The following is a 54,327-nucleotide window of genomic DNA, read 5'->3' on the forward strand; positions in this document are numbered from 1 at the left end:
CTCCACCGTCGCCACCACCACCCCGGGCGTCACCCTGATCTCCGGCCCCTCCAACACCCGCCGCGACACCGAGTTCGCCGTCGTCCGCGCCGGCGTGAACTACAAGTTCGGCTCGTACTAAGACCCAACCCGCCGCGGCCCACGCCGCGGCCCCTCGCACCACGGAAAGCCCGGCCGAAAGGCCGGGCTTTTCCCGTTCCGGGCCCCCGGCCGCGCAGGACAATTTTGCAAGGCGCCCCTGACAAAGCGTTGCGGCGATCCCATGTCCTGCCCGAGCCGCGCGGTGCCGCCGCAGGCGGTGCGTCCGATCCGAGGAGGTTCCTATGAACAACGAGGAACGCGATATCATCTCCGGCATCTTCCAGCGTCTGGAGCAGGCCCAGAGCCAGCCCCGTGACGCGGATGCCGAGCGCTTCATCGCCGACAAGCTTCGCACGCAGCCTTACGCGCCGTATGCGATGGCCCAGCTGATCTACGTGCAGGAGGAGGCGATCAAGAGCCTCAACCAGCAGCTCGAGGAGGCCAGGCGCCAGCAGGCCCCGTCCCAGTCGGCGGGCGGTGGCGGCTTCCTGTCGAGCATCTTCGGCGGCGGCTCCCGCCCGCAGGAGCCGCAGCAGGGTTACCCGCAGCAGCAGCAGCGGCCGGGTGGCAGCCCCTGGGGCGGCCAGCAGCCCGGCTACGCACCGCAGCAGGGCTATCCCCCCCAGCAGGGCTATCCCCCGCAGGGCGGCGGGTATCCGCAGCAGGGTGCCCCGCAACAGGGTGGCCCCTGGGGCGGCCAGCAGGCCCCCGCCCGGGGCGGCGGGTTCCTCGCCTCCGCGCTCCCGATGGCGGCCGGCGCGGCCGGCGGCATGCTGCTCGGCAGCGCCCTCTCGAACGCCTTCGCCGGGGGGCATTCCTCCCTCGGCAGCGCCTCCGCGGCGGGGCTCGGCGGGGGTGAGACGGTGGTCAACAACTATTACGGCGACGGCGCCGGCGCCGGCGGGGGAGACCAGGATCTCGGCTCCGCGCTCGGCGGCGGCGATGGCGGCGGCCTCCAGGACGCGAGCTGGAGCGACCAGGGCGGCGATTTCGGCGGCGACCTGGGCGGCGGCGACGACAGCGACTGGACCTGATCCAAGTCCCCTCGCCACCTCTTGACGAAGAAGGGCCCGGCTGCGGAGGCAGCCGGGCCCTTCTTCATTCGATCCCGCGTTCGAGCCTTCAGAGCACCTCGACCCGTGTCCCCACGGGGACGCGCTCGTACAGGTCCATGACATCCTCGTTCATCATGCGGATGCAGCCGGAGGACACGTTCCGCCCGATGGTGCCGGGCTCGTTGGTGCCGTGGATGCGGTAGAGGGATGAGCCGAGATACAGCGCGCGGGCGCCGAGGGGATTCGCCGGACCGCCGGCCATGTGGCGGGGCAGGTCGGGCCGCCGGGCGAGCATCTCGGCCGGGGGAATCCAGTCCGGCCATTCCGCCTTGCGGCTCACCGTCTTCAGGCCGCTCCACGAAAAGCCCGGACGGCCGACGCCGATCCCGTAGCGGATCGCCTTGTGGCCGGGCTGGACGAGGAACAGGTGCTTCGAGGCCGTGTCCACCACGATGGTCCCCGGCCGCTGCCCGCCCTCGAAGGCGACCTCCTGCCGGAGGAACTGAGGGTCCATCTCCTGGCCGACGCGGTACTCGCCCTGGTTCGCGTAGGCCTGCCGCCCATAGGCCTCGGGCGGATAGGCCTGCGGGGCATAACCCTGTGGGGCGTAGGCCTGGGGGGCGTAGGCTTGGGGCGCGTAGGTCTGAACCGGCGCGGACGGGGCGGCGTAGGGCATCGCCGAGGGCTCGCCGTAGGGCGGCACCCGGTCGGGCGCCACGGACGCCATCGGCCGGGGGGCCGGCATGGCCGGCATGGCCGGGCGCTGCACGCCGCGGCGCTGGCCCTCGGACTGGCCGGTCACGAGGTATTCGATGAGGCCCCCGCCATAGCCCGCGGCCGGAGACGCCTCGGCGTAGCGGACCTGCTGGGCCGAGGCCGGCCCGCCCAGCAGAGCCGCCAGCACGATACCGGCAACCGACACCACCCTCTGACACGTCATCGCAGCCACTCCGCAGCGGACCTCTCGTCCCGTGGGGCAGACGATCCGCCTCGAACCGGCGAATTGCGTGAATCATCATGGTGAATCGGCAGGCAAACGAGCCCATTCCACGGTTGGCAACGGGTAGCGTGAATCAACCGTCAATTGCGTATTGTGCGGCGCGCCATCGCCGTCCTTCAAGATGGCCGCCGGCGATGAGGGGAACTGATCAATCTTCGTTGACGGCCCAAGCGGTTAAACGGCGCCCGGTGACACTCCGCTAATGGTTTTGGGTCAAAACTCACGGGATCGAGCAAGCGCAGGCCGTCAGCCGAACGATGAAGACCAAACGCTACCGTATCGAGCAGAGCCTCGGCCTAGAGACTCCCGCCCCGATCGAGCTTCGGCCGGCCGGCCGCGACGACGAGATCCTGTCCGCCATCGGCGACCTGCGCAGGATCATGCAATCCAGCGCCAGCGAGACGGTGGAGGCCTGCCGCAAGGAGTTGAACGACGCCCTCGCCATGCGCGGTGAGCTCGATATGATGAAGGACGCCATCGTCCGCACCAAGGCCGACCTGGCCGCGCTCCACCGGTCGGACGTGACCGGCAAGGGCATGCGCCGCGCCGCGGACGAGCTCGACGCGGTGGTGGAATCCACCGAGCGCGCCACCACGACCCTGCTCAGCGTCGTCGAGGACGTGGAGAGCCGCGCCTCCATGCTGCGCTCCATGCACCTCACGCCCGACGCCCGGCCCCATGTGGACGCCATCCTCGATCAGGTGATCCGGGCCTACGAGGCCTGCAACTTCCAGGACCTGACCGGCCAGCGGATCAGCAAGATCGTCCAGGTGATGAAGTTCATCGAGGAGCACCTCGACCGGGTGATCACCGCCTGGTCCGCCCTCGACAGCTTCCGCGACCTCGTGGCGGCGGGGCCTCAGCCCGATGCCGACGACGAAGGCGCGCTGCTCAACGGGCCGAAGCTCCCCGACGATCCGGGCCACGTCGATCAATCGGATATCGACGCCCTGTTCGATTGAGGCGATCGTCCGCGGTGCGCCCCGGCGCGAAAGCGCCTACATCTGCAGCATGAGCCGCAGAGCCCTGAACGACCTGCCCCCCGATACCTTCGACGACGGCCGCGCGGCCGAGGTCGAGGATGCCGAGGAGGCGGACGTCTCGCTCACCGCCGAGCCCTCCGCCGAGATCGACTTCGATTTCGAGCCGGGGGCGGTGGAGGCGGGCACCGAGGTCATCCGCCGCTTCTGGTCGACGCTGCCGCTCTCGCCGGGCGTGTACCGCATGTTCGATGCCCGCGGCGACGTCCTCTACGTCGGCAAGGCCAAGAACCTGAAGGCCCGCGTGGCCTCCTACGCCCGGGGGCAGGCCCACTCGAACCGCATCGCGCGGATGATCTCCCAGACGGCGGCGATGGAGTTCGTCACCACCGCCACCGAGACCGAGGCGCTGCTCCTCGAAGCCAACCTGATCAAGCAGCTGAAGCCCCGCTTCAACGTGCTGATGCGGGACGACAAGTCCTTCCCCTACATCCTCGTCACCGACGACGGCCCGGCGCCGCAGATCGTGAAGCACCGCGGGGCGCGGCGGCGGAAGGGCAATTATTACGGCCCCTTCGCCAGCGTCTGGGCGGTCAACCGCACGGTGAACGCCCTGCAGCGGGCATTCCTGCTGCGCACCTGCACCGACAGCTATTACGAGAACCGCAGCCGGCCCTGCCTGCTCTTCCAGATCAAGCGCTGTTCCGGCCCCTGCACCGGCGAGATCGCCCAGGAGGATTACGCCACCATGGCCGATTCCGCCCGGGCCTTCCTGGCGGGCAAGTCGAACGCCGTGAAGGACCGGATGCGGTCGGAGATGCAGCTCGCCTCCGAGGCGATGGAGTTCGAGCGGGCAGCCCGGTTCCGCGACCGCATCGCCGCCCTCTCGGCGATCCAGGGCGTGCAGGGCGTCAACACGCAAGGCGTGGAGGAAGCCGACGTCTTCGCCCTGGACGAGCAGGCCGGCCAGTTCTGCATCGAGGTGTTCTTCTTCCGCAACTTCCAGAACTGGGGCAACCGCGCCTACTTCCCGAAGGCCGACCGCTCGATGACCGCGGACGAGGTGCTGGGGTCCTTCATCAGCCAGTTCTACGACGACAAGCCCGCCCCCCGGGTCGTGCTGACGAGCCATACGATCGAGGATGGGGAGCTGGTCGGCGCCGCCCTGTCGAGCCGGGTCGAGTATCGCGTCGAGCTCCACCGGCCCCTGCGCGGCGAGCGCAAGAACCTCGTGGACTATGCGCAGCGCAACGCCAAGGAGGCGCTAGCCCGCCGCCTCGCCGACACGGCCTCCCAGGGCAAGCTCCTCGCGGCCCTGGCGCAGGCGCTGGGCCTGGAGAAGACGCCCCGGCGGATCGAGGTCTACGACAACTCGCACATCATGGGCACGAACGCGGTCGGCGGGATGATCGTCGCCGGGCCGACGGGGTTCATGAAGCAGTACTACCGCACCTTCAACATCAAGTCGGAGGAGCTGACCCCCGGCGACGATTTCGGGATGATGCGCGAGGTGCTCCAGCGCCGCTTCAAGCGTCTGGTCAAGGAAGCCCCCCGCAATGCCCCCGAGGCGGCCGCCGCCGCGGCCGAGGGGGGCGCGCCCGAGCCGGTGCCGGAGCAGGACCCGGAGGCCGAATCCTTCCCCGCCTGGCCCGACCTCGTGCTGATCGACGGCGGCAAGGGCCAGCTCGAGGCGGCCCGCACCGCCATCGCCGCCATCGGCGTGGAGGACGTGCCGCTGATCGGCATCGCCAAGGGGCGGGACCGGGATGCGGGGCGGGAGACCTTCTTCGTGCCGGGCAAGCCGCCGTTCAAGCTGCCGCCCCGGGACCCGACCCTGTACTTCGTGCAGCGCCTGCGCGACGAGGCGCACCGCTTCGCCATCGGCACGCACCGGGCCAAACGGAAGCGCGAGTTCACGAAGAACCCGCTTGACGAGATCGCCGGCGTCGGCCCCTCTCGAAAGCGGGCGTTGCTCCACCATTTCGGGACGGTGAAGGCGATCGAACGCGCGGCCTACGAGGATCTGGCCCGGACACCGGGCGTCAACGCAGCGACGGCACGCGCCGTCTATGATTTCTTCCATGCCGGCGCCTGAGCCCGGGCGCGAGAGCGGAGCCGAACCGTTGACGGGATTGCCACGCTCTGATTTCACGCCCCCGATGAACGCCGTCCTCCCCCGCCGACGTTCACCGGCCTGGACGTTGGCGAACTGCCTGACCTATGGGCGGCTCGTCGCGGTGCCGGTGATGGTCGCACTGCTGTTCTGGCCCGATTCGACGACCGCGCGGTCCGTGGCCTTCGTGGTCTTCGTGATCGCCGCCGTGACCGACTACCTCGACGGCTACGTGGCGCGGACCTACCAGCAGAGCTCGGCCCTCGGGCGGATGCTCGACCCCATCGCCGACAAGCTCCTGGTGGCCGCCTGCCTGCTGATGCTGGCCGCCGACCACACCATCTCCGGCGCGTCGATCTGGGCGGCCATCGTCATCCTCTGCCGGGAGGTGCTGGTCTCCGGCCTGCGGGAATACCTCGCCGAGCTGAAGGTCGGCGTGCCGGTGAGCCGGATCGCCAAGTGGAAGACCACGGTGCAGCTCATCGCGCTGGGCTTCCTCGTCGCCGGGCCGGCGGGCGAGATCGTCCTGCCGGGCACCGAGGCGATCGGCATCGCGCTCCTCTGGCTCGCCGCCGCCCTCACGATCTGGACCGGCTGGGACTACATGCGGGCCGGCATCCACCACGTCATCAACGACCCGCGCTAGGCTCAGCATGAAGCTCGTCTATTTCGCCTGGGTCCGCGAACGGATCGGCCGGGCCGAGGAAACCCTCACCCCCCCGCCGGAGGTGGCCACGGTCGGCGACCTCGTCGCCTGGCTCGCCGGGCGGGGCGAGGCATACGCCTACGCCTTCGAGAATCCGGGGATCGTCCGCGCCGCCATCGACCGGGTCCACGCCAAGGCCGACACACCCATCGCTGGAGCCGGCGAGATCGCCTTCTTCCCGCCGATGACCGGCGGGTGACGGCGGGCCGATCTCCCACGCATCGTCCTTCAGGAAGGGGCTGCCGATGTCGAACGACGCGACGATCATCGAGACGCTCTCCGGCGTCACCACCGCCACCATCACCACGATCCTCCTGAAGAAGGGCCTGCGCAACGTGTGGATGCGCGGCCCCCGGCCCCTCCGGGCGGACCAGCCGCGGCTTGTGGGGCGTGCCTTCACCCTCCGCTTCGTGCCGGCACGGGAAGATCTCGCCACGCCGGAATCGTGGTCGTCGCCGACCTCGACCCGGGCCGCCATCGAGGCGATGCCGGAGGGCTGCATCGCCGTGGTCGACGCGATGGGCGTGACCGATGCCGGGATCTTCGGCGACATCCTCTGCGCCCGCATGGCGAAGAGGGGCGTCGCCGCCCTCGTGACGGACGGCGTGGTGCGGGATCTCTCGGGGGTGCTCGGCACGGGGCTGCCGGTCTGGTGCCAGGGCGCCGCGGCGCCGCCCTCGGTGGCCGGCTTGACCTTCGTGGGATGGCAGCAGCCGATCGCCTGCGGCGGGGTCGCCGTGTTCTCCGACGACATCGTCGTGGCGGATGCAGACGGCGCCGTGCTGATCCCGGCCGCCCTGGTCGAGACCGTGCTGGAGCTCGCCCCCGAACAGGAGCGGTTCGAGGGCTGGATCATGGACGAGGTCAACCGCGGCGCCGCCCTGCCGGGCCTCTACCCGCCGAATGCCGAGAACAAGGCCCGCTACGAGGCGAGCAAGGGCTAGGCGCGCCCGCGGCTGGGTCGGAAGGCGGGGTGCGCGCCCCTATCTCAGCTCCGCCAGCAGGGCCCCGAGCTGGGCCCGCTCCCGCTCCGGCGCGAAGAACGGCCTGCGCGCCGCACAGGCCGCGTCGAGTTCGCGGAGGTAGTCCGGGTCCGTCTCGGCCCTGTGCAGGAGGCCGGCGAGGGCCGCCGTGTCGCTCTTCGGGAAATAGCCGGGATAGGCCGGGCCGAGCAGGCCCACCGAACCGTCGATCCGCGAGGCGAGGACCGGCAAGCCGGAGACCACCGCCTCCGAGATCACGTTCGCGCCGCCCTCCATGTGCGACGACAGCACCATCAGCCGCGCCCGGGCCATGAGCCGCCGCACCCGCGCCGGGGGCAGGTCCCCGAGCCAGAGATAGCGGGCATTCCCGGCCATCTCGGCCTGGGCGGCCTCCGCCCAGACGGGATCGTGGGCCGCGCCGAGGTGGAGCACGCGGATCGCCGAATCGGACGGAAGCCGGCGGGCCGCCAGCGCGGTGCGGAACGGGTCCTTCTCGGTGCGCAGGTGCCCGACGACCAGGACCTCGAAGGCGTCGGCGGCGGGGGCGATCCGCGCGGCCCGGCCGCGGGCCGACTGGTGGATGATCCGCAGCTTGTGCCGGAAACGGTCCGGCAGGGCGTCGGCGACCCGGTCGTGCAGGCCGACGAGGCGATCCGCGAGGTCCAGGGTGCGCGATGTCGTCTCCGGCTCAGTCGCGAGGTAGTGATAGAGGTCGGTGCCGGTCAGCACCACCACCAGGGGCTTGCTCGGATGCGCCGCGCGGAACTCCGCCGCGGCCTGCGCGCTGCGCCATGCGTGGAGGGCGACCATCGCGTCCGCCCCGGCCTCCGGCGGCGGATTGATCGCGGCCTCGTGTCCGAGATCGGTGAGGAAACCGGCCCACCGGGAGGCGGTGGCGCGATTTCCGGTGCGCCGGGTGGCGGCGGTGGGTGTCGTGATCGCGATGCGCATGTCAGGCCGCCCGCCTTGCCTGTACCGCGCCGGGGGGCGCACTACGTCGTCCACGAACTGGGGAGCAGGAATGGTCACGCCGGCCGCACCGCACAAGGCTTCGTCCGCAGAGCTTCTGACGGCTCTCCGGGATGCCAGGGCACGGACGCTCGAACTGGTGGAAGGGCTCGACGGCGAGGCCCTGATGGGCCCGCGCCTGTCCATGGTGAACCCGTTGCTGTGGGAGATCGGGCATCTCGCGTGGTTCCATGAGCAATTCGTCCTGCGCGACCTGGACGGGCACCCTCCCCTGCTGGAAGGGGCGGACGCCCTCTATGATTCCGCCGCCGTCGCCCATGCAACGCGCTGGGACCTGCCCTTGCCCGGCCTGCCCGACACGTTGGCCTACATGGACCGGGTACAATCCGCCCTGGCGGCGCGGCTCGACGGGCGCGAACCCGCGCCGCACGAGGCCTACCTCTACCGGTTGATCGGTTTCCACGAGGACATGCACGGGGAGGCCTTCACCTATACGCGCCAGACGCTGGCCCAGCCCCGGCCGTCCTTCGCCGCGCCGTGCGTCGGCGAGGCCGATGCCGGCCCCTGGCCGGGGGATGTGGAGGTCGGCGGCGGGACCCTGTGGCTCGGCGCGGATCCCGAGGCCCGGCGGTTCGTGTTCGACAACGAGAAATGGGCGCATCCGGTGGAGATTGCCCCGTTCCGCATCGCCCGCGCGCCCGTGACGAATGCCGAGTTCGCCCGGTTCGTGGACGAGGGCGGCTACGGCGACACCGCGCATTGGGACGAGGACGGGCGGGCATGGCTCGCCGCCAGCGGCGCCACCCATCCGGTCTACTGGCGGCGGGGCGCGGACGGCTGGGAGATCCGCGTCTTCGACCGCTACGAGGCTCTGGCGCCGCATCGGCCGGTGATCCACGTGAACTGGCACGAGGCGCGGGCCTGGTGCCGGTGGGCGGGGCGCCGCCTGCCCACCGAGGCGGAATGGGAAGCCGCCGCCGTCGCCGGCCGCGGGGCGGATGGCGGCCTCGCCCGCATCAAGCGCACCTACCCCTGGGGCGAGGCCGCCCCGGACCCGATCCTGGCCAACCTCGACGGAGGCCGGCTCGGCTGCGTCGATGTCGGCGCCCATGCCGAGGGTGACAGCCCCTGGGGCTGCCGCCAGATGATGGGCAACGTCTGGGAATGGACGGAAAGCGCCTTCCTCCCCTTCCCCGGCTTCGCCGCGGACGCCTACCGGGACTATTCCGAGCCGTCCTTCGGCACGCGGAAGGTCCTGCGCGGGGGGGCCTGGGCCACCCGCGGCCGGATGGTGACGGCGATGTACCGGAACTTCTTCGGCCCCGACCGGCGGGACGTCTTCGCCGGCTTCCGCACCGTCGCCCTCTAGGCCGCCCGGCGGGGGCCGGCCGGCTTCTTGGCTTACCGCAGGAGCTGGAGGATGCCCTGCTGTGCCGTGTTGGCGAGGGACAGGGCCGAGATGCCGAGCGACTGGCGGGTCGAGAGGGCCTGGGAGTTCGCCGCCTCCTCGTTGAGGTCGGCGTTGGTCAGGTTCGACGAGCCGGTATCGAGGACGTTGATCAGGTTCTTGGTGAAGTCCTGACGGTTCTGCACGACCGAGAGGTTCGAGCCGAAGGTCGAGGAGTCGGAGCGGAGCTGGTTCGACGCGGCGGTCAGGCCGTTCAACGTCGCGTTGATGTCGCTGTTGAGCAGGAAGTTGCCCTGCCCGTAGAGGCCGTTGGTGCCGGCGGAGGTGCCGGTGATCGCCTTTAGGCCAAGGCCGTTCGAGGTCTCGTCCATGGACTGGACGATCAGGCTCGAATTGCCCTTCGGATTGAAGTTGATCGTCAGGTTGTTGTTGGTGCCCTTGCCGGCGATGAGGTTGACGCCGTTGTAGCTCGCATCCCCCGCCAGCTGGTCGATCTGCGTGAGCAGGCTGTTGAACTGGGTCGCCAGGGTGGCGCGGGCGCTGACGCCGTTCACCACGAGGTCGGAACTCTGAGAGGCCGCGGTCGTCGTGCCGTAGGTGGACGCCGTGCCGGTCCCCGTGGAGAAACCGAGCTTGGTCTGGTCGCCCGTGGTGGCGAATTCGACATCCGAGCTGGCGTTCAAGACGAGCTTGGTGCCGGTCGTGTCCTTCGAGAAGCTGCCCGCGCCGACGACGCTGTTCAGCGCCGTGATCGTCTGGTCGATCGTGGCGTTGCTCGGCAGCGTGGCCGCGGTGGACGCCCCGTTGATGAACAGGTTGATCGTCGTGGTCGCGGACGTGTTCGGGGTGGCGTAGGCGGTGCCGGCCGTGCCCGTGGTGGTGATCTGCGTCGAGAGCGCCTGGTTGGCGACCGACTTGGCCTGGTCCACCAGCTTCTGGATCGAGGTGATGCCCTGGTTGGCCGCCTGGATCGTCTGGATGCCGTTGGAGATGCCGTCGAGGAGGCTCGACAGGTCGCCCGAGCGCTGGTCGAGGGACTTCGAGGTGAAGTACGTCACCGGGTTGTCGAGGGCCGAGGAGACCTTCTTGCCGGTCGACAGCCTGTTCTGGGTGGTCGCCTGCAGGGCGGCGGTGTCTTGGAGGGACAGCAGGTTCTGACGGGTCGCTGCGGTCAGGGTGATGTCGGACGACATGGATGTGATCCTGGTCAGTGGAAGCGCAAACGATCCACTCGTTATCCAGATCAAATCATGGTCATGCTTTCGAGAACGTTAAGGTCGACGAACACAGATCAATCCTAACCGTTCCTTTCCTTCCCCCCGGGCTCCGGGCCGGCGCCCGCACGCCATGAAAAAACGGCCGGCGCGAGGCGCCTGCCGTCGTGGTGTCGTCTCAGCCCTCAGGCGTCGGGATCAACGCAGGAGCTGGAGGATGCCCTGCTGCGCCGTGTTGGCGAGGGACAGGGCCGAGATGCCGAGCGACTGGCGGGTCGAGAGGGCCTGGGAGTTGGCCGCCTCTTCGTTGAGGTCGGCGTTCGTCAGGTTCGCGGAACCCGTGTCGAGGACGTTGATCAGGTTCTTGGTGAAGTCCTGACGGTTCTGCACGACCGAGAGGGCCGAGCCGAAGGTCGACGAGTCGGAGCGAAGCTGGTTCGACGCTGCCGTCAGGTTGTTCATCGTGGAGTTGATGTCGTTGTTCAGGAGGAAGTTGCCCTGCCCGGCGAGGCCGCCCGTGCCGGCGGAGGTGCCGGTGATCGCCTTCAGGCCGAGGCCGTTCGAGGTCTCGTCGGTCGCCGTGACCGTGAGGTTCGAGTTGCCCTTGGCGTTGAAGTTGATCGTCAGGTTGTTGTTGGTGCCCTTGCCGGCGATGAGGTTGGTGCCGTTGTAGCTCGAGTCACCGGCGAGCTGGTCGATCTGCGTCAGCAGGCTGTTGTACTGGGTCGCCAGGGTGGCACGGGCCGAGACGCCGGAGACCGTGAGGTCGGCGCTCTGCGCCGCCGCCGTGGTCGAGCCGTAGGTGGTGGTGTTGCCCGAGCCGGCGGTGAAGCCGAGCTTGGTCTGGTCACCGCTGGTGGCGAACTCGACGTCGGAGCTGGCGTTCACGACGAGCTTGGTGCCGGTCGTGTCCTTCGAGAAGCTGCCCGCGCCGACCGCCGTGTTGAGGGCCGAGATGGCCTGGTCGATCGTGGCGTTGGCCGGGATGGACGCCGACGTGGAGGAACCGTTCACGAACAAGCTGATGGTCGTGGCGGCGCTGGTGTTCGGGGTGGCGTAGGCGGTGCCGGCGGTGCCCGTGGTGGTGATCTGCGTCGAGAGTGCCTGGTTGGCGACCGACTTGGCCTGATCCACCAGCTTCTGGATGGAGGTGATGCCCTGGTTGGCTGCCTGGATGGCCTGCACGCCGTTGGAGATGCCGTCGAGCAGGTTGGACAGGTCGCCCGAACGCTGGTCCAGGGACTTCGAGGTGAAGAAGGTGACCGGGTTGTCTAGGGCCGAGGACACCTTCTTGCCGGTGGCGAGCCGGTTCTGGGTGGTGGCGGTCAGCGACGCGGTGTCCTGCAGGGAGAGCAGGTTCTGGCGGGTCGCGGAGGTGAGGGTGACGCCGGAAGACATGACGGTGGATCCATTCTGGTCGGTGCGCCTCCGTTTTGGAGACGAGCGGACATTCCGTCGCCGCGACTTTCAATGGTCTTAAAATAAAACGCGGGTTTGTCGCCGATCAGGTGTCGCGTAGAACGCAGTTAATCAATCGAAAACAGCAACCATTGCGCGCGGAGCGAACATTCAGGCTATGATGGGGGCCGCTCTCCGGCGATTGCGGGGGCGCAGGCGCCCGTAGGGTTAGCGCATCGTTAACGTCGCCGGGCCTACCAAGGGACGCCTGCGGGGGAGATTGCACCATGCCGCTGAAAATCGAGCTGAAGCCGGACGAGCGGCTGATCATCGGCAACGCCGCGATCCGCAACGGCTCGCGGCGCGCGAGCTTCGTGATCGAGACCAACACGAAGTTCCTGCGCGAGAGCGACATCATCACGGAGTCGGAGGCCGACACGCCGTGCAAGCGGCTCTATTTCGCGCTGACGCTGATGTATCTCGCCGACGACCCGACGCTCGCGGAAAACAGCTTCGTGGAGCAATCCAACGCGCTGATGGAAGCCGCCCCGAGCACGCGGCCCTACATCGCCGCGATCTACGAGCAGGTGCAGGGCGGCGACCTCTACCGGGCGCTCAAGCGCGGCAAGGAGCTGCTCGCCTACGAGGGGCAGCTGCGCAGCCTACTCGACAAAGCCCCGGAGCCGGCGGCGACGCCGTGACATCCCGCGGCGCGGACGGGACCACCCGTCGCGCGCCGCCGAACCGGCCCGCCTTCGCCTCAGCGTCCGGAGAGGCCGGCGGCGAGGTTCAGGTTGATCGTGATGATCGCGGTCAGCTTCTCCGGCGCCGGCTCGGCGATGGTCTCGATCATCCGGCGGAACACGAAGGTCGCGAGGTTCATGACGCCCTGCTTGACCTCGGCCGGGAGCGGGTTGTCCGGCTCGGTCGCAGCCGTCACCAGGATCGTCCAGACCTTCTGGTTGAAGTTGAGCGCGGCGACGAGCTCTCCCGACTGGCTCCCCCAATTGTCCCGGACCATCTGGAGCCGCTGGGCCGCCTTGGCCAGCACCGCCGACTCCGCCTCTCTGGGCGTCAGGACGCTCCGAGAGGTCTTGGCGTAGGCATTGGCGGCGTAGCTCATCGCGGTCCCCGGCTTCCGTCACAGGTCATTCGAGCGGACAGACCGCTTTCTCGCCGCAGATCAGTTAAGACTGCGTGAGTTTGACACACGATGACTGAGAAGGGTTAGCAGACCGTCGGCGGGTTCTCAAAAGCGCGGCCCTATCGGCGCGGGAGGATTGGCCGCGGCGCCGTCTGTCATTGCAAGTCGCACATCTCGCCGCGCACTCGCCAGAGCGTTGAATTTGCGCGCTTATTCGGCGTGACTTACCTGCCATGCGGCCGGATGACTTCACGGAGTGGCAAGTTTCACGCTCCAATCTGCCGACGGTCTGAATCGGCGGCTTGATCCCCGCCTGCCATCTTGCAGCCGACATATCGGGTGAGAAGGCAGGCAGGTCGCAGAACGAGACCCAGCGGGTCGTGGCGCGTATGTTGAACTTCACCCTCGGGGCCGTGGCCGGCGCGCTGATCGCCGGAACGTTGACCATCGCGGCGGCCCGCCAGCCGGAGCTGCAGACGAAGCTCGGCCTGATCACCGTGCCGCTGCCGATGACCCCGGCGGCGGCCCGACCGGTCGAGCCGCAATGCCGCCAGGACGGGCCGGCGCGGCCGGCGGTGGGGAAGGTGCAGGAGATCCTGTTCAACCGGCAACGGTTCTGGTCCGTCGCCCCCTGACATGCCGCGGAAGGCGTCGCCGCGGCGGCCGCGCTCAGAGCGCGGCGAGGAGCAGCACGAGGGCCGAGGCGGCGACCATCGAGCTCACGAAGCCGCAGAGGGCGGCCACGAAGGACGGGCCGGTGGCGGTGGCGGCGTCGGCACGGATCGAGGCATCGGACATGGTAAAACAGGCTCCCCGGCGGTTCTGGGCCGCGTGTGACGTCTGAATGTGCGAAAAGGTGACGGTTCGCCGTGCGCAGGCACACGGCCTCGGCCGCTGCGGCCCATCTTCAATCGCAGCGGTTAATCTTCTTTGCGATGCGCAGCTGCCTCAGCTCGCTGCGGAGGTCGATGGCGACGACGCCTTCCCCGCAATCCTCGAACGCATCCCGGGCGTCGTTGTAGCGGTCGCCTATCTCGTCGAGGGTGTCGCAGACCCGGCCACGGTCGCCGAGGCGCATGTCCTGCCGGACCTGGAAACGGAGGGCGGCAGCTTCATCGACCTTCTTGCGTGCCTCGATGCAGGCGGGGACCGCCAGAGCCGACGTGGTGGCGACCGAACCGGCGATGACGCCAAACACGCAGGAGGCAAGACCGACTCTGAGGTTTCGCATGGTATCGACTGTTGCTGTTTGTAAACGAAGAGTCATGAGTTCGAATGCTTAGGGAGATCTACGCCGCATTCGTCATCTGCCCGCTTCAACTGCGAAGCTGCCGGAACGGTTCCTCGCCCATCCGCTCATCCGCGCGGCGCCCTGCGGCGGCGTGAGGCGAGGATCGTCGGCAGATCGACCGGCGCGAATCCCATCGGATCGACGCCGACATCGTACTGCTTCGGCATCGGCCCGAGCTTGCCATGGGAGTGGCCGTGCAGGTTCAGGGCGCCGCGCCCGATGCCGTTCCACGTCCTGAACGCGTAGTGGCAGAGCACCAGGGGCCGCTCCTCGACCACGATCTCCGCGTAGGCCGCCACCGAGGCCCAGCCCGGGACGGCGAGGGTCGCGGGGCCGTCGTTGTTGCCGACGATGAGGTGCTTGACCCCCGCGAGCCGCGCCAGGATCGCGGCGATCCGCTCCGGCGGAGGCCCGAGGGCGAAGTCGCCGAGATGCCAGACCGTGTCCCCCGGCCCGACCGCCGCGTTCCAGGCGGCGATCAGCCCCTCGTCGTGCGCGTCGAGATCCGGAAAGGGCCGGTGGTCGAACCGCAGGGCGCGGGGATCGCCGAAATGGGTGTCGGCGGTGAAGAAGACCGTCAATCCTGCCTCCGGGGACGATCCGCGGCGGAACCACGCCGGGACGGTATTCCCCCCAACGCGGATGCACTACCTTCGGCTCACACGCACCGCCGCGCCTCACACCGTCACGAAAGACCTCCGATGACCGACACTCCGCGCCTCACCAGCCTCGCCCATGGGGGCGGCTGCGGCTGCAAGCTCGATCCGGAGGTCCTGCGCACGCTCCTGGCCGACCAGCCGGTGGGGGCGCGGTTCGAGCGCCTGCTCGTGGGCAACGAGACCGCCGACGACGCCGCCGTCTGGGAGCAGGAGGACGGCACCTGCATCATCGCCACCACGGACTTCTTCACGCCCATGGTGGACGACCCCGCCGATTTCGGGCGGATCGCCGCCACGAACGCCATCTCGGACGTCTACGCCATGGGCGGACGCCCGCTGCTGGCCCTCGCCATCCTCGGCATGCCCGTGGGCAAGATCGCCCCGGAGGTGGTGGCCAAGATCCTGCGCGGCGGGGCCGAGACCTGCGGCGAGGCCGGCATCCCCGTGGCCGGCGGCCATTCCATCGACACGCCCGAGCCGATCTACGGCCTCGCCGTGATCGGCACCTGCCGGCGCGAGGCGGTGCGGCGCAACGCCGACGCGAAGGCCGGCGACGTCCTGATCCTCACGAAGCCCGTGGGCGTCGGCGTCTACTCGGCCGCCATCAAGCGCGAGGTGCTGGACGCGGCCGGCTATCGCGATTTCGTCGCGACGACGACGCTGCTGAACCGGGTGGGCACCGAACTGGCGGCCGATCCGGCCGTCCACGCCATGACCGATGTGACCGGGTTCGGCATCCTCGGCCACGGGCTCGAACTCGCCCGCGGCGCGGGTCTCACCCTCGTCCTCGATGCGAACGCCCTGCCCCTGCTGCCCCTGGCGGAGCGGCTGGCGCAGGAGGGCTGCGTGACCGGCGCCTCGCACCGGAACTGGGGCGCCTTCGGCGGCAGCGTCGATCTCCCCGACGACCTGCCCGATTGGCGCAGGCACCTCCTCACCGATCCGCAGACCTCGGGGGGCCTGCTCGTCTCCTGCGCCGCGGACCGGGCCGATGCCATCCTGGCCCGCATCCAGGCCGCCGGCCATCCCATGGCCGCCATCATCGGCCGGATGGAGGCGGGAGCCCCGCGGGTCCGGGTCGAGGGATGAGCGTGCCTCGCGGCGGCACGTCCGGCCTCGGCACCACCTCGCACAGAATATCTTCACGAGTGGCGTTTATATAGATCTCGAAATCCGTGCTTTACTATGATCGTTCGGGGCTATGGCCGCTACGATCGGGCACGGCGAGGATCGGCATCGTCGTTGCACTGGCTCACGCGAGGGTAACGACGGCGCAAGCGAGCGGCACACCGACTTGTCGGGACCCATCACCCCTCCGCACCCGGCATGTGGCGTCGCGGGCTGGCCCTCCGGCGCCGGCCCGGTGGCACCCGTCCGGCCGGCGCGCCTGCCGGACGGGCGGCCCTGGCCGCGCATCCGCGTGCTCACGCCGGCCGGCACCGTGACGCCGGAGGCCGCGGCCTCCCTCGCCCACCAGGATTATCCCGAACGGGACCACGAGCCCTACACCGCCGCGACCCTGCCGGGCCTGATCGCGGCGGCCGGGGCGGACGCGTTCCTCCTCCTCGACGGCGGCGACATGCTCGCCCCCGGCGCCCTGGCGTCCCTCGCCCTGGAGGCGGCCCTCACGGGCGCCGACGCGGTGGCGGGCCTGCGGGTGCTCTATGCCGACCGGGTGCTCGGCCTCGACGTCCCGTCCCTGGCGGGGGCGGCGGAGGGGATCGGCGGAGAGGTGCTGTTCTCGCCGCGCGCCCTCGCCGCCCTCCGGTGCGAGGGGGACCGTCCCAATCTCTCCGCCGTCTGGGCCGGGTTGCCGCAGAGCGCGCGCCGCAGGATCGGCCGGCCGGTCCTGCTCCGGCGCGGGGACGCCCCCCTTTGCGGCCAGGGCCTGTCGATCGTCTCCGTGACCGGGACGGGGACCGTCGGCGGTGCGGGGGTCGCCCACCGGCGCCTGTCCGAGGCCCTGGCGCTCGCGCACCACACGGTGGCCGAAGCCGTGCTGAGCGACCGGCCGGCCGGGGCCGAGTGGACCGACACGTTCCCGGCGGCGGAGGCCCGCATCGCGTCCCTGGCGCCGGATTTCGTGCTGGTCGGCAACGTCCACGGCGCCACCCGGAGCCTCGACGTGGTCGGGCGGCTCGCCGCCGCGCATCCGGCGGCCCTGGTCCTGCACGATCTCTTCGCCCTCACCGGCCGCTGCGCCCACCCGCGCGACTGCACCCGTGCCGAGACCGGGTGCGATGCGGCCTGCCCCACCCCGGACGAGTACCCGCAGCTCGCCCCCCGGCGCATCGCGGGGATGCACCGGCGCAAGCGCGCCGTCCTGGCCGGCGGATCGGGCCCGCTCCTTTTGGCGAATTCCGACTGGACGCGGCGGCGCGCCGAAGCCCTCGCCCCGGCCGGCGCCGTCACGCGGCCCGTGAGCCTCGCCTTCCCCACCGGGATCTTCCGGCCCGGCGACCGGGCCACCCTGCGCCGCCGCCTCGGCCTGCCGGCAGGCGACGTCCTCATCCTGATCTCCTCGGTGATCGTGGACGGGCCGGACAAGGGCTTCGCCGACCTCCGGGATGCCCTGCAGACGGTGGCGGGGCCCGGAATCGGCGTGGTCGCCATCGGCAGGCTGGACGATCCGGGCAAACTTGGGATCGACAACCTGTTCGCGCCGGGCCTGATCGGCAGCGAGGAAGACCTCGCCGCGTGGTACGGCGCCTGCGACCTCCACGTCACCGCCAGCCGCCACGAGACCCTCGGCCAGACCCCCATCGAGGCGGGCCTGTGCGGCGTGCCCACCCTCGCCTACCGGACCTCGGGATTGACCTCCGCGGTGATCGACGGCGTCTCCGGCCGCCTCGTCGCGATGCGGCCGGGCGCCCTGGCGGAGGCGCTGGCCGCCCTCGTGGGCGATCCCGCCGCCCGCGCCGCCCTGGGTGCCTTCGCCCGCATCGCCCTCGAAAGCCGCTTCAGCCCCGCCGCCTCGGCCCTCTCCCTCGATGCGGTGCTGCGGGAACGCGGCCTGATCGCGGACGAGGCGGGGCGGACGAGTTTCGCCGCCGCGCTGCTCGGCCACTTCCCCTTCGCCGCGCAGCGCGTGCGCGGCGCTGACGGGACGGTGCAGGCGCCGTCCTCCCCCCTCGTCCGCCGCCTGCGCCGGACGAAACAAGCCGTGCTCGGCCGGCGGATGCCGCTCCTCGTCCGCCGCTGCCTCTACCTCGCCAGCGCCCTCCGCCGGAGGGCCCAGTGATGCACGGTTCCGCCACGCGCAGGCAGACGATCTACGTCGATGGGACGCATCTCCGCGGCCGCGTCACGGGAATCGAGCGCGTCACCCTCGACCTGTTCTCCGCCGAAAGCCTCGCGCCGCACGATGTCCGCCCGGTCGTCAGCCGGTCGCTGCCGGGGATGATCGCCCGCCAGCAGGTCGGCATCCCGCTCAAGACGTGGCGCGATCCACAGGCCCTGTTCGTGTTCCCGGGCTTTCCGCCGGGTCCCCTCTGCGCGCCGGCCGCCGCCCGCTGCCTGCTCTACATCCACGACACGTTCCTCCTGAGCCGCCCGGAGGATCTGAGCCTGCGCAGCCGGGTCTATCTCAGCCCCGCCTTCGCCCTCGCCATGCGCTGGGGCCGCAACCTGTTCGTGAACAGCCGCACGACGGGCGAGGACCTCCGGCGGTACTGCGCCCCGGAGGCGGGGGTGTTCCTCCTGCGCCCCCCTGTGCGCGACGTGTTCACCCTGTCCCGGCGGGTGGGGCCGGGCATCTGGAAGCCCGGCGGCCCCCTGAAGCTCCTGGCGATCGGCACCGTCGAGCCGCGCAAGAACTACCCGGCCTCCCTCGCTATCGTCGAGGCGCTGAACAGCATCGGCATCCCCGCCGAGCTGCACCTCGTCGGCCGGTCCGGCTGGGGGCGGCACGCCTTCCTCGATTCCCCGCCGCCCTACCTGCACATGCACGGCTATCTCGCCGATTCGCAGCTGCAGGCCCTGGCCGAGACCTGCCATGCCTTGCTCTCAACCTCGAAGGCGGAGGGGCTCGGCCTGCCCCTCCTCGAAGTGCAGCACGGGGGCCTGCCGGTCATCGCGCCCGACGCGCCGGTCTTCCGCGAAGTGCTCGGCCGGTCGGGCCTCCTGATCCACCCGGACGCCACCGACGCCAGCGCCCGCAGGATCGGGGCGTGGGTCGCGTCCGAGGAGTTCGGCGCCGCGCTGCACGCGGCCCGGGACAATGTCGGCCGGTGGAACGGCCTCGCCGCCACCGACGCCGGCCGCCTCCTCGCCCTCCTCGACGGCGACCCGCTGGCCTATGCGGGCGCCGACGCGATGATCCCGGGAAGGCCGTGATCCGATGATGCGCCCCGGCGGACGATCCTTCCATCCGTCTGCCGACGGCCCCCGTTCGACCGTTTTCCGCGGCACGCTTCCGGCGGCGAAACACCGCTTTGCCGGGCGCGTGCGCAGAAGGTGATATTGTTCGATGCCGTCTAAGGCAGGTATGCCGATTGCGACATCGATCTTGAGTTAGTCGTCAAACCGGTTCAACTGTCCAGGAACGAAACGAACTGTTCCTGATCAAGACAAGCGAGCGGCGAAACGAGAGTCCAGGAGCGAGGCGTATGTTCGACTTCTCGACACGCATCAGTGGCGAGCCGGTGCGTATGGTGTTGCCGGAGATGGGGCCGCGCACGGATGCGCGGGCCATCGCCCGGCGACTATGGCGCGGCTCGGCCTTCATTGTGCTCGGCGGCCTGCTGATGGTCGCCCTGGCGGTGGTGGTGCTCGGCCTGCTTCCGCCGAGCTACACGTCGAACATCCAGGTGCTCGTCGATCCGACCGACCTCCGCGTCGTGGAGAACGACGTGAACGCCCGCGCTCCCCAGGCGGATAGCGGCGTCTCCATGGCCGAGAGCCAGGTGCGCGTGATCCAGTCGGACAACGTCCTGCGCCGCGTCGTGGAGAAGCTGCACCTCGACCAGGACGACGAGTTCGTCCGGCCCGAGGCCACCAACCCGGTCATGTACTGGCTGCGCAGCGTCATGGGCACGCTGCCGCCCGCCGTCAGCCGGGACCGGGTCAACATCGCCCTCGACACGCTGCAGCGGAACATGATCGTCCGGCGTCCCGAGCGGACCTTCGTGATCGACGTGGCGGTCCAGTCCCGCGATCCGGCCAAGGCCGCGCTGATCGCCAACGCCATCGGCGACGCCTACTTCGCCGAGGAATCCTTCGCCCGCATGGAATCCGCCAAGCGCGCCTCCGATGCCCTGGCGGGCCGCCTCGCCAACCTGAAGCGCGACGTCGAGGACGCCGAGCAGCAGGTGGTGCGCTACCGCGAGGAGCACCGTCTCGTCGCCTCCAGCGGCCGGCTCCTCACGGACCAGCAGCTCGGTGACCTGAACCAGCAGGTCGTCGGCTCCTCGATCAAGACGGCCGAGTCGAAGTCGCGCCTGGATCAGGCCCGGAAGATGCGCACGTCCGATCCGAGCACCGCCCTCCCGGAGATGCTGCAATCCCTGGAAATGCAGGCCCTGCGGCAGCAATACGCCACCCTCTCGCGCAACACCGCCGAGCTGGCCACCCGCCTCGGCGAGCGCCACCCGGCCATGGCGGAGCAATACGCCCAGCAGCGCGACCTGCAGCGGCTGATCCAGCGGGAGAAGGAGCGCATCATCGACACGCTCCAAAAGGATTACGACCGCGCCGCCGCCAGCGAGGCCGCCATCCGCTCCAACCTCGACCGGGTGAAGACCGAGACCACCGCCAGCGACCGCGCCTATGTCGGCCTGCGCGAATTGGAGCGGACCCTGGAGGCCCGCAAGGGCGTCTACGAGGCCTATCTCCGCCGCGCCCGTGAGGCGAGCGAGCAGGAGCGCCTGAACAGCACCAACGTGCGGATCATCTCGGTGGCGACGCCCGCCCTCCAGCGGACCTTCCCGCCCTCGCCGAAGGTGGTGCTGCCGGTGGCCCTGCTGCTCGGCCTCGGCCTGGGCGCCGGCGTGGCCCTGCTGCTCGGGGCCGACGCGGACCGCCGCCGCTCCCTGCGCCAGCAGGCGAGCCAGTCGGCCCCCCGCAGCTTCCGGGCCGCGGACGCCTGAAGGCCTCCCCCGGAGGCGGGGTCCTCAGGACATACGGGGACAGGGGCTCGCCCCCCGTCCCCGCCCTGCGGGAAACGGAGCCCCCGCGCCTCTGATGGCCGGGTCCCCCACACGGAAAACGACGTTCCGGTGGGACGCCCGCGCCGTCTCAGGCAGCGAACAGGTCCGGCCGCCGGATCTGCAGGGCGAAGAGCAGCACCAGCGTCTTCATGTCGGCCAGGGCGCCGCGGGTGACCATCGCCGCCAGCTCCGCCAGCGGGATCTCGTGGACCGTCACCGCCTCGCCCTCGTTGGCGAGGCCGCCGCCGGCCCCGAGCCGGTCGGCCGCCGCATAGGTCGCGAGGAACAGGTCCATCCGCTCGGTCGACAGGCCCGGCATCGACCACGCGCTGGCGACGAGGTCGAGGGGGCCGAGCCGCAGCCCGGTCTCCTCGGTCACCTCGCGCCGGGCACCCTCCTCGGGCGCCTCGTCCTCCAGAAGGCCCGCGGGTATCTCGATGATGCTGTCGGGTCCGCCGGCATAGAGGAGCGGCGCCCTCAGTTGCGAGACGAGCGTCGCCACCCGCCGTTCGGGGTCGTAGGGCAGGACGGCGACAGCCCTGCCATGGTCCTCCACCTCCCGGCTGATCCGCGTCCCGTCGGGCTGGATCACCTCGGCGACGAGGAACCGTGCCCACCCGTCATGAACGACACGCACTCCACCGATCTGTGCTGGCATTCTGGCTGACCGTCCCGCAGCATTCGTTGCATTGCGGATCGTTCAAGAATGCGGCGGCATCGCGAAGGCGGTGATCGTAAAGCGCAGATCGCCGCCGTTCCGCTCGACGGCCTCGAGCCGGGCGCCCTCCTCCCGGACGAGGTTCGGGATGTCGATGGCCGCCATCGGATCGGTGCACAGGACCACGAGGGTCGCGCCGGGGGGAAGCCCGCGCAGGGCCTTGCGCGTGCGCAGGGCGGGCAGCGGGCATTTCAGCCCGGCGAGGTCGAGGACGGTGTGATCGGTCCCGTTCAATGCAGAACTCCCCGCCCCCGGGATCGGCCGGGAACGGGGAGCGTCTTAAGGTCGAGGGCCTTGAAGGACCAGGGCTGCTTACCAGCCGTAGCCCTCGTAACCGCCGCCGTAGGCGCCATAGCCACCGTAGCCATAGGCCGGGTAGCCGTAGGTCGCGACGGGGGCGTAGCCGTAGCCGTAGGACGGGGCGTAGCCGTAATCGTAGCCATAGCCGTAGCGCGGGGCGGCGCTCGCGGCGATCGCACCGCCGATCAGACCCAGGGCGGCACCGGCCGCGAGGGCACCGGCCGCCCGGCCGCCGTAGCCGCGGCGGTAGCCACGGCCATACCCGTAGCCATAGCCACGGTAGCGAACGTGATCGATGACGGTGTTCTCACCGGCGACCTTGGCGCCGGTCTGCGCCGGCAGGGGCGCCGCTTCGGCCCCGGTGAGGGTGCCGGCGACCAGCGCCAGCGAGGTGACGATGCCGACGGCGAAGGAAGCGATGCGGGACATGCCGATTGCCTTCAGTTGAACGGTCTCTGCAGCCAAAACAGCTTCGGCCGGGAAGACGTTCCACCTGAAACCGGGCGCCCCGCGGCGCACGCGCTCCTGAAACCTAGAAAACGCATTCCTCGAACGAGGGATCGACTGACATGTCCCACCGGGACTCATAAGCGTCCAAGAGGTCCTGGGCCTTGGTGCGCCCGGCCGCGACGATCATCTCGAGGGGCTGGAGGAAGCCCGTCTCGTCGTGCCCGGCCGCGTCCCGCCGGGCGCGGGCCTTGAGGCCGGAGCGGGCGATGGCGAGGGCCTCGGCGGCGACCTCGCCCAGCGTCTGCTTGCCCACGGGAGTGGCGAGGCCGAGCCGCGGTGCCGTGGCCCGGGCGGCCTCCCGCTGCGAGGCGGTCCAGCTCTTCACGAGGTCCAGGGCCGCATCGAGGGCGCCCTCGTCGTAGAGGAGCCCGGTCCAGAAGGCGGCCTGGGCCGCGATCATGCCGGCATCGCCGACATCGGCGCCGCGCATCTCGAGGAAGCGCTTCAGGCGCACCTCGGGGAAGGCGGTGGAGGCGTGGTTGGCCCAGTCGGCGACGGTGGCGCGCTCGCCGGGCATCTGCGGCAGGCGGCCCTCCATCAGGTCGCGGAACGAGGCACCCGAGACGTCGTGGTAGATATCGCCGCGCTTGACGAAATACATCGGCATGTCGAGCAGCCAGTCGGCATAGGCCTCGTAGCCGAACCCCGCCTCGAAGGCGAAGGGCAGCATGCCGGTGCGGTGGCCATCGGTGTCGCGCCAGATCTCCGACCGGCGGGAGAGGAAGCCGTTCGGCCGCCCATCGGTGAAGGGGGAGTTGGCGAACAGGGCGGTCGCCACGGGCTGGAGGGCGAGGGAGGCGCGCATCTTGCGCGCCATGTCGTCCTCCGAGCGGAAATCGAGGTTCACCTGCACCGTCGCGGTGCGCAGCATCATGTCGAGGCCGAGGCTGCCGACCTTCGGCATGTAGCCCGCCATGATGCGGTAGCGGCTCTTGGGCATGACGGGCGTCTCTTCGCGCCGCCATTTCGGACTCATGCCGAGGGTGAGGAAGCCGATGCCGAGGGGATCGGCCACCCGCTTCACGGCGTCCAGATGCGCCGTGAGCTCGGCCATGGTGGCATGGACGTCGGGCAGCGCCGCGCCGGACAGCTCGAATTGCCCGCCGGGCTCGATGGAGATGGCCCCGCCCTCGCTCGCGGCCAGACCGATGACGGCGCCGCGGTCGGTGATGGGCTCCCAACCCGTCTCGCGGCCGAGCCCTTCGAGGAGCGCGCCGATCCCGGCCTCGCCGGCATAGGGCACCGGCCGGTGGTCCGCCTTGTAGAAGGGGACCTTCTCGTGCTCGGTGCCGATGGCGAACCGGTCGCGCGGTTTCTCGCCGGCGGCGAACCACTCGATCAGTTCGGCGCGCGTCGTCAGCGGCGTGGTGTCGTCGGAGTCGCGCGCCATGCGCTGCCTACCCAGGAATCGTGATTCGTTCGGATGGCGGCGCGCCGGTCGCCCGGTCGTCCCGCCCGGTGAGACCCCGTCCCTCGAACGGGACTTCGGACGGGCTGCCGTCCTGCCACAGGGATCCTGCGGCGCAAACGGCGTCCGACCACGCACATAGTTGAGAGCGCCCTGCCGGACAACGCGGCGAAACCGGCGCGCCAACCCTCACTGTGGAGCTTGGCGGCATCGCGGCCCCGCCCACGGCGAGGGATGTGCGCGGGCACACCCGCATCGAAGGGTCACCGGCAATCCCCCAGGACGGCCTGGACGAGGGCCAGGACGGCCACCGCCGCGGTGTCCGCCCGGAGGATGCGCGGCCCGAGGGACAGGGCGAGCGTGTTCGGCCGGGCCCGGATCGCCGCCCGCTCGTCCTCCGAGAACCCGCCCTCCGGCCCGACCAGCACGGCGAGCGGCGTGGGGGTCGATGGATCGGCCGCGCCCGCCAGGGCCCGGACGGGGTCGGCGATGGGGGCATCCTCGTCGCAGAACACCAGAAGCCGTTCCGCCTCCAGCCCCGCCAGGGCCTCCCCGAGCCGCAGCGGCGGGGCGAGGTCGGGGATGGCCAGGATCCCGCACTGCTCGGCTGCCTCGATCGCGTTGGCCCGCAGCCGCTCCATGTTGACCCGGTCGCCCTGGGTGAACCGCGTCAGGACCGGGCGAATCACCCCCGCCCCCATCTCCACCGCTTTCTGGGCGAGGTAGTCGAGCCGCGCGCTCTTGATCGGCGCGAACAGGTAATGAAGGTCGGCGGCCGGGTGCTGCGGCCGGACCTGCGCCACGAGGTGGAGCGCCCCGTCCTTCCGGCCGGTGGCGACCAGCTTCGCATGCCATTCGCCGTCCCGCCCGTTGAAGACGAGGACAGGGTCGTCCTCGCCCCGGCGCAGGACGTTCAGCAGATAGTTCGCCTGCGCCCGCTCGAGGGGGAGCACCCCCCCGGCCGCGAGGGCACTCTCCACGTACAGGCGGGGCGCTTTGAAGTCGTAGGCCGGCATCGGCGGGTCGTCGCGCGGGCACGGACGGGAGTCAACGCACCCCGCCGCGCCCGGTGTGGCGCCCCGGTGACAGGGGGCGAATATCGCACTCCTCCCCCCCGCCTCACAGGAGTTGCACGTCCATGCTCGATTGACGCCACATTCCTATGGCGAAGCCCGTGGTAACGATCTCGAAACGCTCCTGCGGATCGAGGCGGTGAGGCGAGGGGAATCTCGGAATGACCTACAGGAGCTTCGTGCTGGGAGCGGCGTCGCTGGCGGCCGGCCTCCTGGTGTCCGGCCAGGTGAACGCGCAGTCGATGACCCAGCCGATGACGGCGGCACCCATGTCGACAGCGCCGATGGCGACGCCGGTGGCGCCCGCCCCGAAGGCGGCCAACGATTGCAACGGCATCCAGAAGACGCTGGCCGAGCGCAAGGCGCTCGTGGCGAAGGCCAACGCGGCCTCGACCTCGAAGAAAAAGATGACGCCGGCCGAGGCCTGCTCCCTCTTCAACCGGCTCGTGTCGAACGGCGGCGAGGGCATGAAGTGGATCGCCGCCAACAGGGAATGGTGCTCGATCCCCGATTCGTTCGCGGAGGGCTTCAAGGCCGACAACGCCAAGGTCACGGGCATCCGCACGCAGATCTGCGGCGTCGCCGCCCAGGCCGCGAAGATGGAATCGCAGGCCCGCGCCCAGGCGCAGAACGGCGGGGGCGGCGGCCTCCTCGGCGGCCCGGGCCTGAGCGGCTCGTTCAAGCTGCCGCAGGGTGCGCTCTGAGCACCCTGCCACCCGCTGACGGCGCCGCCTTCCGGGACGGGCGTCCCGCGGACGCGGTCGCCGGGCACTGGGTCGATCGCCATGCTCCGGCGGCATGGCGTCCCTATCTGCGCCTCGCGCGGATCGACCGGCCCATCGGCTGGTGGCTCCTGCTCCTGCCGTGCTGGTGGTCCGCGGCGCTCGCGGCCATCGCCGCCGACAGGACCTTCCCCGACCCGGTGGATTGCCTGCTGTTCCTGGTGGGCGCCGTCGCCATGCGCGGGGCGGGCTCGACCTACAACGACATCGCCGACCGCGACCTCGACGCGAAGGTGGAGCGCACGCGCCTGCGCCCCCTTCCCTCGGGCCAGCTCCGGGTGCGGCACGCGGCGTTGTTCCTCCTCGCCCAGGCCCTCGTGGGGCTGGCGGTGCTGCTCCAGTTCAACGGGACGGCGATCCTCGTCGGCTTGTTCTCCCTCGTGCCGGTGGCGATCTACCCGTTCATGAAGCGGGTGATGTCGCTGCCGCAGCTCGTGCTCGGGCTGGCCTTCGCCTGGGGGGCGCTGATGGGCTGGGCCGCCGTGTTCGCGCAGCTCGATGCGGCCCCCCTGCTGCTCTACGCCGGGGCGGTGGCCTGGATCGTCGGCTACGACACGATCTACGCCGTGCAGGATATCGAGGACGATGAGATCGCCGGCATCCGCTCCTCGGCCCGGCTGTTCGGCCGGCGGCTGAAGGGTGCGGTGGGGCTGTGCTACGGGCTGGCGGCCGGGTTCGTGGGCCTCGCCGCGTGGCGGGCGGGGGCGGGTCCGGTGGGCTTCCTCGGCGTCGCCGCCTTCGCCGGGCACCTCGGGTGGCAGGTCCTGCGGCTTCAGGAGCGGGACGGGGCCGGCGCCCTGCGGCTGTTCCGGTCGAACCGCGATGCGGGTCTGATCCTGTTCGCGGGTCTCACGGCCGATGCCGTGATCCGGGGCCTGTCCTAGGGGTTCGTGGGACGAGGGTTCACGACCGGGCGATGATCTCGGCCTCGCCGCGGAAGATCTGCGGCCGGGCGGGAAGGCGGCCGGTCTTGCGCCGGGCCAGGAAGCGCGGACGGCGGGCGCCGAGGCCGGCATGCCGGCGGCGGATGCGGATCTTGCCGAGCATCAGCCGGCCGACCTGCTGCGACACCGGGACCAGCACACCGTCCTCCCGGACGATCATCCGCACCAGACCGGCCCGGTTGGCGAGGTCGCGCCAGGTCGCCACGACATCCTCTTCCAGGAAGGGGCCGAGCTGCTGGAGCGTCTGCCCCTCGGCATCGACCAGGAGCAGGTGGAAGCGGTCCTCGTCGCAGAGGTCCGCCTCGTCCTCGGCATAGGAGAGCGCCACGCCCACGGCCGGGCGGGCTGCGGCGAGGCGGCCGATCACCGGCAGGCGGGACGCCGCGAAGGCGGGCATCGCCAGGACCGGTGCGTGGCTGTCGGTGCGCGTATCCATCGTTCGAACCTCACCGCCCTCAGGCGATTCCCGCAAGTGGCGACCCCTCGGGGGCCTTCCGTTATGCGCAGCAAAATCGCATCGACCTCCCTCGTTACGCCTTAAGAGCTGTCCTTAAGCGATTCTGGACGGGGGCTTCACTGGTGGAATGCTCAATGCTTCCTTGAATGCTCAATGGTTTCTTGCAATCACGCTTCAATATCGATTCATCTTACTGAGGCGTGCACGCGGCCCGCGGTCGTGCCCCACGCCCGTCTTCGCGGGCGCGGCGAACCACCGACCCGCCACGACGGGATGGGGCACCGATGGGGAGCCCCCTCGCATCCCGGCCTCGCCGGGCGCACGTCCACGCCGAGGCCGTGGGAGGGAGGCGCCCGTGTTGCAACTCGGTCGGGAACGGCCCTAGAACAGGAACAAGGATCGCACCCCGGTCTTCCCCAGATTGCAGAATTCGGCGCCGGTCGCTTCCCATGCGACAGGCTCCGCGCTGCTGCCCGACGAGCCCGCCGCAGGAGCACGATGCCCCAATCCCTCACCGACGCGAGCGTGGCGGAGCTGATGCCCGAACTGCGCACGGTGATGCGCGAGGCCGCGTCCATCGCGCGCCCGTATTTCCGGCAGGGGAAGCAGACGACGGCCCGGGTGTGGTCGAAGGCGGGCGGGTCACCGGTCACGGAGGCCGACGTCGCGGTCGATACCTTCCTGAAGATCCGCCTCAGCGAACTCGTCCCGCAGGCGGCCTGGCTCTCGGAAGAGACGGCGGACGACCCGGCCCGGCTCGGCCGTGACCTCGTGTGGATCGTCGATCCGATCGACGGCACCCGGGCGTTCCTGTCCGGGCATCCCGACTGGTCGATCGCCGTCGCCCTGCTCCAGGCCGGCGAGCCGGTGATCGGCTTCGTCCACGCCCCCGCCCTCGACGTGGCCTACGAGGCGGTGCGCGGGCAGGGTGCGTTCAAGGATGAGACGAAGATCGTGGTCGCCGGGCGGGACAGCCTGCAGGCGTCGCGCATCACCGGCCCGAAGCCGATGCTCGACCGGCTGACCCGGGGCGCGGGTCCGAACCCGGATTTCGTGAGGATCGACCGGATCCCGTCGTTGGCGCTGCGCCTCGTGCGGGTGGCCGATGGCTCGGTCGATGTGGGGATGATCTCGTCGGACGCCCGCGACTGGGATCTCGCGGCGGCCGATCTGGTGTTGCGGGAGGCCGGTGGCGCCGTCTGCACCTTGACGGGCGAGGCGACGGTCTACAACCGGCCGGACCCGGTCCACGGTGAACTGGTCGCCCTCCCCCGGGCCCTGCGCGATCCGGTGATCGCAGCCTGGGGCGCCTGAACCTCAGGCGGCCATGGTCTCCCGGAGCGTGACGGCACCCGGGGCCAGACCGAGACGGTCGGCCAGATGCCAGTGAAGCTCGCGCGAGGAATGGTAGTTGTAGGAGCGGTCGATCAGATGGCTCAGATCCCGGCCGGAGCGGTCGGTGTGACCGGCGGCGGCGAGGCGGCCGACCCGGAAGGTGGGCGCATCGGTGACGGGGGAGCGGACAGAGCGGCGCCGCGTGAACTCGAACTGCATTGAATAATCTACTTTTCTTGTCTGGACCGGCACGTCCCGCGTGCTCGGCGTCGTTTCTCATTATGGGTCGAATGCGCTGCCCCGGACGGCATTCGCGTCCGGGGCGGCTGTCGATGGGGCCCGAGAGGGGTGGCCCCGTCAGTCTCGCCTAAGCTCAGGCGGCCTGGAGATTGGCGGCGGCGTCCTTGCCGCTGCGCTTGTCCTGCAGAACCTCGTAAGTGATCCGCTGACCTTCGACCAGATTGCGCATTCCGGCGCGCTCGACGGCGGAGATGTGGACGAAGATGTCCTTGCCGCCGTCGTCGGGCTGGATGAAACCGTAGCCCTTGGTCTCGTTAAACCACTTTACAGTGCCGGTATTCACGTAGTGTACCTCGTTCGTCCATAGATCATGCGCGCAGCAACGAGGCCGCGATTCGCACGAAAGTATTTCTGGTGGGCCAGAGCGGCGGGGCGCGAGACACAGAACCTTTCGCGTGAGCGTCGGTCTCGACAGGTGTGCCCCCCACACTCCTAGATAGTCCGAGCCTGCGGCGGCAACAAGGCGTCCACTCGGTCGCAACCGGGCCCGACCTCGTCCGCGGCTGTCGCGCCCCTGGGATTCCCGCGGCCACCGGTGCATATAGAACAGGAGGGACAGCCTCTTACGGCTGGCCCAAGGATCGTCCGCCGCACCGACGGTTTTGGCCGGGGCGGGCGGAATCATCGGCTTCCGGGCGGTATATGGCAGGCATCTCGGTCTCGCTGGATGGCGCGAACATCCAGCTCTCCTTCCAAAAGGACGATCAGGCGACGGCGGTGGTGATGGACGCCCGGGCCGCCCGGGCGCTCATGCGCGCCGTCGGGCAGCTGCTCACGGCCATCGACGAAACCGACGAGGGCGATGAACCGGACGGCGCCGATGCCCTGGGCGAGGATATGGCGATGCTCGACGTGACGTCGGCGGCCATCGAGGTCGGCACCGACGAGGACGGCCAGGCGGTCGTCGCGTTCCAGGCCGGGGCGCTTCCGCCCTTCCAGCTGCGCCTGACGGACGAAGAGGCCCGCCACGTCGCGACGAGCCTCTCCGAGATTCTGAACGCGCCACGGGACATCCGCGCCTCACACGGCGGTCACTGACGGTCCGTCACATCCGCGTGCCGGGATCGGTCGGCGAGCCGGGGAAGACGTCCGGCTCCGAGCCGGGGCCGCCGGGCTCCCCGATGCCGGGATCGTTGACGGGATAGGGCGTGCGCGGACCGGTCGGCCCGATATCGGGCTCCACGTCAGGGGTCGGCGGCTGGGGCGGAAGGTCGCCGGGGGTCGGTTCGGGAATTCCGGGATTGGCCATCGCATCACTCCTGCCTGTGTCCGGGCGTCGTCCAACGGGCCGGGGGTGGCGCTTGTTCCGGGTGCGGCCGCGGCGCGGACGGTGAGGCGAAGCGCCCCCCGTCCCGGCGTGGAACAGCGGGCCTCCTTCTCGGTTTGCCGGGCAATTCCACGAACGGGAGCCCCCGCCATGACCGACATCAAGCAGGCCAAGATCCTCATCATCGCCACGGATGGCTTCGAGGAGACCGAGCTCACCGTGCCCCAGGCCAAGCTCACCGAGGCCGGCGCCACCGTGACCATCGCCGCGCCGAAGTCCCGCAAGAGCGAGGGCACCATCCGCAGCTGGGACAAGACCGACTGGGGCAAGGACGTGAAGGTCGATGCCGACCTTGAGACCCTCGACGCCTCCGGCTTCGACGCCCTCGTCCTGCCGGGCGGCCAGATCAACCCCGACAAGCTGCGCCTGGAGCCCAAGGCGATCGAGATCATCAAGGGCTTCCTCACGTCGGGCAAGGTCGTCGCCGCGATCTGCCACGGCCCGTGGCTGCTGATCGAGGCCGGCGCGGCCCGGGGCCGCGACATGACCTCGTTCCCCTCGATCAAGACCGACGTGATCAACGCGGGCGGCAAGTGGCACGACCAGGAGGTCGTCACCGATCAGGGCATCGTCACCAGCCGCAAGCCCGACGACCTCGACGCCTTCTGCAAGAAGATCATCGAGGAGATCGGCGAAGGCAGCCACGGCGCGCGCCAGCTCGCCGCCTGATCGGGGCCGGTCAGACGCCGCGGGTCACTTCGAGGACCGCGGCGGAGCGGAGGGGGCGACCGTACTCGTCGCTCCCTTCCACGCTGACCCGGTACGCCCCCGGCGGCAGGTCCGCCGGGAGCTGCGCCGCCCAGATGTGGGACGAGGCGATGGCCTGGACCCAGCTCTTCTTCGTGTCGGGATACCGGGCGTAGAGTTCCGTCACGAAGGGGTCCGGCCGGCGGGTGCGCACCATCGGTCGCGGCTCCCCCGCGCCAATGCGGTAGGACAGGCGCGTCTTGGGGCCGCCGTCGAAGACGTTCACCACCAGGGTGCTGTCGCCGAGGGCATCCTGCGGGATCGGCGGACGCAGGGCCTCCATCGGGCGGAGCGCCCGCACCACCTCGGGGGCGCCGCTGCGGATCTGGCTCTCGAAGGCGATCCGCATGGCCCCGTCCGGCTCGCCCTGGGCGGGGACGAACCGGGTCTCGTAATGGGTGCCGCGGACCGAGAGGACGTGGAAGCCGTTGGGTGTGCCATCGCGGCTGTCCGCCGAGGGGATGCCGGTGCGGGTGTCCGGCCCGCTCCACCACGAGCCCGAGACGGCGGTCATCACGTGGTGGTGCAGGCCCTCGGCCAGGTAATGGTGCTCGGTGGTGTGGGTGTGCCCGCAGATCGCCAGCACCTTCCGCCCGCGCAGGATGTCGAGAACTTGCGGCAGGTCGGCGGTGTTGTTCTGTGGGCCGCTCGGCGTCGCGTCGGTGTGCAGCGGGATGTGGGTCGCCAGCACGATCAGGGTGTCGGCGGGCACCTCCGCCAGGAGGTTGCGCAGGAAGGCGAGGTTCTGCTCGCCGATCCGCCCCTCGTAGGTGTTGGCGCCGACCGGGACCGGCGGACCGAGCCAGACCACGTTGTCGAGCATCACGAACAGGGCCTTGCCGTGCTGGAAGGCGAAGGACGGCGCCCCGAAGATGCGCTTCCACGTCTCCCGGCTGTAGCGGGCGTCCGGTGCCTGCATGTTCAGGTCATGGTTGCCCGGCAGGCTGTACCAGGGCAGCCCGATCCGCCCGACGATGGCGTTCGAGCGCGCGTAGAGCGACAGGTCGTCGAACAGCACGTCGCCGGTGGTGATTCCGAAGGCCGCCGGGATCGTCATCGCCCTCGCGACGGCGGTGTCGCGGACATGGTCCAATTCGCGCCGGCTCTCCGGCTGCGGATCGGTGAACAGCAGGACGTCGAAATCCTCGGGCTCGTCCGCCCGGGTCAGGGTGAAGTCGATGGAGGCGGGCAGCGGCCCGGTCGGCTCCACCCCGCGGTAGCGCAAGCCGAGCTCTTTCGGCGTGCCCTCCGGCTGGTGGATGTAGCTGTGCCAGGGCACGTTGTTCGCGTCGAGGGGCAGGGCGTAGCCCGCCGGCTTGACGACGAACACGGCGCCGTCGCCCGGCATCGGCAACCGGTAGCGGCCCTGGCCGTCGGTGCGGACCACCTCGCGCCCGTTCGACACCAGCACGTTCGGCAGCGGCGCGCGCGTCGCGCCGTCCAGTCCGTAGACGGTGCCCGTGGCCTCGCCCGCCGCCGCGGTGGCGGAGCCCCCCGCCAGGAGCGTCATGGCGGCGGCGCCCGCAAGGGTCTCGCGGCGGGTCAGTGGCGGCATCGGCGGCTCCAAGGTTGCCGGGCCGAACGATCAGATTTCGGCGACCGGTGCATGACAGGCCCGCGACATGGAAAGGGCCCGCGTTCCGGGGGGAACGCGGGCCCTGGCCGCGAAAGCTGTCGATGAAACGTGGAATCCCGTTCCACTGTCCTCGATGCGGTTTTCCTCCCCCTTGTGGGGAGGAGAGTCTGTCGAGACTGACGATCGCTGTTCGATGAAAAACGCGGCGACCGCCTGAAGAGCCGATCAGTTGTTGTCTTCGTCGCCCGGCTCGAAGCTCTGCGGCATAGTCGACTCGGCGCTCGCCACCGGCGTCGGGGCGGTGATGGTCGAGGGGACGTTCACACCGTCACGCTTGTAGATGTCGTCGCGGAACTGGACCACGCCGTCCGGGGTCGCCCAGGCGGTGATGTAGGTCCAGTACACCGGCACCGGCTGCGAGAGGGTGGCATCGACGCGCTTGCCGCTCTCGATGGCCTGCTCGACCTGCTCGCGGCCCCAGCCGGGCGTGTCCTTGAGCAGCCACGTGATGTACTCGCGCACGTTCTGCACGCGGACGCAGCCCGAGGAGATGAAGCGGAAGTCGTCGCCGAACACGCCCTTGGTGTTCGTGTCGTGCATGAACACGCCGTAGGGGTTCGGGATGTTGATGCGGACGATGCCCATCGAGTTGAAGTCGGCGCCCGAATCCTGCCGGTAGGTGTAGCGGGTGCCCTCGTCCGAGTTCCAGTTCACCGCCTTCGGCGAGACTTCCTGGCCGTTGGACAGGATGCGGATCCGGTTGTCCGTGAGGTAGTTCGGATCCTTCTGCATCTTCGGGATCAGGTCCTTCTTCACGATGGAAGCCGGGACCGTCCAGGTCGGGTTGAAATTGATCTGCGTCGCCTTGGTGTTCATGATCGGCGACTGCCGGTCGATCTTGCCGACGCCCGCGGCGTGCAGGGTCACGATGCGGCCGTCCTCGACCGTCTCCACCAGCGCCGCCGGGATGTTGGTGATGACGAAACGGCGGCCGAGTTCGCCCGAGTAGGAGCGCAGGCGCAGCACGTTGGTCTCGAGCTGGCGCAGGCGGATCTCGGCGGGCACGTTCATGGCCTGCTCGGTGGCGGCGCTCATCGAGCCGGTCTGGCTCAGGCCGTGCCGGGCCTGGAAGCGCTTCACGCCCGCTGCGACGTAGGAATCGTACACGCCGGTGTTGGCGGCGGCCGGGTCGAGGTCGCCGGTGACGATCAGGCGCTGGCGGACGGCCGCCACGGCCGGGCCCTTGGAGCCGATGCGCAGGCGCTCGGCCCCGCTGACCTGACGCCAGCCGCCGCGGGACACGATCTCGCGGTACTTCTCGGCCATCTGCTCGGTGGACGTGACGGTCTGGGGCGAGAGGATCGGCACCGTCTCGCGCTGGACCTGCATCGCGGCCGGGGCCGCGTAGTCCTGCGCCCATTCGGCCTGGGCGTAGCCGGCCTGATCACGGGCCGGGGCGGCCAGGGCGGCGCCGGCCGCAGCGGTGCTCAGGGCGAGGCCGAGCAGGGCCGTGAGGCGGGGGGTGGGGTACCGGGTGGGTGCCTGTCTGCGCATGGGTCGCTGGCTCTGGTCCGGAAGTCGTGTGGCCCGGGCGGCCGGGGAAGTCGTGGTCCGCACGGTGTCGTGTCGGCGTTTAACACTCCCTATCGAAGGGGCCGGAATGTGGCGCCGCCGTGCGGCGGCGCACCTGAGGCGACGCCTTCCCCGCGCTGCGGCCCGGGCGCCACAGTCGAATCCCTTCGGCGCCGTCCGCCCGTTCCGCAGCGGCGATCCACAGGATGCGGCGGCGCGGCGCCGCCGCCCGGCGGCAGGATCGGTCACATTTGCCGCAAGACGCGGTGGGCGGCGAGGCTGTCGGTTTAAGGTTAACCGAAGGTCAACTTCGCATCGCCGCACGTAAGGCGCTAGGATTGCCCCGCCACCGTGAGATCCGCCGGCATTGACCCGGCCAGGGACAGGGCGGCGCCGCTTCGCGGCACAGGAGGCAGGATGAACGGCTACGACGTCACATTTCGGGACAACCGGGAGTGGGTGGAATTCGGCGCCAGCTACGTTCACTCGGACGCGTTCAAGGCCCTGTTCCGCGACGGGATGGCCCTCGTGGAAGAGACGGCGGGCTACCTCGACGGCGACGGCCGGGATGAATCGCGCCTCGTCTCCCGGGACGCGACCCTGAGCTACGCCGCCGAGAGCATGCGGCTGACGACGCTGCTGATGCAGATCGCCTCCTGGCTGCTGGTGCAGCGGGCCGTGGCCGAGGGGGAGATGACGCCCGCCCAGGCCACGGAGGAGAAGCACCGGGTCAAGCTCGGCGCCACCGAGCCGCCCAAGGCCGAGGCGTTCATCCTCCTGCCGATGCGGCTGCAGCAGCTGATCCTGCGCACCCGGCGCCTTCATTCCCGGATCCTGCACCTCGACGGCCTGATCACAGAGGACCGGCCGACGCCGCGCCCGGTGGCGAGCCCGGTGGCGGCCCAGCAGGGCCTGCTCCACTCGGTCTTCGGCCGGCGGGAGGGCTGACCGGGGCCTTGGCCCCCTACTCCATGCCCTCGATGGCCACGTGGAGGTGCTGCGGTCCGCGCAGCGCCGCACCCGGCCGGTAGGGCGGCGGGTCCTCGACCAGCCTGGGGGCCTTCAGGCGGAGGGCCAGGGCGGTGAGCGCCGCCTCCGCCTCGAACCGGGCGAGCGGCGCGCCGACGCAATAATGCAGGGAGCCGCCGAAGCCGAGATGGCGGGTGCCGGTGCGATCCGGATCGAACCGGTCGGGCTCGGGGAAGACCGTGGCGTCGCGGTTGCCCGCGGCCAGCAGCAGCAGCAGGTCCGCCCCCTCGGGAATGGTGACGCCCGCGATGTCGATCGGGCTCAGCGTCGTGCGCGTGCGGAACTGGACCGGCGGCTCGTAACGCAACAGCTCCTCGATCACCCGCGGCGCCCGGGCCGGGTCGGCCTTCAGCTTGGCGAGTTCGTCCGGGTGGCGCAGCAGGGTCAGGAGCCCGTTGGTGATGAGGTTCACCGTGGTCTCGTGCCCGGCGACCAGCATCAGCACCGACGTGGCGATCAGGTCGTAATCGCCCACCTTCACCCCGCCCGGCGTCGTCTCGTTCGCCAGCCCGGACAGCATGTCGTCCTTCGGATGGCGGCGCTTGTCCTTGATCAGGTCGGCCATGTAGTCGGCGATGGCGTCGAAGGTCCGGCTGTTCTCGGCGCGGGTCTCGTCGTTGCTGAGGCTGTCGGGTTCGAGGGCGGTGGCGAGCTGCGTCGCCCAGTCGTGGAACCGCGGCTCGTCCTCGCGCGGCACGCCGAACAGCTCGCAGATCACCGTCACCGGCAGGGGGTAGGCGAGGTCATCGACGGCGTCGAACCGGTGGGCATCGCGCTTCGCGTCGAGCAGTTCGGCCACCAGCTTGTCCGAACGGGCCCGCATGCCCTGCACGCGCTCGCGGGTGAACTGGTGCATCACCGCCGCACGGAGGGCGTCGTGGTCCGGCGGATCGCGGAAGATGAAGGGCCGGTGGTGGTCGGTGATCCGGTCCTTGATCGGCTTGATCAGGTAGTCCTTGATCGGGTTGCCGGTCCTCGGCCGGTCGGCCGGCGGCAGGGTCTCCGAACTCACCCGCGGGTCGCCGAGGAGGCTCGCGATGGCCCCGTGGCTCGCGGCCACCCAGGTTCCCTCCGGCGTGCCGTCGTCCTGGAGGGAGACGGGGTTCTGCCGCAGGCGGGCGTAGACCGGGTAGGGATTCGCCCGGTTGGCGAAATCCTTGACCTGTTTGAGGAGGGTGTCGTCGGCCATGGCGGTGCGGCTCCCTTGCCGGTCGATCAGGCGAAGCCCGGTTCGCGGATCTCGATCTCGCGCAGCGGTCGGTCGGTGGCGGCCCCGGCCGGGGGAAAGGGCGCGGCGCTCGCGACCGACTCGGCATAGGCCGGTAGCCAGCGGGCGCTGTCCACGGCGAGGGCGGCGACGCAGCGCCCGGCCCGCCCGTAGACCGCGATGAAGCGGCGCTGGGCCGGGTCGCCCTGCACGATGGCGACAGCGTCGGCGCCATCCGTGAGCCCCACGGACTTGACCACCATGTCCCCCTGCACCGACCAGAAGTTCGGCAGCGCCGCATAGGCCGCGGGCGTATCGGCGCCCGCGAGGAGGCGGCCGGCATGGTCCGCCTGCGCGACGGCGTGCCCCCAATGCTCCAGCGCCACCCGCCGCCCGCCGTAGAGGGGGTGGGGGAAGCGCGCCACGTCGCCCGCCGCGGCGATGGAGGGATCCGGCCTCAGGCCCTCGTCGAGGACGAAGCCGCGCGCATCGCAATCCACGCCGCCGCCATCGGCCGAGAGGCCCGACCCGTCGAGCCACTCGGTGTTGCGCACGGCGCCGAGGGCGATCACCACCACTTCGGCCTCCAGCACCTCACCGTCCTTCAGGCGTGCCCCGGTCACCCGATCGTTCGCCCCTTCGAGGTGGGCGACCTCGCTGCCGAACCGCATGGCGACGCCCCGGCCGCGGTGGATCTCGCCGATATACGCGCCGACGGTGTGGCCGAGCACCCGCGCCAGGGGCGACGGGCTCGGATCGATGAGGCTGACCGGCAGGTCGAGCTCCCGGCACACGGCGGCGACCTCGCAGCCGATGAAGCCCGCCCCGATGACGAGGACGCGCTTCGGCTTCGCCACCAGGGCCGCCCGGAGGCCGGCGGCATCCTCGCGGGTGCGGATGGTGAAGACGTTGCGGAGCGCCGCCTCGTCCGCATGGATCCAGGGCCGCGCCCGGGTGCCGGTGGCGATGAGCAGCCTGTCGTAGGGCAGGCTTCCCCCGTCGGAGAGGTGCAGCTGGCGGCCCTCCCGGTCGAGGCGGCGGACATCGACGCCCAGCCGCCACGTCACGTCCCGGCCGAGGCGGGACGGAAGCTGGCTCGCCTCCGCCGGGATCTGCCCCGTCAGGACATGCTTCGACAGGGGCGGCCGGTCGTAGGGCCGGTGAGGCTCGGCGCCGACGATCGTCAACGCGCCGCGGAAGCCGGCGGCGCGGATCGCCTCGGCCCCCCTGAGGCCGGCGAGGCCGGCCCCGACGACGACGATGCGTTCCGGTGTGGGGGCAGCGCCCATCCTAGGCTTCGGGCTCCTGGACGCGGATCGCCTGGACCGGGCAGGCCAAGCGCGCGCGCTCGATCTCGATCCTGTCGCTGGCCGCGGGCGCGGGGTCGTAGAACAGGGCTTCGTGCCCGTCGATGCGGAAATACCGCGGCGCGGCGTAGCAGCACTGCGCGTAGGCTTGGCAGAGGTTGAGGTCGACGCTGACCCGGAGGGGGCCCACGCTGGGGGAACGATCTGATGGCATCGGCCAGCAAACCGCGTGCGTGGGTCGCGGTTCCGTCGAATGGTGTTGCGGCGCACCAAAACCGCCCCATCCCACCTGCGGCATATAATGCATCGAAACCACTCAGCAATCTTGAAGCTTTGCAATTAACTCATCTGAGGGATCGCTACGGTTTTCAGACATAGAACGATGCAGCGCATTGCATGTCGCCATATCTCGAATCGTGGCGTTGCTGTATAGATCTTGGCAATGTTGCACCGCAGTCGCGGTGGCACCTATTCGGGAGGGCCCCATGCCGAACGGCGTGCGCAGCAGCCTCATCGCCTTCGTCGTCTGCACCGGCTTCGTCGCCCCGGCCTTCGCGGCCCCCGGCACCACGTGGACCGACCCGCCCGCCCGGCAGCCGGATGCGACGGCCGCGCCCGCGCCGGCCGCACCCGCGACGCCGGCCGCCGTCTCGAGGCCTCCGCGGGAGGAGGCACGCGCCGTGCGCCCCGCGCGCGCGGTTCCGCTCCGGTCGGCCTCCCGGAAGAACCGGATCCGCGTCGTCCACCGGGCGCGTCCACCGCAGGTCGCGGCGGTGCCGGAGCGGGCACCGCGGGTCGCGGTGATGGGGCCGGCTCGTCCGCCGATGCGGCGCTACGGCTACCCGATCTACAGCCAAGCCGGCTTCCCGCCGTCCTACGAGGACGAGCGTCTGGATCGGCTCAGCACGGCGGTGGGGTCAGGCTACCTCGTGGTGCGGCGGCGGACCGTCGAGTACCCGGACGGCCGGATGATCCGCTTCTACCGTCCGGTCGAGGGCGAGGACGACTAGGGTCGGCCGCGCCGGCCGTCCTCACTGCCCCTGGCGCAGACGCACGGCGGCCGGGCCGGTGAACCGTGCGCCGAGGCGCGCATCGTCGGGGACGTCCCGGGCGAAACGGGTCGTGACGGCACCGGGGGTCGCCGAGACGGCACCGGCCGGCGCGCCGGGCATCGTCCGCGCGGTCGCCATGTGCACCGGCACGTTGCGCCCCGTGCCGGACCCGATCGCCACCGCTTCGAACAGGGCGCGGAGCTGCGCCTTCGAATCCGCATTCGGCCCGACGAGGGTGGCGCGCGGCGCAGGCGCCCCGGACGCCGGCATCAGGATCGGAGCCGGAGCGGGAGCCGGGGCGGCGAGGTGCGCCATCCCGCCGTCGAGGGCGGCGAGTAGCACGGGCCGGGGCGGCGGCAACGGCATGGCGATCGCCGCCGCGGCGACGATGGCGGATTCCGAGGGCCGGCGGGGCGGCAGGGGCGCGACCACGGAGGGCAGACCGCCCTCGGCGACGGCCATCGGCGCGGCCGGCTCCGCGGTGAGCATGGCGCGGGCGTCGGCGGGCGGCGCAGCGACCGGCGCCGCATAGGCGAGAACCGCCTTCGCGCCGGACGTGTCCTCGGCATCGGCGCTGGCGACGGCGACGACCGGCGCCGGCCTCCCCTTCCGCCCTGCCATGGCGGGGGCGGGCGCGGGGGCGGGCTCCGGCCGGGAGCCGCCGAACAGGCCGGCGAGGAAGCCCATCAGGCTCGGGCCATCCTCGTCCTCCCCGCTCGCGAGTTGGGTGGTGATTCCGGCCACGGTGCCGCCGCGGGACAGGATCTCGGCCTTCGCCTCCTCATACCGGGCCATGGGATGCCCGTCGGCCGGCAGATGGACCGTCTTCCCATCGGGGAAGATGCGGGCGAGCTGGTCGTGGGTCATCCGCGGCCAGGAGCGCACGGAGCCGACATCCATATGGATGAAGGGGGTGTTGGCCCGCGGGTACCAGCCGACGCCACCCCGGGACATGATGAAGCCCACCTCACGGATCCGGTCGATCGGCACGTCGGGCAGGTAGAAGTCCATCGCCTTGCCGAGCATATGCTGGCTGTATTCGGCGACCATCTTCGAGCGCCGCCGCAGCATCGCGTTGGTGCCGGGCGAGCGGTAGGCCGAGACGATGTTGATCGGCTGGGACGAGCCGACCTGCCGGTAGGCCTCCCACACCGTGTCGAACAGGCGGGGGTCCATCTTGATCGGCTCGTTGATCCGCCAATCGCGGAGCAGCCAGTTCAGCTGGTCCAGGGCCGCCCGGTCGTAGTGCCCGTCACGCTTGAAGGTGATGGTGGCGCTTTCCTGGGTGTGCGTGTGGTAGATCGTGAGGGTGCGCGTGTCGCCGTTGGCGACCGCGTTCTCAGTCTCCACCGTGCCCCCGAGGACCGCTGCGGCGACGCCCGTGGCAGCCACCAGCCATCGGCGGAGGTTCCAGGGGGACACGCGACTGGTCGGCACGGCTCGGCCCTCCCGGATTCGCCCTCGGCGAATAGTCCCGTGGCTGCGCCGTCTCCGTCCGCCGGCCGTAGGCCGCCGGACCCGCCGCGCGGCCATCCCTGCGCGAACGGCTAAGCCTGGACCATGGCGAAATCGTGCCCGCCCGTGCGTCCCCGCACGCCCCGGCGGGATCGCGTGTGGATGGCGCCCCCGGTGCTACCAGTACGAGCGGGAGACCGGCGCGGGCGCCGGGGTCCACAGGCCGGGCTCGCCGTAATCCGGCCGCCCGCCGCCCCGGGCAGCGCGGGGCGTGTCGAACGCGTCCATGTCCGGCTGGGCATAGGTGCGCACCGGGCCGCGGCCGTGGGTCACGCGGCGCGGCGGGGCACGGTCGGCATCCTCGGCGGGGTGCGCCGCGCGGCGGGGCGCGTCCCCGGCGACCTTGCGGGCCGGCTCCTTCGCCAGCTTAGCGATGGCCGGGCCGCCCCCGCCGGGCAGGCCGAGGGCGGCCCGCATCGGCGCGTCATAGCCGTAGATGTCGGGGACCCGGCGCAGGCTGCCCGCGTCGTCCACGTAGGTGGTGAAGTAGGCGATGTGCACGGGCAGCTTCTGCGGCAGGCGGATCGTCCTCTCGCCCTTGCCGATGAGCTTCTTCAGGCGCTCGGCGCTCCAATCCGGCAGCACCACGTCGGCGAAGCGGAACGGGTCGTCCACGCGCACGCAGCCGTGGCTGAAGGCCCGGGTCGAGGCCGAGAACAGCGAGCGGTTCGGCGTGTCGTGCAGGTAGACCGCGTGCTGGTTGGGGAACATGAACTTGATGAAGCCGAGGGCGTTCTTCTCGCCCGGCGGCTGACGCAGGGAGATATGGCCGCCCCGGCGGACGATCTCGTAACCGCCCCAGGTCTTGCCGCCGTAGCTGGCGAGCTTCGGCGCCATGGTCTTCAGGATGGAGGGCGGCACGTACCAGGACGGGTTGACCACCGCGTATTCCATCATCCCCGAGAAGATCGGGGTCGGCGATTCCGGCTTGCCGACGATCACACGGGTCTCGTCCCTCAGCTTGCCGTCGCGGAAGATGCGCAGGCGGAACTCGGGGACGTTCACCAGCACGTAGTCCGGGCCGAGTTCCCCCGGCAGCCAGCGCCACCGCTCCATGTTGACGAGAAGCTCCGCCTCGTCCCCCGACTTGCCCGGGCGGCCGACATTGGCGAGCGCCAGCACGGTGCGCTTGTTCAACACGCCGTCGCCCGGCAGGCCACGCTCGCGCTGGAAGCCGGCCACGGCCTCCGCCACCGTCGCATCGTAGAGGTCGGCCTCACCGGGGCCGTGGTCGAGGGTCGCCGAGGGGCGGCTCTCCAGGCCGAAATGCGTGCGCAGGGCCGGGACGCGGGGGTCGCGCATGCCGGTCTTCAGCGTCGGGCCGGACAGGAGGGTCAGCGGCTTCGCATCGGGGACCTTCGGGCCCCGCAGGGATGCGAGCTGCGCCTTGAGGGCGCGGTAGCCTTCGGTGGAGGGGTTGTAGCCCTCGAGGGCGTCCCCCGCCTTCGCGCCGGCCTCGGCCAGCTTGGCCAGCACGGCATCCGCGGCCGGCAGGTCGAGGGTCGGCGTGATCAGCCGCGAGATCGCGCTCGGGCCGATGCGGCCGCCCCGGGCGTCGCGGGCATAGAGCACGGAGGCCGCGGAGAGGCGCAGGTCGGCCTCCGCCACCGCCTTCTCGTCGGGCTTGTCGGCGAGCTTCGGCACCGGATAGGCGCGGATGTCGAGCCCGTCCTCGTCGGCCGCGGCGAGGCGGGCCGAGACCGCCTTGGCGGCCGGGGTCCAGGCGCCGTCGGCGATCCAGACCGGCTTGTCGCCGCGGGCGTCGTAGAAGGCCTTGAGCGCCGCGCGCTCCTTCGCGCCGAGGCGGGCGAGGAGGGGGGCGTTGCCGGAGAGGCGGTCCAGCACCGCCGCGGCCACGGGGTCGGCCGGCACCGCGGGCGCGGCGGCGGTGGCGGGCGCCGGGGCGCTGTCGGGCGAGGGTTCCGGCGGCTTGTAGTCCGAGATCGGGTTCGACGGGGCGTCGGCGGGTGCGTCCTTGCCCTCGCGCGCCGGCTCGGCGGGCTTCGCCCCGGGGGCGGGATCGACGGCCGGAACCGGGCTCGGCGCCACCGACGGCTTGGCCACCGCATCCACGGACGCCACCGTGGGCTCGGGCGAGGCGGCACGGCCCGGTCCACCGGCCATCAGCCCGGCGAGAAGGGCGGCCAGCGCGACCTGGTTGGAGCGCGGGACGCGCATCGGATTCTCCCACCGGCGGCCGGACTGCCGCAACCCAACGCCTAGCTGTATCCCCTTAAGCCAAGCTTTAAGCAACGGCGGAGGGCCAAGAGGCGGCCGGACACAGGATGTCCAGCACCGGCGATGGGCCGGTCACGCGGGGGTATTGCTGCCGGAATGCGGCGAAGATCGGGGGACCGGCCCTCCCCGCGGCGACGAATGCTGCGGGAGGCGCCGGGATACTTCGGTGGCGGGGCGTGCGGTGGCGCACCCCGCCCCTCCTCACACCGGCTGGGCCAGGCCCACCCCCTTCAGCACCTCGGCCTGCCGCTTGGCCAGGGCCTCCGTGGAGAAGTGCTCGATCTCCGCCTCGAACAACTGGTGGTAGTTCAATTCGGAGCGCAGATGGAGGAACACGGCGCCGAGGCCGACCGCGGCCCGGTCCATGAAGACGAATTCCTGCGGGACGGTCACCGGCCCGCGCTCCTTCAGGGCCTGATGCACCTGGAACGCCTGCCGCCGCCCGTACTCGCCCGGCTTGACCCCGTCCGCCACGGTGCGCACCCGGTCCTCCAGCAGCGGCCCGTAGATGAAGCGGGCCCAGATGTTGAGGATCTCGATCTTCTCCCGGTCTAGGTCGCGGAAGCCCCACACCTCGTAGGCGTGGACGACGCGGGCCTCGTCCCCCTCCAGCAGGCCGCGGTAGAGATCGACCACGCCGCCGACGAAGCGGGGATGGAAGATGCGGACGCAGCCGTAATCGAGGAGGTTGATGCCGGCCGGCTCGCCGCCCTCCCGGAAGACCGTGTAGTTGCCGAGGTGCGGATCGCCATGGATCACCGCCGCGCGGCTGAACGGGTGCCACCACGCCTTGAACATCGCCTTGGCGATGCGGTTGCGCAGTTCGACCGATCCCTCGGTGAAGCCGAGGATCTTCTCGCCCTCCAGCCAACCGAGGCTCAACAGGCGCCCGGTCGACAGGTCGGAATGGACCGACGGGACGCGCACCGCGTCGATGTCCCTGAGGACGGTGCCGTACAGCCGCGCGTGCTTGGCCTCCCGCTCGTAGTCGAGTTCCTCGCGGACCCGCTCGCCGATCTCCTTGGCGATCTCGCGGGTGTCGAGCCAGGAGTTCATCCGCCGGTGCAGGGCGAAGGCGATCTCCAGCTGCTTGAGGTCGGCTTCCACCGCCGATTGCATGTCCGGGTACTGGAGCTTGCACGCGAGGGGCTCGCCGTCCTTGGTCGTCGCCCGGTGGACCTGGCCCAGGGAGGCGGCGGCGGCGGGCTTCAGGTCGAAGCTGCCGAAGCGGGAGGACCAGTTCGGCCCGAGTTCGGCCTGCATCCGGCGCTTGACGAAGGCCGCCCCCATGGGCGGCGCATCGGCCTGGAGCTTCTGCAGCTCCGCGGCGTATTCGGGGGGCAGCAGGTCCGGCACCGTCGCCAGAAGCTGCGCCACCTTCATGATCGGCCCCTTCAGGCCGCCCAGCGCATCCGCCAGGGCCGCGGCGTTGGTCGCGCCCTCCTTCCCGAACAGGCGGGACATGGCCATGCGCGCGGCGACGCCGCCGACATTGGCGCCGACGCTGGCATAGCGCCCGGCGCGGGCGGAGAAGCGGTTGGCTTCGCGGTCTCGATCAGGGCTGGCCATCGTCTCGCGATCCCGGTTTCACGTATCGCCAAGATAAGCCTCGCCCCCACCGTGAGGAAGGCACCGGGTCGCTGGGCCGCGGGCGCCTCACCCCTCCGGCCAGTTGTCCCGGATCCAGCGGGTGAGCCCGGCCTCATCGATCTCGCCTGCGGCGAGGCCGAGGATGGCGGCTGTCGCCTGTGCTTGATCCGGCGCGAATCGGATACCGTTCAGGCGCAGGAACACCATCATCGCCACGAAGGCGATGCGCTTGTTGCCATCCACGAAGGCATGCTTGCGGGCGAGGCCGAATGCATAGGACGCAGCGAGTTCCGCAAGATCGACCTGCTCGTACTGCCACCGGTTCACCGGCCGCGCGAGCGCCGATTCGAGGGCATTGTCGTCGCGTATGCCTGCAGGGCCACCGAACCGAACGATCTGGCGCTCATGGGCGGCGCGGACCTCCTTCGAGGTCAGCCAACGCGGCTCGCTCATTTAGCCAGCACCCGCAGGGTGTCCTTATACTCGTCCATCACCTCGTCGACGAGTTCCATCGCGGCGTCGAAATCCGGGTCGTAAGGCGTCAACCGGACGCCGCCCTCCGGGACCTCCTGAACGTGCAGCCACTGCCCTTGCTCGAGATTGAGCCTCGACACCAATTCCTTGGGCAGGATCAGGCCCGTCGAATTCCCGATTTTCCTGACTTCGATCTTCATGGCAGCCTCCGGGCGTCGTTCAACTAACGTATAACGCCACACCGGAAATATCGCCAGTCCTTTGCTCCGGCGAACGAAAAAGGGCGGCCCCGAAGGACCGCCCGCATCGTCCCGCGGCGCCGGAGCGCCGCTCAACACTGGAATACGTTCAGCGACGCCCGCCCAGGGTGCCGAAGCGCGAGGTGAAGCGCGACACGCGGCCGCCGCGGTCGAGCATCTTCTGCTCACCGCCGGTCCAGGCCGGATGGGTCAGCGGATCGATGTCGAGGTTCAGGGTGTCGCCGGCGGCGCCCCAGGTCGAGCGGGTCTGGTATTCGGTGCCGTCCGTCATCACCACCTTGATGAAGTGGTAATCGGGGTGCTCCGTCCCCTTCGAAGCGCCCTTCTTCTCGGCCTTCGCCGGGGCGGCTGCGTTCGCGGGGGCCTTGTTCGCGGGGGGCTTGTTCGCCGGTGCCTTGGCCATGACTCGTTGTCCCTGTTGTTCTCGACATGCGGCGGGAGGCGCGAAGGGCGCCGCCCGGCCCGGATGCCACTTTGAAACGGGTCTACGCTGTTGCATCGAACCGGGGGTTCGTGGCAACGGCGCAATCGGAAGCCGTGCGGGTGGCGGCCCGCGGCCATTGAACACACGCAATCGGATGAGCGGCGGCGTATACCCCAGCCGCCCCTCCGGAACAAGCATCGGGGAGCGGACGATGAGGCGCAATGGCCCGTAAAGGTAGAGACGCCGGACGTGCCGCCGGTCCGGCGAGGCCCAAGGCTCCCCTCAAGGCGCTGCGCCCGCTGATTCCCTTCGCCCTGCGCTATCGCGGCCGAATCGCGGCGGGGGTCATCGCCCTGGCCTGCGCCTCCGCCTCAACCCTCATCGTCCCCATCGCCATGCGCCGGGTGATCGACCACGGCTTCAGCGAGGACGGCAGCGGCGTCATCGACGCGTACTTCCTCGCCCTCCTCGGCGTGGTGCTGTGCTTCGCGCTGTCGAGTGCGGCGCGGGTCTACACGGTGGTCTCCCTTGGCGAGCGGGTGGTGGCGGACCTGCGCTCGGCGGTCTTCGCCCGGCTCACGACCCTCGATCCGGCCTTCTTCGACAAGGCGCAGTCGGGCGAGATCGTCTCCCGGCTGACGGCCGACGCCACGCAGATCAAGGCGGCCTTCGGCGTCTCGATCTCGATCCTCCTGCGCAACCTCTTCCTGTTCGTCGGCGCCATCGCGATGATGGTGGTGACGAGCCCGAGCCTGTCCGTGCTGGTGCTCGCGGCGATCCCGGTGATCGTCTTCCCGCTCATCTTCTCCGGCCGCGGCGTGCGGCGGCGGTCCCGGGCGGCGCAGGACCGGCTGGCCGACGCCTCCGCCTTCGCGGCCGAGGCGGTGGGCGCGGTGCGGACCATGCAGGCCTTCGGCCGCTCGGCCGATGCGGCGGCCCGCTTCCGGGCCGCCTCCGAGGAGGCCTATGCCGCCGCCCGGGCCTCCATCCAGGCCCGGGCCCTGCTCACGGGCGTGGCGATCTTCCTGATCTCGGCCTCGGTGGTGGGGGTGATGTGGTACGGCGCGCAGGGCGTGCTGAGCCACACGATGACGGGCGGGCAGCTCTCGCAATTCGTGCTCTACGCGGTGTTCGGCGCCGGGGCGCTGGGCCAGCTCTCGGAGGTCTACGGCGACCTCGCCATGTCGGCGGGCGCGGCCGAGCGGCTCACGGAGATCCTGGCGGCGGAGCCCGCCGTGCGCGTCCCGGTCCCCGCCGTGCCCCTGCCGGAGCCGGCCCGCGGCGCCGTCGAGTTCGATGCGGTGCGGTTCTGCTACCCGACCCGCCCCGGCCACCCGGCCCTCGACGGCCTCGGCTTCACGGCGGCACCGGGTGAGCGCATCGCCCTGGTCGGCCCGTCGGGGGCGGGCAAGTCGACGGTGCTGCAACTGCTCCTGCGCTTCTACGATCCGCAGAGCGGGCAGGTGCGGGTCGACGGTGTCGACATCGCCACCGTCGATCCCGAAGCCCTGCGCGCACGCATCGCCCTGGTGCCGCAGGACCCGGTGGTCTTCTCGGGCACCGTGGCGGAGAACATCCGCTACGGGCGCACCGGCGCCTCGGACGCGGAGGTCCGCCGGGCCGCGGAGCTCGCCAACGCCCACGCCTTCGTGGAGGCCCTGCCCCAGGGGTACGGCACCCAGGTGGGCGAGCGGGGCGTCACCCTCTCGGGCGGCCAGCGGCAGCGCATCGCCATCGCCCGGGCGATCCTGAAGGACGCGCCGATCCTGCTCCTGGATGAGGCGACCTCGGCCCTCGACGCCGAATCGGAGCGTGCCGTCCAGGCGGCCCTGGGCACGCTGATGCGCGGGCGCACGACCATCGTGATCGCCCACCGCCTCGCGACGATCCGGGCGGCCGACCGTATCCTCGTCATCGATGACGGGCGGATCGTGGAATCGGGCACGCACGAGAGCCTGCTCGCCTATGGCGCGCTGTACGCGCAGCTCGCCAGCCTGCAATTCACCGACGCCCTGGACGAGACCGCCCGGGGCCGGGAGGCGGGCAAGGCCCGCGTGGTGCCGAGCGAGACGGCACAGTAGACACTGTCACTCCGCCGTTGCGTGCGAAGCGAGGCAATCCGGGGGCGCACCGTTTCCGGGAATAGCCCGCTGCCCTGGGTTGCTTCGCTGCGCTGGCAATGACGGCGGGGGTGGCTCGCAATGACGGCCCGCGACGACGGCGGGGGTGAAATTCACCGCTCGGTGAGCTTCATCTCGATCCGGCGGTTCTTGGCATAGGCGTCTTCGGTGGTGCCCGCGTCGATGGGCTGGAACTCGCCGAAGGCGCCGGCCAGGAGGTGCTGCGGGGCGATTCCCTTGGCCGCGAGGTACTGCACCACCGCGATGGCGCGGGCGGCCGAGAGCGCCCAGTTCGAGGGGAATTGCGGCGTGGCGATGGGCCGGGCATCGGTGTGGCCGTCCACCCGCAGCACCCAGGGCAGGTCCGCCGGGATCTGCTTGGCGAGGTCGGCCACGGCCCCCGCGATCCGGTCCAGCTCCGGCCCGGCCTCGGGCTTCAGCGTGGCCGAGCCGCCGGGGAACAGCACCTCCGACTGGAGCACGAACCGGTCGCCCACCACACGGATGTCGGTGCGGTTGCCGAGGATCTGCCGGAGGCGGCCGAAGAAGTCGGAACGGTAGCGGGCGAGCTCCTGCACCTTCTGGGCGAGGGCCACGTTCAGGCGGCTGCCGAGTTCGGCGATGCGCACCTGACTCTCCCGGTCCCGGGTTTCGGAGGCGGCCAGGGCATCCTCCAGGGCCGCGAGTTGGCGCCGCATGGCCGCGATCTGCTCGTTGAGAAGATCGACCTGCGTCAGGGCCCGCTTGGTGGTGGCGCGCTCGGCATCGAGCTGCTTGTCGACGGTGCCCGCCGCCCCCTGGCTCACCGTGGCGGCCTCGGCCTGCGTCTTGGCCTGGTCGCGCTCGGCCTCCACGGCGGTGAGCGTCGAGCGCAGGTTGCGCAGTTCCTCGCTCTCGCCCTGGCGCTTCGAGCGCTCGAGGGCGAGGAGGTCCGTGAGGTCGGCCAGTTGCCGGTTCAGGCGGACGAGGGTCGCATCGCGCCCAGTCAGCTCCTGCGAGAGGAAGAACTGACCGACCACGAACACCGTGAGCAGGAAGACGACGGACAGCAGCAGCGTCGCGAGGGCATCGACGTAACCCGGCCAGACATTGAGGCTGCGCCGGTGGCGCGCCGCCGTCGAAGCCATCAGACCCGCTCCCGGCCGAGCCGGTCGAGCACCTGCTTCAGCTCACGCTCGCGGCCCGCCTGGGCCTCCACCCAGTCGCGGATCATCTGCTGCTCCGCCCGCATGTGCTGGACGAGGCCCTGGATGCCCTCGGCGAGGTTGGTCATCGCCAGGGTCGTCGCGCGGCTGCTGCCGCCCTCGGCGATGACGGCGCTGAGGTGATCGACCGCTTCCTTCAGTTCCCGGGCGGATGCATCCGGCCGGGCGGGCGCCGCCATCGCCGCGACACCAGCGGGCTCGGCCACCACGCCGACCGCCATCAACCAATCCTGCACTTCGTTGTGGAAGCGGGCATGCGCCTGCCCCGCCTGCAACTCCAGGAAGCCGGTGATCAACGAGGAGGCCAGACCGAACAGGGAGGCCGAGAAGGCGAGGCCGATTCCCGCGAGCGGAACGGCGAGGCCGGATTTCAGCTCGTCGAACATCACGCCGGCATCGCCGCCGCCGCGCATCCCCTTGATGACGCCCCCCACCGCGGACAGCGTGTCGATCAGGCCCCAGAACGTTCCGAGCAGGCCGAGCAGGATGAGGATGCCGGCGATGTAGCGCAGCATCTCCCGGCCCTCGTCGAGGCGGGCGGCGATGGTGTCGAGGAGCATCGCCGTCCCCGGCACCGCGTTGCCGCCGGTGCGCGCCGCGATGGCGTTGGAGAGTGGCTTGAGCAGGTCCGGCGGCCGGCGGGCCGTCTCCCCCGCCGCCGCGGCGTTGACGTAGGCCACCTCCCGCGAGAGCCGCAGCACCTGCCCGAAGGCGATGATCACCGCGATCAGCAGCACGCCGAGGATCAGCCCGTTCAGCCCCGGATTGGCGAGGAAGGCGGGCGTGATCTGCTTGAACAGGATGAAGGCGAGGAAGCCGACCAGGGCGAGGAAGATCACCATCCGCGCCAGATAGATTCCGGGTTTCGAGACCGGCCTCAACTCGGTATCGCGGGTATCGCGCACGGCCATCGGTCGATCTTGCCCACGGAAACGGGATGCCGGCCGAGGGCCGGCCGGCTCGCCGGCACTCTGGCGGCATGCCTCTGTGCGATCAAGTCGCGCAAACGACCCAGGATTCCCCGCGACGGGGCGGCCCGGTCACCGCGCCACGTTCAGGCCGTAGCCCCGGAAGCGCCCGACGGTCTCGGCGATCTCCGAGTCCGGCAGGACCTGCGGCGTCCCCACCTGCAGGGCCACCGCGTATTGGTGGCAGAGGGTCTCCAGTTCCTGGGCGAGCCACACCGCCCGCGTCAGGTCCGCTCCGGCGGCGATCATCCCGTGATTGGCCAGGAGGCAGCAGGACCGGCCCTCCAACGCGTCGAGGGCGAGGCGCGACAGGGCCTCGGTGCCGTAGGGCGCATAGGGGGCGCAGCGCACCGTCGGCCCCCCGAAGGCCGCGATCATGTAATGCACGGCGGGGATCTCGCGGCCGCAGATGGCGAAGCCGGTGCAGTAGACGGGATGGGCGTGCACCACGGCGCCGACCTCCGGCCGCGCCGCCAGGATGTCCCGGTGGAAGCGCCATTCCGAGGACGGCTTGGTGCCCGCCGGGAACGAGCCGTCGAGCCCCATCGGCACGATGCTCCCGGGCGTCAAATCCTGCACCGGCACGCCGGACGGCGTGATCAGGAGGCCGTCGCGGAAGCGGCACGAGACGTTGCCGGAGGTGCCCCGGTTCAGGCCCTGCGCATCGAGCTCCCGCGCGGCCGCGACCACGCCCTCCCGTGCCTGCCGCTCCTGTGCGTCCATTCCGTGCCTCCTTTGCCGGGCAGCGGTAGGCGCCCGGCCGGCCCCGGTAAAGGCCGTTTCGTATACAAAAAACATGTCGCCGGCAGTGACTATGCTGCCGTGTCGCCACAACCCATGAAACTTTGTCGATCCGCCTATTCCTGCCGCCGGGTTTCGTCTAGGCCGGCTCAGGTCTCGCGGAACACGGGACATAAGCTTATTTGGTCGGACGAGGCATGGCGAATCCAGAGCCGCTGAGCATCAAGCCGATCGTCGTGAGTTCGAGCCTTCGGACCCTCGCCTACGAGGCGCTGAAGACGGCGATCACCAACATGGACATCTACGGGCGTCCCGACGAGGTGCGGCTCGACGAGCGCAAGCTGTCGCAGGACCTCGGCGTCAGCCGCACGCCGGTGCGCGAGGCGCTGACGGTGTTGGAGCAGGAAGGCTTCGTCCGCTCCGAGGCCCGGCGCGGCGTCTTCGTCGTCCGCAAGAACAAGCGCGAGATCGTCGGGATGATCCACGCCTGGGCGGCGCTGGAAAGCATGGCCGCCCGCCTCGCATGCACCCGCGCCAGCGACGCGCAACTGCGGGAATTGAGCGAATCCTTCCCCGAATTCTTTTCCGGGACGCAGGCGTCGCAGATCGACGAATATTCCGGTGCCAATATCCGCTTCCATCAGACGATCATCAGGCTCGGCCATTGCGAGGCCATCGCCGAGCTGACTGGAAACCTGCTGGTGCATGTGCGGGCGATCCGGAACGCGGCCCTGCGCCACGCCGACCGGGCGGAATCCTCGATGCGCGAGCATGTCGCGATCATCGCCGCCCTGCAGGCGCGCGACGCCGACCTCGCCGAGCGCCTCGTGCGCGACCACGGCCTCGGCCTCGCCCACCACGTCGATCTCTACGGCGACCACCTCGATTGAGCCGGACTCCCGGGCTTCCGGCCGATCCCGGCACAGAAGCCTACCTCAGATTGAAATACTGTCTCGCGGTTGCCGCGGCCTCCGGTTCATCGAAAGAATAGAGCAACCGTCCCGCGGGAAATGGCGGTACAGTCTCCGGCGCGCGGCCACGCTCGGCGTTCTCCCGATGGGTGGCCCCCCGTAAGATATCGCCGTCTAGCGTGGAGGGCGGGGCGGCGGTGTGTGTCTTCGTTTCAGGCGCCGGCCTGACATACTTGTACGTTGCATGCTCACATATGGAATGGTTAACCTTCCGGGGAGGCGACCATGCTAACCGTTAGCATCCGGCGACCTTGAGCTGACTAACGAGATTCGCGTGTCCTCGTCGTCGGATCGCACGCCTCCCCTCCAGAGTGATGCGTTCGTCCTGCTGGTGTCCGACCGGCCCTCCGAATGTGCAGCGCTCGGCAGAGCGATTGCTTTCGTCATCCATTGCCGGTCCCTCGGGCCCGGCGATGCACCGGGGCCCGGACGCCCGGTCTTCGCGATCCTCGATCTGGCGCCGTCCAGGCTCCAGGCCTGGGTCCGGCAACTGGACGCGCGCAGTCCGCCCGTGCCCCGCCTCGTCCTCGCCCGCGGCGAGGCGGGCCGACCGGACGCCCACGCCGTCGTCATGCCGACGAGCGCCTCGCGCAAGGCCATCCTCTCGAAGGCCTTCGCGATGATCGAGGCGGCCACCTGCTCGGCCGTGGAGCGGACGCGCCGGCTCCGGGAGCGCGCCCAGGCGGCCAAGGGCATCGTCAGCGAATTGTTCGACAGCGCGGCCCTCGGCGGGACGCTCACGCGGTCGGAGCTGGACCGGGGCACGGAGATCGTCCTCGCCGCGGTGACGGAGGTGGGCATCTCGAACTGGCTCGCCGAGCTGTGGCGGCACGATGCCGGCGTCTACGAGCACACGCTCAGCGTGTCGGGATGCTGCGCAGCCTTCGGCGGACGCATCGGCCTCAGCCGCGTCGACCTCGCCCGGCTGGCCCGGGCGGGCCTCCTCCACGACCTCGGGAAGGCCCGCATCCCCCGGGAGATCCTCGACAAGCCCGGCCGCCTCGACGCCAACGAGGCGAAGTTGATGCGCCGCCACCCCGAACTCGGCGCCACGCTGCTCACCGCCCAGGGCGGCTTCGACCCCGAGGTGATCGACGTCGTCCGCCACCACCACGAGCGCCTCGACGGCACCGGCTACCCCGACCGCCTGAAGGGGCGGGAGATCGCCGACCTCGTCCGCATCGTCTCCATCTGCGACGTCTTCTCGGCGCTCACCGAGCGGCGCGCGTACCGGGAGCCCGCCAAGCCCGCGGAGGCCCTGGCGATCATGGTCCAGACGGCGGGGCATCTCGATCAGGATCTGCTCAGTGCCTTCGCCCCGGCAATGCTCGGTTGCGAACCGTTCGTGCTCTGAGGCCGTGGCGTTCCGGCCACGGGGCGCGGCTTCCGGCCCCGGAGGCCCCCGGCCGCCGCGCTTTCGCCGCAAGGGGCCGGGAGGGACGCGCATCCCGTTTGCTCAGCAGCCGAACCCGTGAAGCCGATCCGCCTCCTCACCCTCGCCGTCGCCCTGCTCCCCCTCGCCGGCTGCGGCAGCCTGCCGTTCTCGAACGAGACGGAGGCCCAGTTCCCGACGCAGACCACCATCCTCGATGAGGTCGCCGCCGCCGCCGCGATCTCGGCCTACCGCGTGCAGCACGGGCTGAGCCCCGTCGTCGTCGATCCGGGGCTCGTGAAGGCCGCCGCGTTCCAGGCCGGCAACAACGCCCGGCGCGGGCAGCTCAGCCACGATGTCGGCGGCAGCTTCACCTCGCGGATGAGCGCCGCCGGCCTGTCGCGGTCCTACGCCGCCGAGAACCTGAGCGCGGGCTCGGAGACCTTCGATCAGGTGCTCGCCCGCTGGAAGAACTCGCCCGAGCACAACCGGAACATGCTGATCCCGCAGATCCGCCGGGTCGGCATCGCCCGGGTGGACGCCCCCGGCACGCGCTACAAGCGGTTCTGGGCTTTGGTGATGGCGGGCGCCTGAGCGGCCGTCACTCGGTGCGGTTCGGCTCCACGACGTTGCCGGTGCCGTTGTCCCGGTTGTCGATGCTGCTCCCGAACGGGTAGCCGGAATCGGCCCAGCAATGGATGTCCCAGCCGTTGCGGGAGTTCACGACGACCGGCGCGGTGAACAGACCCGCGCCGCGGAAGGTGTTGCCGGTCACGACGTTGTCCGATGGGGTCTGGTGGCGCACCGTGCCCCCCTCCCCGCAGTTCCGGTAGAGGCGCACCCCACCCTCGCCGTGCAGCGCGAAGTCGTTGCCGGTGATCCGGTTGCGGGCCGAGCCGTCGATGGCCACGACCTCCCGGCCGGTGCGGATGTCGAAGCTGTTATCGGCGATGACGGCGTCCGCGCTCTCGGCATCGAGATAGACGGCGGTGGCCGACGACGTGCCCCCGATGCGCGAACCGCGCAGGGTGAAACCCGTCACCCCCGGGCCGAGATAGACCGGGATGCGGCCGAAGGCGGTGATGGCCGCGTCGAGGATGCTCACCCGGGCGGGGGCGGCGGCCTGGGCGCGCTCGGTATGGCCGAGGCTGTGGGACGATTCCCGCACCGCAGGACCCTGGCCGTTCATCCCCATCCCCCAGACGCGGACGTGACCGAGGATCGCGCAGCCACGGATCGTCACGTCCGTGGGGCGGTCCCAGCGGGACGAACCCGGCGCGGGCGGGCGGGCGCGCACCTCCACCGCGAAATCGAGGAGGCCGGTGCCCGCCTCCCCCGGCCCGATGGTGCCGCCGTCGCAGGTGACGGTCACGCCGGAGGCCGCCGCGCCTTCGAGGAGGAGGCGCCGGGTGACGCGCTCGCCCCGGCCGAGGTGCAGGCTGCAGGTGAGGGCCGCCGCCTCGTCCCCCGGCCGGGGGGGCGCCAGGATGCGGGCGCGGGCGGCGGCATCGCAATCCGGCGCGGGGCGGACGATGGCGGGGGGCGGGACCGAGTCCATCACCGGGCGGCTCTCACTCCGCGGGGGCCAAATCCACGATCCGGACCTGCGCCCGGTCGGCACCGCGCCACTGGTCGCGGGAGAGCGTCCCGGCCACGTG

56 protein-coding genes and 2 pseudogenes (1 of these 58 only partly in view) are annotated in these 54,327 nt (G+C 70.7%); 25 read left to right on the forward strand and 33 right to left on the reverse strand.

All coding sequences use genetic code 11. The annotated features are described in order from the left end of the window. Together MKK53_RS10300 and MKK53_RS10305 are read left to right on the forward strand one after the other, a co-directional pair. A pseudogene (locus MKK53_RS10300) lies at nt 1-121 on the forward strand (porin family protein); the annotation flags it as partial. Nucleotides 122-323: 202 nt separating this feature from the next. After that, nucleotides 324-1,115 carry a DUF2076 domain-containing protein gene (locus MKK53_RS10305; protein ID WP_243928607.1) on the forward strand — a complete coding sequence of 264 codons (792 nt, stop codon included), beginning with the start codon at nt 324-326 and terminating at the stop codon, nt 1,113-1,115. Nucleotides 1,116-1,203: 88 nt separating this feature from the next. Here the strand turns inward: MKK53_RS10305 and MKK53_RS10310 are convergent, their stop codons facing one another. Beyond that, complete coding sequence (locus tag MKK53_RS10310) at nt 1,204-2,076, reverse strand: L,D-transpeptidase (protein ID WP_243928608.1); 873 nt, start codon at nt 2,074-2,076, stop codon at nt 1,204-1,206. A 317-nt stretch (nt 2,077-2,393) separates the two neighbouring features. Between MKK53_RS10310 and MKK53_RS10315 the strand changes: the two genes are divergently transcribed. The 5 genes from MKK53_RS10315 to MKK53_RS10335 all read left to right on the forward strand — a co-directional run bounded on the left by MKK53_RS10315 (nt 2,394) and on the right by MKK53_RS10335 (nt 6,879). Beyond that, the gene (locus tag MKK53_RS10315; RefSeq protein ID WP_243928609.1) at nt 2,394-3,098 is read left to right on the forward strand and encodes a protein phosphatase CheZ; all 705 of its coding nucleotides are present in this window, start codon (nt 2,394-2,396) and stop codon (nt 3,096-3,098) included. A 49-nt stretch (nt 3,099-3,147) separates the two neighbouring features. Continuing rightward, nucleotides 3,148-5,211: an excinuclease ABC subunit UvrC gene (gene uvrC / locus MKK53_RS10320; protein WP_243928610.1), complete on the forward strand. Its 2,064-nt coding sequence runs from the start codon at nt 3,148-3,150 to the stop codon at nt 5,209-5,211. Between the two features lie 64 nt (nt 5,212-5,275). Then, nucleotides 5,276-5,875, forward strand: coding sequence for a CDP-diacylglycerol--glycerol-3-phosphate 3-phosphatidyltransferase (gene pgsA, locus MKK53_RS10325; RefSeq protein WP_243928611.1), 600 nt, complete (start codon nt 5,276-5,278; stop codon nt 5,873-5,875). A gap of 7 nt (nt 5,876-5,882) precedes the next feature. Beyond that, nucleotides 5,883-6,134, forward strand: coding sequence for a molybdopterin converting factor subunit 1 (gene moaD, locus MKK53_RS10330; RefSeq protein WP_243928612.1), 252 nt, complete (start codon nt 5,883-5,885; stop codon nt 6,132-6,134). 46 nt (nt 6,135-6,180) lie between these two features. Continuing rightward, the gene (locus MKK53_RS10335) at nt 6,181-6,879 is read left to right on the forward strand and encodes a ribonuclease activity regulator RraA (protein WP_243928613.1); all 699 of its coding nucleotides are present in this window, start codon (nt 6,181-6,183) and stop codon (nt 6,877-6,879) included. A 39-nt stretch (nt 6,880-6,918) separates the two neighbouring features. Here MKK53_RS10335 and senB read toward each other — a convergent pair whose 3' ends face one another. Beyond that, on the reverse strand, nt 6,919-7,869 hold the full coding sequence (senB, locus tag MKK53_RS10340) for a selenoneine biosynthesis selenosugar synthase SenB (RefSeq protein WP_243928614.1): 951 nt from the start codon (nt 7,867-7,869) through the stop codon (nt 6,919-6,921). A gap of 70 nt (nt 7,870-7,939) precedes the next feature. Between senB and senA the strand changes: the two genes are divergently transcribed. After that, nucleotides 7,940-9,256, forward strand: coding sequence for a selenoneine synthase SenA (gene senA, locus MKK53_RS10345; protein WP_243928615.1), 1,317 nt, complete (start codon nt 7,940-7,942; stop codon nt 9,254-9,256). Between the two features lie 32 nt (nt 9,257-9,288). On the opposite strand, the gene MKK53_RS10350 is transcribed toward senA, so the two are convergent. Both MKK53_RS10350 and MKK53_RS10355 read right to left on the reverse strand, forming a co-directional pair. Beyond that, nucleotides 9,289-10,488 (reverse strand): flagellin, encoded by a 1,200-nt coding sequence (locus MKK53_RS10350; RefSeq protein ID WP_243928616.1) that lies wholly within the window; start codon nt 10,486-10,488, stop codon nt 9,289-9,291. Between the two features lie 219 nt (nt 10,489-10,707). Then, nucleotides 10,708-11,907 carry a flagellin gene (locus tag MKK53_RS10355; RefSeq protein WP_243928617.1) on the reverse strand — a complete coding sequence of 400 codons (1,200 nt, stop codon included), beginning with the start codon at nt 11,905-11,907 and terminating at the stop codon, nt 10,708-10,710. 287 nt (nt 11,908-12,194) lie between these two features. Here MKK53_RS10355 and MKK53_RS10360 point away from each other — a divergent pair, with 287 nt between their 5' ends. After that, entirely contained in the window at nt 12,195-12,608 is a 414-nt protein-coding gene (locus tag MKK53_RS10360) for a flagellar biosynthesis repressor FlbT (RefSeq protein WP_243928618.1), read from the forward strand. A 59-nt stretch (nt 12,609-12,667) separates the two neighbouring features. On the opposite strand, the gene flaF is transcribed toward MKK53_RS10360, so the two are convergent. Continuing rightward, nucleotides 12,668-13,030, reverse strand: coding sequence for a flagellar biosynthesis regulator FlaF (flaF, locus tag MKK53_RS10365; protein ID WP_243928619.1), 363 nt, complete (start codon nt 13,028-13,030; stop codon nt 12,668-12,670). 410 nt (nt 13,031-13,440) lie between these two features. Here flaF and MKK53_RS10370 point away from each other — a divergent pair, with 410 nt between their 5' ends. Then, nucleotides 13,441-13,686, forward strand: coding sequence for a hypothetical protein (locus MKK53_RS10370; protein WP_243928744.1), 246 nt, complete (start codon nt 13,441-13,443; stop codon nt 13,684-13,686). Nucleotides 13,687-13,720: 34 nt separating this feature from the next. On the opposite strand, the gene MKK53_RS25390 is transcribed toward MKK53_RS10370, so the two are convergent. The 3 genes from MKK53_RS25390 to MKK53_RS10380 all read right to left on the reverse strand — a co-directional run bounded on the left by MKK53_RS25390 (nt 13,721) and on the right by MKK53_RS10380 (nt 14,923). Next, nucleotides 13,721-13,849 (reverse strand): hypothetical protein, encoded by a 129-nt coding sequence (locus MKK53_RS25390; RefSeq protein WP_279598943.1) that lies wholly within the window; start codon nt 13,847-13,849, stop codon nt 13,721-13,723. A 109-nt stretch (nt 13,850-13,958) separates the two neighbouring features. Continuing rightward, nucleotides 13,959-14,282, reverse strand: a complete 324-nt coding sequence (locus MKK53_RS10375; protein WP_243928745.1) for a hypothetical protein — start codon at nt 14,280-14,282, stop codon at nt 13,959-13,961. Between the two features lie 125 nt (nt 14,283-14,407). Continuing rightward, entirely contained in the window at nt 14,408-14,923 is a 516-nt protein-coding gene (locus MKK53_RS10380) for a metallophosphoesterase (RefSeq protein ID WP_243928620.1), read from the reverse strand. 120 nt (nt 14,924-15,043) lie between these two features. On the opposite strand from MKK53_RS10380, the gene selD reads away from it, so the two are divergent. The 4 genes from selD to MKK53_RS10400 all read left to right on the forward strand — a co-directional run bounded on the left by selD (nt 15,044) and on the right by MKK53_RS10400 (nt 21,087). Further along, the gene (gene selD, locus MKK53_RS10385; RefSeq protein WP_243928621.1) at nt 15,044-16,090 is read left to right on the forward strand and encodes a selenide, water dikinase SelD; all 1,047 of its coding nucleotides are present in this window, start codon (nt 15,044-15,046) and stop codon (nt 16,088-16,090) included. 274 nt (nt 16,091-16,364) lie between these two features. Beyond that, nucleotides 16,365-18,242 (forward strand): glycosyltransferase, encoded by a 1,878-nt coding sequence (locus tag MKK53_RS10390; protein WP_243928622.1) that lies wholly within the window; start codon nt 16,365-16,367, stop codon nt 18,240-18,242. After that, a complete protein-coding gene (locus MKK53_RS10395; protein WP_243928623.1) occupies nt 18,242-19,336 on the forward strand; it encodes a glycosyltransferase in 1,095 nt (364 codons plus the stop codon). The genes MKK53_RS10390 and MKK53_RS10395 overlap by 1 nt, the downstream gene beginning before the upstream one ends. Nucleotides 19,337-19,608: 272 nt before the next feature. Continuing rightward, entirely contained in the window at nt 19,609-21,087 is a 1,479-nt protein-coding gene (locus MKK53_RS10400; protein WP_243928624.1) for a GumC family protein, read from the forward strand. Between the two features lie 148 nt (nt 21,088-21,235). On the opposite strand, the gene MKK53_RS10405 is transcribed toward MKK53_RS10400, so the two are convergent. From MKK53_RS10405 to MKK53_RS10425, 5 genes are all read right to left on the reverse strand, one after another. Then, the gene (locus MKK53_RS10405) at nt 21,236-21,805 is read right to left on the reverse strand and encodes an NUDIX domain-containing protein (protein WP_243928625.1); all 570 of its coding nucleotides are present in this window, start codon (nt 21,803-21,805) and stop codon (nt 21,236-21,238) included. 42 nt (nt 21,806-21,847) lie between these two features. After that, nucleotides 21,848-22,099 carry a sulfurtransferase TusA family protein gene (locus MKK53_RS10410; RefSeq protein WP_243928626.1) on the reverse strand — a complete coding sequence of 84 codons (252 nt, stop codon included), beginning with the start codon at nt 22,097-22,099 and terminating at the stop codon, nt 21,848-21,850. A gap of 78 nt (nt 22,100-22,177) precedes the next feature. Continuing rightward, a complete protein-coding gene (locus tag MKK53_RS10415; RefSeq protein WP_243928627.1) occupies nt 22,178-22,594 on the reverse strand; it encodes a hypothetical protein in 417 nt (138 codons plus the stop codon). Between the two features lie 103 nt (nt 22,595-22,697). Continuing rightward, nucleotides 22,698-24,065: a glutamate--cysteine ligase gene (locus tag MKK53_RS10420; protein ID WP_243928628.1), complete on the reverse strand. Its 1,368-nt coding sequence runs from the start codon at nt 24,063-24,065 to the stop codon at nt 22,698-22,700. A gap of 281 nt (nt 24,066-24,346) precedes the next feature. Beyond that, a complete protein-coding gene (locus MKK53_RS10425; protein ID WP_243928629.1) occupies nt 24,347-25,099 on the reverse strand; it encodes a 16S rRNA (uracil(1498)-N(3))-methyltransferase in 753 nt (250 codons plus the stop codon). Between the two features lie 218 nt (nt 25,100-25,317). On the opposite strand from MKK53_RS10425, the gene MKK53_RS10430 reads away from it, so the two are divergent. Both MKK53_RS10430 and ubiA read left to right on the forward strand, forming a co-directional pair. Continuing rightward, entirely contained in the window at nt 25,318-25,860 is a 543-nt protein-coding gene (locus MKK53_RS10430; protein ID WP_409564303.1) for a hypothetical protein, read from the forward strand. Further along, nucleotides 25,857-26,822, forward strand: a complete 966-nt coding sequence (gene ubiA / locus MKK53_RS10435; RefSeq protein ID WP_409564308.1) for a 4-hydroxybenzoate octaprenyltransferase — start codon at nt 25,857-25,859, stop codon at nt 26,820-26,822. The genes MKK53_RS10430 and ubiA overlap by 4 nt, the downstream gene beginning before the upstream one ends. Before the next feature lie 19 nt (nt 26,823-26,841). Here the strand turns inward: ubiA and MKK53_RS10440 are convergent, their stop codons facing one another. Continuing rightward, complete coding sequence (locus MKK53_RS10440) at nt 26,842-27,318, reverse strand: DUF6101 family protein (protein ID WP_243928630.1); 477 nt, start codon at nt 27,316-27,318, stop codon at nt 26,842-26,844. Nucleotides 27,319-27,837: 519 nt separating this feature from the next. Between MKK53_RS10440 and MKK53_RS10445 the strand changes: the two genes are divergently transcribed. Further along, a complete protein-coding gene (locus MKK53_RS10445; RefSeq protein ID WP_243928631.1) occupies nt 27,838-28,653 on the forward strand; it encodes a 3'(2'),5'-bisphosphate nucleotidase CysQ in 816 nt (271 codons plus the stop codon). 3 nt (nt 28,654-28,656) lie between these two features. Here the strand turns inward: MKK53_RS10445 and MKK53_RS10450 are convergent, their stop codons facing one another. Both MKK53_RS10450 and MKK53_RS10455 read right to left on the reverse strand, forming a co-directional pair. Beyond that, nucleotides 28,657-28,893, reverse strand: a complete 237-nt coding sequence (locus MKK53_RS10450) for an AsnC family transcriptional regulator (protein WP_243928632.1) — start codon at nt 28,891-28,893, stop codon at nt 28,657-28,659. A gap of 154 nt (nt 28,894-29,047) precedes the next feature. Continuing rightward, entirely contained in the window at nt 29,048-29,257 is a 210-nt protein-coding gene (locus MKK53_RS10455) for a cold-shock protein (RefSeq protein ID WP_243928633.1), read from the reverse strand. Nucleotides 29,258-29,616: 359 nt separating this feature from the next. Between MKK53_RS10455 and MKK53_RS10460 the strand changes: the two genes are divergently transcribed. Then, complete coding sequence (locus tag MKK53_RS10460) at nt 29,617-30,012, forward strand: hypothetical protein (protein ID WP_243928634.1); 396 nt, start codon at nt 29,617-29,619, stop codon at nt 30,010-30,012. 7 nt (nt 30,013-30,019) lie between these two features. On the opposite strand, the gene MKK53_RS10465 is transcribed toward MKK53_RS10460, so the two are convergent. Continuing rightward, nucleotides 30,020-30,223 (reverse strand): hypothetical protein, encoded by a 204-nt coding sequence (locus MKK53_RS10465; RefSeq protein ID WP_243928635.1) that lies wholly within the window; start codon nt 30,221-30,223, stop codon nt 30,020-30,022. Nucleotides 30,224-30,391: 168 nt separating this feature from the next. Between MKK53_RS10465 and MKK53_RS10470 the strand changes: the two genes are divergently transcribed. Then, nucleotides 30,392-30,970, forward strand: coding sequence for a type 1 glutamine amidotransferase domain-containing protein (locus MKK53_RS10470; protein WP_243928636.1), 579 nt, complete (start codon nt 30,392-30,394; stop codon nt 30,968-30,970). 10 nt (nt 30,971-30,980) lie between these two features. Here MKK53_RS10470 and MKK53_RS10475 read toward each other — a convergent pair whose 3' ends face one another. Then, complete coding sequence (locus tag MKK53_RS10475) at nt 30,981-32,603, reverse strand: calcineurin-like phosphoesterase C-terminal domain-containing protein (protein ID WP_243928637.1); 1,623 nt, start codon at nt 32,601-32,603, stop codon at nt 30,981-30,983. Nucleotides 32,604-32,849: 246 nt separating this feature from the next. Next, a complete protein-coding gene (locus MKK53_RS10480; protein ID WP_243928638.1) occupies nt 32,850-34,178 on the reverse strand; it encodes a murein L,D-transpeptidase in 1,329 nt (442 codons plus the stop codon). Between the two features lie 435 nt (nt 34,179-34,613). Here MKK53_RS10480 and MKK53_RS10485 point away from each other — a divergent pair, with 435 nt between their 5' ends. Continuing rightward, the gene (locus MKK53_RS10485) at nt 34,614-35,144 is read left to right on the forward strand and encodes a DUF1465 family protein (RefSeq protein ID WP_243928639.1); all 531 of its coding nucleotides are present in this window, start codon (nt 34,614-34,616) and stop codon (nt 35,142-35,144) included. Nucleotides 35,145-35,160: 16 nt separating this feature from the next. Here MKK53_RS10485 and MKK53_RS10490 read toward each other — a convergent pair whose 3' ends face one another. The 3 genes from MKK53_RS10490 to MKK53_RS10500 are packed head-to-tail and all read right to left on the reverse strand — an operon-like array spanning nt 35,161 to nt 37,953. Continuing rightward, on the reverse strand, nt 35,161-36,414 hold the full coding sequence (locus MKK53_RS10490) for a cytochrome P450 (protein WP_243928640.1): 1,254 nt from the start codon (nt 36,412-36,414) through the stop codon (nt 35,161-35,163). A gap of 26 nt (nt 36,415-36,440) precedes the next feature. Then, entirely contained in the window at nt 36,441-37,721 is a 1,281-nt protein-coding gene (locus MKK53_RS10495) for an NAD(P)/FAD-dependent oxidoreductase (protein WP_243928641.1), read from the reverse strand. 1 nt (nt 37,722) lies between these two features. After that, the gene (locus tag MKK53_RS10500) at nt 37,723-37,953 is read right to left on the reverse strand and encodes a ferredoxin (RefSeq protein ID WP_409564304.1); all 231 of its coding nucleotides are present in this window, start codon (nt 37,951-37,953) and stop codon (nt 37,723-37,725) included. Between the two features lie 271 nt (nt 37,954-38,224). Between MKK53_RS10500 and MKK53_RS10505 the strand changes: the two genes are divergently transcribed. Beyond that, nucleotides 38,225-38,749, forward strand: a complete 525-nt coding sequence (locus tag MKK53_RS10505) for a hypothetical protein (protein ID WP_243928643.1) — start codon at nt 38,225-38,227, stop codon at nt 38,747-38,749. Nucleotides 38,750-38,770: 21 nt separating this feature from the next. On the opposite strand, the gene MKK53_RS10510 is transcribed toward MKK53_RS10505, so the two are convergent. The 6 genes and pseudogenes from MKK53_RS10510 to rpmE form a co-directional block, all read right to left on the reverse strand. Beyond that, nucleotides 38,771-40,324 carry a DUF882 domain-containing protein gene (locus MKK53_RS10510; RefSeq protein ID WP_409564305.1) on the reverse strand — a complete coding sequence of 518 codons (1,554 nt, stop codon included), beginning with the start codon at nt 40,322-40,324 and terminating at the stop codon, nt 38,771-38,773. Nucleotides 40,325-40,423: 99 nt separating this feature from the next. Continuing rightward, complete coding sequence (locus MKK53_RS10515) at nt 40,424-42,484, reverse strand: L,D-transpeptidase family protein (RefSeq protein WP_243928645.1); 2,061 nt, start codon at nt 42,482-42,484, stop codon at nt 40,424-40,426. Nucleotides 42,485-42,745: 261 nt separating this feature from the next. Next, nucleotides 42,746-44,113 (reverse strand): ABC1 kinase family protein, encoded by a 1,368-nt coding sequence (locus MKK53_RS10520; protein WP_243928646.1) that lies wholly within the window; start codon nt 44,111-44,113, stop codon nt 42,746-42,748. A gap of 87 nt (nt 44,114-44,200) precedes the next feature. Continuing rightward, nucleotides 44,201-44,587: a type II toxin-antitoxin system death-on-curing family toxin gene (locus MKK53_RS10525; RefSeq protein ID WP_243928647.1), complete on the reverse strand. Its 387-nt coding sequence runs from the start codon at nt 44,585-44,587 to the stop codon at nt 44,201-44,203. Further along, nucleotides 44,584-44,808, reverse strand: coding sequence for an AbrB/MazE/SpoVT family DNA-binding domain-containing protein (locus tag MKK53_RS10530; protein WP_243928648.1), 225 nt, complete (start codon nt 44,806-44,808; stop codon nt 44,584-44,586). Before MKK53_RS10530 ends, MKK53_RS10525 begins: the two co-directional genes overlap by 4 nt. Before the next feature lie 148 nt (nt 44,809-44,956). Further along, a pseudogene (rpmE, locus tag MKK53_RS25395) lies at nt 44,957-45,181 on the reverse strand (50S ribosomal protein L31); the annotation flags it as partial. A gap of 332 nt (nt 45,182-45,513) precedes the next feature. Here rpmE and MKK53_RS10540 point away from each other — a divergent pair. Next, nucleotides 45,514-47,373 (forward strand): ABC transporter transmembrane domain-containing protein, encoded by a 1,860-nt coding sequence (locus MKK53_RS10540; protein ID WP_243928649.1) that lies wholly within the window; start codon nt 45,514-45,516, stop codon nt 47,371-47,373. Between the two features lie 152 nt (nt 47,374-47,525). Here MKK53_RS10540 and MKK53_RS10545 read toward each other — a convergent pair whose 3' ends face one another. The 3 genes from MKK53_RS10545 to MKK53_RS10555 form a co-directional block, all read right to left on the reverse strand. Continuing rightward, entirely contained in the window at nt 47,526-48,539 is a 1,014-nt protein-coding gene (locus tag MKK53_RS10545) for a peptidoglycan -binding protein (RefSeq protein ID WP_243928650.1), read from the reverse strand. Further along, nucleotides 48,539-49,528, reverse strand: coding sequence for a MotA/TolQ/ExbB proton channel family protein (locus tag MKK53_RS10550; RefSeq protein WP_243928651.1), 990 nt, complete (start codon nt 49,526-49,528; stop codon nt 48,539-48,541). The genes MKK53_RS10545 and MKK53_RS10550 overlap by 1 nt, the downstream gene beginning before the upstream one ends. Before the next feature lie 129 nt (nt 49,529-49,657). Continuing rightward, nucleotides 49,658-50,308, reverse strand: coding sequence for a class II aldolase/adducin family protein (locus MKK53_RS10555; protein ID WP_243928652.1), 651 nt, complete (start codon nt 50,306-50,308; stop codon nt 49,658-49,660). Between the two features lie 215 nt (nt 50,309-50,523). Here MKK53_RS10555 and MKK53_RS10560 point away from each other — a divergent pair, with 215 nt between their 5' ends. From MKK53_RS10560 to MKK53_RS10570, 3 genes are all read left to right on the forward strand, one after another. Beyond that, nucleotides 50,524-51,216 (forward strand): GntR family transcriptional regulator, encoded by a 693-nt coding sequence (locus tag MKK53_RS10560; RefSeq protein ID WP_243928653.1) that lies wholly within the window; start codon nt 50,524-50,526, stop codon nt 51,214-51,216. Nucleotides 51,217-51,808: 592 nt separating this feature from the next. After that, the gene (locus MKK53_RS10565) at nt 51,809-52,651 is read left to right on the forward strand and encodes an HD-GYP domain-containing protein (RefSeq protein ID WP_243928654.1); all 843 of its coding nucleotides are present in this window, start codon (nt 51,809-51,811) and stop codon (nt 52,649-52,651) included. 117 nt (nt 52,652-52,768) lie between these two features. Further along, nucleotides 52,769-53,263 carry a CAP domain-containing protein gene (locus tag MKK53_RS10570; RefSeq protein ID WP_243928655.1) on the forward strand — a complete coding sequence of 165 codons (495 nt, stop codon included), beginning with the start codon at nt 52,769-52,771 and terminating at the stop codon, nt 53,261-53,263. Between the two features lie 7 nt (nt 53,264-53,270). On the opposite strand, the gene MKK53_RS10575 is transcribed toward MKK53_RS10570, so the two are convergent. Continuing rightward, nucleotides 53,271-54,230 (reverse strand): right-handed parallel beta-helix repeat-containing protein, encoded by a 960-nt coding sequence (locus MKK53_RS10575; RefSeq protein ID WP_243928656.1) that lies wholly within the window; start codon nt 54,228-54,230, stop codon nt 53,271-53,273. Between the two features lie 10 nt (nt 54,231-54,240). Next, nucleotides 54,241-54,327 carry the end of a single-stranded-DNA-specific exonuclease RecJ gene (gene recJ, locus MKK53_RS10580; RefSeq protein ID WP_409564307.1) on the reverse strand. It continues 1,728 nt past the right edge of the window, so 87 of the gene's 1,815 nt are visible here — the last part of the coding sequence; the start codon falls outside the window, past its right edge; the stop codon is at nt 54,241-54,243.

Source organism: Methylobacterium sp. J-076 (assembly GCF_022829405.1).
In the GTDB taxonomy this organism is placed as follows: domain Bacteria; phylum Pseudomonadota; class Alphaproteobacteria; order Rhizobiales; family Beijerinckiaceae; genus Methylobacterium.

Excerpts from the sequence above, each read along its gene's own strand:
- MKK53_RS10305 (WP_243928607.1), top strand. The coding sequence starts at position 324 with ATGAACAACGAGGAACGCGATATCATCTCCGGCATCTTCCAGCGTCTG.
- MKK53_RS10310 (WP_243928608.1), bottom strand. The coding sequence starts at position 2,076 with ATGACGTGTCAGAGGGTGGTGTCGGTTGCCGGTATCGTGCTGGCGGCT.
- MKK53_RS10315 (WP_243928609.1), top strand. The coding sequence starts at position 2,394 with ATGAAGACCAAACGCTACCGTATCGAGCAGAGCCTCGGCCTAGAGACT.
- uvrC (WP_243928610.1), top strand. The coding sequence starts at position 3,148 with ATGAGCCGCAGAGCCCTGAACGACCTGCCCCCCGATACCTTCGACGAC.
- pgsA (WP_243928611.1), top strand. The coding sequence starts at position 5,276 with ATGAACGCCGTCCTCCCCCGCCGACGTTCACCGGCCTGGACGTTGGCG.
- moaD (WP_243928612.1), top strand. The coding sequence starts at position 5,883 with ATGAAGCTCGTCTATTTCGCCTGGGTCCGCGAACGGATCGGCCGGGCC.
- MKK53_RS10335 (WP_243928613.1), top strand. The coding sequence starts at position 6,181 with ATGTCGAACGACGCGACGATCATCGAGACGCTCTCCGGCGTCACCACC.
- senB (WP_243928614.1), bottom strand. The coding sequence starts at position 7,869 with ATGCGCATCGCGATCACGACACCCACCGCCGCCACCCGGCGCACCGGA.
- senA (WP_243928615.1), top strand. The coding sequence starts at position 7,940 with ATGGTCACGCCGGCCGCACCGCACAAGGCTTCGTCCGCAGAGCTTCTG.
- MKK53_RS10350 (WP_243928616.1), bottom strand. The coding sequence starts at position 10,488 with ATGTCGTCCGACATCACCCTGACCGCAGCGACCCGTCAGAACCTGCTG.
- MKK53_RS10355 (WP_243928617.1), bottom strand. The coding sequence starts at position 11,907 with ATGTCTTCCGGCGTCACCCTCACCTCCGCGACCCGCCAGAACCTGCTC.
- MKK53_RS10360 (WP_243928618.1), top strand. The coding sequence starts at position 12,195 with ATGCCGCTGAAAATCGAGCTGAAGCCGGACGAGCGGCTGATCATCGGC.
- flaF (WP_243928619.1), bottom strand. The coding sequence starts at position 13,030 with ATGAGCTACGCCGCCAATGCCTACGCCAAGACCTCTCGGAGCGTCCTG.
- MKK53_RS10370 (WP_243928744.1), top strand. The coding sequence starts at position 13,441 with ATGTTGAACTTCACCCTCGGGGCCGTGGCCGGCGCGCTGATCGCCGGA.
- MKK53_RS25390 (WP_279598943.1), bottom strand. The coding sequence starts at position 13,849 with ATGTCCGATGCCTCGATCCGTGCCGACGCCGCCACCGCCACCGGCCCG.
- MKK53_RS10375 (WP_243928745.1), bottom strand. The coding sequence starts at position 14,282 with ATGCGAAACCTCAGAGTCGGTCTTGCCTCCTGCGTGTTTGGCGTCATC.
- selD (WP_243928621.1), top strand. The coding sequence starts at position 15,044 with ATGACCGACACTCCGCGCCTCACCAGCCTCGCCCATGGGGGCGGCTGC.
- MKK53_RS10395 (WP_243928623.1), top strand. The coding sequence starts at position 18,242 with ATGCACGGTTCCGCCACGCGCAGGCAGACGATCTACGTCGATGGGACG.
- MKK53_RS10400 (WP_243928624.1), top strand. The coding sequence starts at position 19,609 with ATGTTCGACTTCTCGACACGCATCAGTGGCGAGCCGGTGCGTATGGTG.
- MKK53_RS10405 (WP_243928625.1), bottom strand. The coding sequence starts at position 21,805 with ATGCCAGCACAGATCGGTGGAGTGCGTGTCGTTCATGACGGGTGGGCA.
- MKK53_RS10415 (WP_243928627.1), bottom strand. The coding sequence starts at position 22,594 with ATGTCCCGCATCGCTTCCTTCGCCGTCGGCATCGTCACCTCGCTGGCG.
- MKK53_RS10420 (WP_243928628.1), bottom strand. The coding sequence starts at position 24,065 with ATGGCGCGCGACTCCGACGACACCACGCCGCTGACGACGCGCGCCGAA.
- MKK53_RS10425 (WP_243928629.1), bottom strand. The coding sequence starts at position 25,099 with ATGCCGGCCTACGACTTCAAAGCGCCCCGCCTGTACGTGGAGAGTGCC.
- MKK53_RS10430 (WP_409564303.1), top strand. The coding sequence starts at position 25,318 with ATGACCTACAGGAGCTTCGTGCTGGGAGCGGCGTCGCTGGCGGCCGGC.
- MKK53_RS10440 (WP_243928630.1), bottom strand. The coding sequence starts at position 27,318 with ATGGATACGCGCACCGACAGCCACGCACCGGTCCTGGCGATGCCCGCC.
- MKK53_RS10445 (WP_243928631.1), top strand. The coding sequence starts at position 27,838 with ATGCCCCAATCCCTCACCGACGCGAGCGTGGCGGAGCTGATGCCCGAA.
- MKK53_RS10450 (WP_243928632.1), bottom strand. The coding sequence starts at position 28,893 with ATGCAGTTCGAGTTCACGCGGCGCCGCTCTGTCCGCTCCCCCGTCACC.
- MKK53_RS10460 (WP_243928634.1), top strand. The coding sequence starts at position 29,617 with ATGGCAGGCATCTCGGTCTCGCTGGATGGCGCGAACATCCAGCTCTCC.
- MKK53_RS10465 (WP_243928635.1), bottom strand. The coding sequence starts at position 30,223 with ATGGCCAATCCCGGAATTCCCGAACCGACCCCCGGCGACCTTCCGCCC.
- MKK53_RS10470 (WP_243928636.1), top strand. The coding sequence starts at position 30,392 with ATGACCGACATCAAGCAGGCCAAGATCCTCATCATCGCCACGGATGGC.
- MKK53_RS10475 (WP_243928637.1), bottom strand. The coding sequence starts at position 32,603 with ATGCCGCCACTGACCCGCCGCGAGACCCTTGCGGGCGCCGCCGCCATG.
- MKK53_RS10480 (WP_243928638.1), bottom strand. The coding sequence starts at position 34,178 with ATGCGCAGACAGGCACCCACCCGGTACCCCACCCCCCGCCTCACGGCC.
- MKK53_RS10485 (WP_243928639.1), top strand. The coding sequence starts at position 34,614 with ATGAACGGCTACGACGTCACATTTCGGGACAACCGGGAGTGGGTGGAA.
- MKK53_RS10490 (WP_243928640.1), bottom strand. The coding sequence starts at position 36,414 with ATGGCCGACGACACCCTCCTCAAACAGGTCAAGGATTTCGCCAACCGG.
- MKK53_RS10495 (WP_243928641.1), bottom strand. The coding sequence starts at position 37,721 with ATGGGCGCTGCCCCCACACCGGAACGCATCGTCGTCGTCGGGGCCGGC.
- MKK53_RS10500 (WP_409564304.1), bottom strand. The coding sequence starts at position 37,953 with ATGCCATCAGATCGTTCCCCCAGCGTGGGCCCCCTCCGGGTCAGCGTC.
- MKK53_RS10505 (WP_243928643.1), top strand. The coding sequence starts at position 38,225 with ATGCCGAACGGCGTGCGCAGCAGCCTCATCGCCTTCGTCGTCTGCACC.
- MKK53_RS10510 (WP_409564305.1), bottom strand. The coding sequence starts at position 40,324 with ATGGCCGCGCGGCGGGTCCGGCGGCCTACGGCCGGCGGACGGAGACGG.
- MKK53_RS10515 (WP_243928645.1), bottom strand. The coding sequence starts at position 42,484 with ATGCGCGTCCCGCGCTCCAACCAGGTCGCGCTGGCCGCCCTTCTCGCC.
- MKK53_RS10520 (WP_243928646.1), bottom strand. The coding sequence starts at position 44,113 with ATGGCCAGCCCTGATCGAGACCGCGAAGCCAACCGCTTCTCCGCCCGC.
- MKK53_RS10525 (WP_243928647.1), bottom strand. The coding sequence starts at position 44,587 with ATGAGCGAGCCGCGTTGGCTGACCTCGAAGGAGGTCCGCGCCGCCCAT.
- MKK53_RS10530 (WP_243928648.1), bottom strand. The coding sequence starts at position 44,808 with ATGAAGATCGAAGTCAGGAAAATCGGGAATTCGACGGGCCTGATCCTG.
- MKK53_RS10540 (WP_243928649.1), top strand. The coding sequence starts at position 45,514 with ATGGCCCGTAAAGGTAGAGACGCCGGACGTGCCGCCGGTCCGGCGAGG.
- MKK53_RS10545 (WP_243928650.1), bottom strand. The coding sequence starts at position 48,539 with ATGGCTTCGACGGCGGCGCGCCACCGGCGCAGCCTCAATGTCTGGCCG.
- MKK53_RS10550 (WP_243928651.1), bottom strand. The coding sequence starts at position 49,528 with ATGGCCGTGCGCGATACCCGCGATACCGAGTTGAGGCCGGTCTCGAAA.
- MKK53_RS10555 (WP_243928652.1), bottom strand. The coding sequence starts at position 50,308 with ATGGACGCACAGGAGCGGCAGGCACGGGAGGGCGTGGTCGCGGCCGCG.
- MKK53_RS10560 (WP_243928653.1), top strand. The coding sequence starts at position 50,524 with ATGGCGAATCCAGAGCCGCTGAGCATCAAGCCGATCGTCGTGAGTTCG.